Raw genomic sequence first — 53,269 nt, 5'->3', positions numbered from 1 at the left:
GCAGCCGCCTGGCGGGCCCGCAGACCCGAGATCGCCCGCTCGGTCGCCGCGACCAGCTCCAGCACCGCCCCGTCATCCAGGTCCGCCGGGTCCAGGTCGGCCAGCGCCGCATCCAGCTCCGGGCCGGGCCGCAGACCGGCGAGATACCGGCCCCAGCCGCCGTCCGGCACACCCGGCGCGGTCAGTCCGGCCTCCGCCGGCACGATCGGACCATCCGGCAGCGGGCGCGGTGCCTGGCCCGACTCCTCGGGGGCCACGGACTCACCCCCCGACGCGGCGGAGCCCAAGCCAGCCCCCGCACCGTCGTCCGGGTCGGCATCCGGGTCAACGTGCCGGTAGGCGTGCGGGTCGACGTGCATGTCAACGTGCAGCTCGGCAGCCGGGTCGACGTGCACGTCGACGTCGAGCAGGGACAGCGCCGCCGCGGCCAGGACCGCGGCGAACCGGTCCTCCACCACCGACGACCCGGCCACAACACCCTCCCTCCGCCACTCGAACTAGTGTTCGAAACAGTAGAGGACGGCACCGACAGCCCGCCACCCCAGCTCGCACTCCTGTGGACAACCAGAGAGTGGCGGAATTGCATGATCACCAAGAGGGGTGCGGGAGGTGCATGAACGGCTCATGGCCCCCATCCCGGGGGATGACAACGTGTCTTGGTTGCCGTGTCCCCCGACGTCGGGTCGCGCGTCTCTGCCACAGAATGCTGCGCTCGGCACAGCTTGGCCGGCGTGTCGTGCCACCAACCCAGCACTCTGCGAGCCGGACGGTGGCCGGGGGTGGCGGGATTGCATGATCACCGAGGGGAGGGTGGCGGGATTGCATGATCACCGAGGGGTTAGAAGGGGGGCCAGGGGATGAGCGGTCGGCCGGCGCCGGGCCGTGGCAGGGTCCCCGTGTCGAGCAGGTCCGCGGTGCGGCGAGTCAGGGCCACGAGCTCGTCCCGGTCGAGCAGCGCCGCGAGGCGGCCGGCGAGGGTGCCGTCCGCGAGCGCCGTCCGAAGGCCTTCCAGCCGCGCCCGGGCGTCGTCCGGCAGCGGGCGTCCCGCCCAGCCCCACAGCACGGTGCGCAGCTTGTCCTCGACGTGGAAGGTGAGGCCGTGGTCGACGCCGCGCACCCGGCCGGCGTCGTCGACGAGGACGTGCCCCGCCTTTCGGTCGGCGTTGTTGACGACGGCGTCGAAGACGGCGACCACGGCGAGCCGGGGGTCGTCCGCGTGCACGAGGACGACGGGGTCGCCGTCCGCGTCGTAGGCCTGCAGCACCGGGAGCCAGCCGGCCCGGACGTCGCCGGGGGCCACGACGTCGACGAGTCCGGCGCCGGGGCCGCGGTCGGCGGGGTGGTCCACCCACAGCTGGACGCTGCCCGGCCCGAGAGGTCCGTCGCGCAGGACCGTCGGGGGGACCACGTCGAACCCGGCCGCAGCGGAGACCTCGTAGGCAGCGACCTCCCGGGCGGCGAGCGTCCCGTCGGGGAAGTCCCACAGCGGCCGCTCCCCGGCCACGGGCTTGTAGACGCAGGCCGCCGACCGCTCGCCACGGCGGACGGTCGCCAGGAGCGTGGCGTTGGAGGCCTCGACGATGCGGCCGGCCACCTCGAGCGTGCCGTCGGCCAGCAGCTCGAGGTCCGCCGCGTCGTCCGCTCGGGTCAGCGCCGGTACCCGTTGGCCCGGGGGCAGACGTGCCCGTCGGGGTCGAGGGGGTTGCCGCAGAACGGGCAGGGCGGGCGCCCGGCAGCGACGAGAGCCAGGGCCCGGCGGGCGAAGGCCCGGGCCGCAGCGCCGGTGAGGGTGACGCGCAGCAGGCTCGGGCCGTCGTCCCCCGCCGTGGAGGCCTGCGGGTCCTCCAGGCCGGTGAGCTCCTCGAGCTCGACCACCTCGGGGTCGTCGCCGACCTCGAAGCACTCGATGACGACGAGGTCACGGTCGGCGTCCCAGGCCAGGCTCATCGTGCCGACCCGGAAGGCCTCCTCCACCGGCATCTCGAGCGGCTCGAGGTCCTCGGCCTGGGTGGGGGCCAGGGCCGGGACGGGGGCGCTGCCGCCGCTGCGCCGGAGCACCTCGTCGAGGAGCTCGTCCACCCGCTCGGCCAGGGCGGCTACCTGCTGCTTCTCCAGGGCGACGGTCGTGGTGGCCGTCCCGTCGCTGGCCTGGAGGTAGAACGCGCGCTGACCAGGCTGGCCGACGGTGCCGGCGACGAACCGCTGAGGCCGGTCGTACTCGAAGAGCTGGCGCGCCATACGTCGACCCTACCGACGGTCGGTCGCCCCCGCGCCGCCGCCGACAGCGGCCTCCGACTCCCGGCGGCTGCGGCGCCGGCGGCGGCGGGGCGGTACGAGGCTGCCCAGGTCACCGGTGTCGTTGAGCCGCAGGACGAACGGCCGCAGCGGGGTGTAGCGCACGGCGGAGACCGAGCACGGGTCGACGGCGACCCGCTGGAAGGCGTCGAGGTGGGCCCCGAGGGCGTCGGCGAGGACCGCCTTGATCACGTCGCCGTGCGAGACCGCCACCCAGACCGCGTCCGGGCCGTACTCGGCCTCGACCCTTGCGTCCGCCTCCCGGACGGCGTCGACGGCCCGGTGCTGCATCGCCCGCATCGACTCCCCACCGGGGAACACCGCGGCGCTGGGGTGGGCCTGGACGACGGGCCACATGGGGTCCTTCGCCAGCTCCCGCAGTGAGCGCCCGGTCCACTCGCCGTAGTCGCACTCGGCGAGCCGCTCGTCGACCCGCAGCCCGGGGCGTGGCACCGTCCGGGTGCCGCCGGTGGCCACGATGCTCTCCGCCGTGCGCACGCACCGCTCCAGCGGGCTGCTCAGCACCTCTCGCAGCGGCAGGGCAGCCATCCGGTCGGCCAACGCCCGGGCCTGGTCCCGGCCGGTGTCGTCGAGGCCGATCCCGGGTGTGCGGCCCGCGAGGGTCCCGTCGGCGTTCGCGGTGGTCCGGCCGTGACGGACGAGCAGGACGGTAGGCACCGGCCCAGGCTACGGGCTGGTCACAGCGGGGAGAGCACCCCGGCGGCGAGCAGGCCGTACACCCCGAGGCCGAGCAGCACCCGGTAGACGACGAACGGCTGGAAGCTCCGGGTGGAGATGAACCGCATGAACCACGCGATGACCGCGTACCCGACGACGAAGGCCACCACGGTGGCGATGACCGTGGGGACGACCGGCTGGCTCTGCTCCCCCGCCGTGGCGAGCTGGTAGAAGCCCGAACCCATGACCGCCGGGATGGCCAGCAGGAAGGAGTAGCGCGCCGCGGCCTCACGGGTGTACCCCATGAGCAGGCCGGCGGTGATGGTGCCGCCGGAGCGGGACACCCCCGGGATGAGCGCCATCGCCTGGGCGAACCCGAAGATGATCCCGTGCCGCCAGGTCAGCTGGTCCAGGGTGCGTCGGGATCGGGCGGTGCGGTCCGCCCAGCCGAGCACGAGGGCGAAGGCCCACAGCGTCGTCGCGACGATCCACAGGTTCCGGAACGTCCCCTCGATCATGTCCTCGAGGACGAGCCCGAGGACGACGATCGGCACCGAGCCGATGATGACGAGCCAGCCCATCCGGGCGTCCGGGTCGTCCCGGGGGACCCGGCCGGCCAGTGCCAGGGACCACTGCCGGACGATCCGGACGATGTCCCGCCAGAAGTAGATGACCACCGCCGTCTCGGTGCCCAGCTGGCTGATGGCGGTGAAGGCAGCACCGGGGTCCCCGGTCCCCATGAGGTCGCCGACGATCCGCAGGTGGGCGCTGGAGGAGATCGGCAGGAACTCGGTGAGGCCCTGGACGACGCCCAGGACGAGCGCCTCGAACCAGCCGAGGGGGTCGGGCGCACCGGTCACCGGGTACCTGCCGGGCCTGCCGGGGTCCTCGGTCCGTCGCGCATGGCGGCGCAGCCTAGCCACGCTAGCCTGCCCGCCATGGAGCAGCGTCACCTCGGTCGCTCCGGGCTGCGCGTCTCCCGGGTCGGTCTGGGCACCCTCACCTGGGGCCGGGACACCGACGAGCACGAGGCAGCCGACCAGCTCCAGGCGTTCGTGGACGCCGGCGGGACCCTCGTCGACACGGCCGCCGGCTACGGTGACGGCGCCGCCGAGGAGCTGCTCGGCAGCCTCCTCGGTCACGTCGTCGACCGGGCGGACGTCGTCCTCGCCACCAAGGCCGGACTGTGGCCGGGCAGCAGCCGCGTCGACGCCTCCGCCCGGTCCCTGCTGCGCTCCCTCGAGGAGTCCCTGACCCGGCTGCGGACCGACCACGTCGACCTGTGGCTCGTGCACGCGTGGGACCCGGACGTGCCGCTGGAGGAGACTCTCACGGCGCTGCGGACGGCGGTGACGTCCGGGCGGGCCCGTTACGTCGGGGTGTCGAACTACACCGGCTGGCAGCTGGCCCGGGCCGCGACCCTGTGCGCGGCCCAGGGCGTGCCGGTCGTCGCCGAGCAGGTGGAGTACTCGCTGCTCGAGCGCTCGGCCGAGGTGGAGGTGCTGCCTGCCGCGGACCACGTCGGGGCCGGTGTGCTGGCCTGGGCGCCGCTCGGGCGCGGTGTGCTCACCGGCAAGTACCGGGGCGGGACGCCGGCCGACTCCCGCGCGGCCTCACCGCACCTTGCCGGCTACGTCGAGCCCTACCTGGACGCCGCGTCCCGGCGGGTCGTCGAGGCGGTCGCCACAGCGGCCGAGGGCCTCGGGTGCGCGCCGCTGGAGGTAGCGCTGGCGTGGGCCCGGGACGCGCCCGGCATCGCCTCGGCGGTGGTCGGCGCCCGCACCGCTGCGCAGCTGCGGGGCTCCCTGGCAGCCGATGACCTCACCCTGCCGGCGGAGATCCGTCAGGCCCTGGACGACGTCTCCGGCGCCTGATCCTGCCGACCGCCGGGGACGTCGGCACGGGAACCGTCCTCGTCGTCCAGCTCGTCATCGTCGGCCAGCTCGTCATCGTCGTCGGGCTCGTCGTCCAGCTCGTCATCGTCGAGGACGTCGTCCTCCTCGACGTCGTCCTCGACGTCGTCCTCGTCCTCGTCCAGGTCGTCGTCGTCCTCGTCGTCGTCGTCCTCGTCCAGGTCGTCGAGGTCGTCGTCCTCGTGCTGGTCCTCCACGTCGTCGTAGAGCACGAGCGGGGTGACCTCGGAGTAGGCGTCGAAGAGCGCCTCGTCGTACTCGGTGAACGCCTCCGCGACGACGTGGTAGGCGCGCTCGACGTGCGGATCCATCTCGCCACGACGCTGCTGCGCGGCGGCGAGGTGGGCCTCCAGCGCACCTACCAGACGGTCAAGTGCGGCACGTGGGTCGACGGTCATGCGGACGACGGTAGCGGCAGCAGGCCACAATGGCAGCGATGAGCCACGAGGGACGCACGTCGGCGGTGCCGGGCAGGGTGCCGGAGTACGAGTACCAGGTGCTGCGCCTGCCGCGCGGGACGTCGCGCCAGGAGGCGCGGCAGCTGCTCACCGAGCATGCCGAGTACGGCCGCTGGGAGCTGGCCCGGGTGCGGCTGCACTTCGGCGGCGCCCGGACGGTGTGGCTGAGGCGCCGCATCCTGCGGGTGACACGCCCCGCCGGAGGGACCGCGACGTCGACCGGTCCGCGGCCCTGGTAGGACCGCGCCCGCCCGGCGACCGGCCGGCTAGGCCGTCCGCAGCACCCGGTCCAGCACGCGGGTACCGAAGCGCAGCGCGTCCACCGGGACCCGCTCGTCCACGCCGTGGAACATGCCGCTGAAGTCCAGGTCGGCCGGCAGCCGGAGCGGCGCGAACCCGTAGCCGCGGATGCCGAGACGGGCGAAGGACTTGTTGTCGGTGCCACCGGACAGGCAGTACGGCAGCACCCGGGCGCCGGGGTCCTCGGCGAGCACCGCGTCCACCATGACGTCGACGAGGGGCCCCTCGAACGGCGTCTCGAGGGCGACGTCGGTGTGCAGGACCTCGACGTCGACGCCGTCGCCGGCGAGCCGGCGCACCGTGTCGAGCAGCTCGCCGTCCCGGCCGGGGAGGTAGCGGCAGTCCAGCAGGGCCGAGGCGGTCCCGGGGATGACGTTGTGCTTGTACCCGGCGTCCAGGACCGTCGGGTTGGCGGTGTTGCGCAGGGTGGCGCCGACCCAGCGGGCCGTCGTCCCGAGGGTGTCGACGAGCTGACGGGTGTCGGTGGGGTCGAGCTCGGTGCCGGTGACCTCGCTGACGCCGTCGAGAAACTGCCGGACGGTCGGGGTGATCTCCAACGGCCAGTCGTGCCGGCCGACCCGGGCCACTGCCTCGCACAACCGGGTGACGGCGTTGTCGTCGTTGACCTGGGAGCCGTGGCCCGCGCGGCCGTGGGCCAGCAGGCGAAGCCAGGTGATCCCCTTCTCGGCGGTCTGCAGGAGGTAGCAGCGCTGGCCGGCGAGGTCCACGGAGAACCCGCCCACCTCGCTGATCGCCTCGGTGACGCCCTCGAACAGCTCGGGCCGGTGGTCGACGAGGTACCGGGCGCCCTTGAGGCCGCCTGCCTCCTCGTCGGCGAGGAAGGCGAACACGACGTCCCGGGCAGGGCGTCGGCCGGTGCGTGCCAGATCCCTCAGGACGGCGAGGATCATCGCGTCCATGCCCTTCATGTCGACGGCGCCGCGACCCCACAGCGCACCGTCGCGCTCCTCCCCGGAGAAGGGGTGGACCTGCCAGTCCGGAGCGTGGGCCGGGACGACGTCCAGGTGGCCGTGCACGAGCAGGGCCTCCCGGCCGGGGTCGGTCCCCTCGACCCGGACGACGACGCTCGCCCGCCCCGGTTCGCTCTCGATGAGCTCAGGCTCGAGTCCGACCTCGGTGAGCAGCCCCATGACGTGCTCGGCGGCGGCCCGCTCCCCCGGCCCCGACCCGTCGCCGTAGTTCGACGTGTCGATCCGCAGCAGGTCGCGGCAGATGTCGACGACCTCGTCCTCGGCGGCGGGAGCGGCGGCGGCAACGGCGGCGTCACGGCGGGTCATGGTGCGACCGTAGCGGCCCGCTCGCCTCGTGCATCCGGTGCGCGGGAGCGTGTTACGGTTGTCCCCGCTCACGGCCGGACCGGTCGGCGAGCCACCACGTCCGGGTGGCGGAATAGGCAGACGCGCTAGCTTGAGGTGCTAGTCCCCGTATAGGGGGTGGGGGTTCAAGTCCCCCCTCGGACACGTCGACGTGGGACCTTCCCGCCTCCAGGCCCGGCCCAGCGTGCGCGGACCGTCAGCCGGCGTGGACCCGATCGGAGATCGCACGCTCGAGAGCGTTGAAGTTGACGGCGTTCACGTCCCGGTCATCGCCCAGCAGGACCGGGAACACCTCGGTGATGTGCCCGGGCACTCCTTTGGCGGCGCCGCCGGCCATCACCACGACCCGGTCAGCCAGGTACACCGCCTCCTCGATGGAGTGGGTCACGAAGACGACCGTCGTCCCCGCCTCGCGGTAGAGGCGGCGCAGCTCGTGCTGCATCTGCGCCCTGGTGAGAGCGTCGAGGGCACCGAACGGCTCGTCCATCAGCAACACAGCGGGATCGTTCGCGAGCACGCGCGCGATAGCCACGCGCTGCTGCATCCCGCCCGAGAGCTCTCCGGGGAAACGGTCGGCGAAGCGGGTCAGACCGACGACCTCGATGAAGGCGTCGGCGACGTCCCGCGCACGGCGGCGTGGCGTTCCCCGCTGCCGCAGCCCGAACCGGACGTTCTCCGCCACGGTGAGCCACGGGAAGAGCCCGTAGTCCTGAAACACCACTCCCCGGTCCGGACCGGGGCGCGTGACTGGGCGGCCGCCGACCTCGACCCTCCCCCGGGTGGGCGCCTCGAAGCCGGCGAGGACCCGCAGCAGGGTGCTCTTCCCGCAACCGCTGGCGCCGACGACGGCGACGAACTCCCCCGGCGCGATGTCGAGGGAGATCCCTGCGACAGCGTCGATCGCCGGCTCCTTGCCGTAGCGCTTGCCGAGGTCGTCGACGAGCACCCGCCCCGCCTGGGTGTGCCGGGTCAGACGGGACAGGCCTGACATGCTCATGTGGACCTCACCAGGGGACGTCGGCGGAAGATCCCGCGCAGGCCGTGCAGCAGGATGCGGTCGGACAGGAAACCGGCGAAGCCGATGACGATCATCCCGACGATGACGCGGTCGGTACGGACCTGTTCGCGGGCCAGGGTGATCATGCTGCCTAGGCCCCACTCGATGCCGTTGCTCTCGCCGAGCACGAGGATGACCCAGGCGAGGCCCAACCCGATTCGCAACCCGCTGACGATGCCGGGGGTCGACGCTGGAACGATCACTTTGAGCAGCACGTTGGCGCCCGAGGTCCCCAGCATCTGCGCCGCCTCGACCAGTCTGGGCGGCACCTCCCGCACGGCGGACAGGGTGTTGAGCAGGATCGGGAAGAAGGCCGAGAGCGTGATAAGGAAGATCGTCGCCTGGGTGCCGAACCCGATGATCAGCAGGACGAGCGGCACCCATGCAGTCGCCGGGATGGGGCGAAACAGGTTCACCGCAGGGTCGAACGCCGCGTGCACAAGACGGAAGCGCCCCATCAGCACGCCGAGCGGGATCGCCAGCGCCGCGGCCAGGCCGAAGCCGGCGAGGACCCGGCCGGTGCTGGCCCACAGGTGCTGCCACAGGGTGCCGCTGAAGGCATCGTCGAAGACCCCTCCGAACGCGAAGTCCCACAGCAGGCGGGCGACCTGGGCCGGCTCCGGCAGGAATGCCATCTTGATGTCGAAGACGAGGACCCACTGCCCGCGGACGCCGAGGTGCCACAGGACGACGATGGCGACGAGAACACCGAGCCCGAGTGCCGCCCGGCCCGCCGCGGCCAACCGCCCGGTCGTCGAAGAGGTCACGACCCTGCAGGCTCGTCGCGTGACGCGAAGGACGAGTCGACGATGTCCTCGAGCGCCGGAGTCTCCTGGATCATTCCGAGGCGGGCCATCTGGACGGCGAGGTTTCCGATCTGCTCCTCGTAGGTCGGCGAGAGGTCCGCGCGGAGCCAGAAGTTGTCCAGCGCGCTCTCGAGAACCTCCTGGTCGCCGCCGTACTCCTCGATCATCTCCGGGAGCCACTCGTCCTGGTTCTCTGCCATGTAGGCGGTGGTCGCGGCATGGGTGTCCACCACGGCCTGTACGAGCTCCGGGTTCTCCTCGATCAGCGCCTTTGTGGTGAGCAGCGCAATGTTGAGCCGGCCGATCTCGGTCGAGTAGGGGTCGGCGATGGCCTGGCCGCCGGCACTGAGCGCGAGGGACACGCCGATCTCGGGTGCGGCGAAGGCATCGATCTGGCCGGTGTTGAAGGCGTTGAAGAACTCGGGGGCGCTGAGGGATACCAGTTCCAGGTCCTCGACGTTCACGCCCTCGCGCTCGAGGATGAGCCGCAGCGCGACCAGCTGGGAGCTGGACTCGAGGTAGCCCACCCGCTTGCCGACCAGGTCGCGCACGGACCGGATCTCCGGGGTACCGACGATGCCGCTCCCGCCGTCCGCAGCCGCGGCGACGATACGCACGTCGCGGCCGGCCGCGGCACCGGCGATCGTCGCCGTGATGCTGCCGACAGCGAAGTCCACGGACCCGCTGGCGAGCGCGTCGTTGAGTGCGGGCGCGGTCTCGAGCGCGACGACCTCGAACTCGACATCGCCCTCGGCGTGCTCAGCGTAGAGGTACGGCGCATAGAAGTGCGGTTGACCTCGCAGGGTCCCGACCTGGACGACCTCAGCTTCCCCGCTGTCAGTGGTGCTGGCCCCCGTCGAGGTGCAGCCGGCCATCGCCGTCACCAGGGCGAGTGACGCAAGGGCGCCGACGGGTCGACGTAGGAAGGAGCGCAGGAGGGACACGCGCAGAATGGGCAGGGGCGGCGGCGCAGTGGGCATGAGCCGATGCTCGTGGGCAGGTGTTGCGGCCTCGTAGCGCCGACATTTCCCCCCGGGGTCACCCGCCCGGCCAGGTAATCCCCCTGTCGTTATGCCGACGGGGGGACGGGCCCCACCGGGAGCGACGTATGCCGACGCGCCGGTCCTCCCGGTGCGGAACACGATTGAAACGTGCGTTCCGTATCTTCCCGCCGGTGCTCACACCAGTGCTCCAGCCGGGGAGCGGCCCGATCCACGCCGGTACGTACCTTCCTGCCACCCCGGACGCCGTGCTGTGGGGCCGGTTGCCGTGCGCGGCGGACCCCCCGGTCGTCACTGTCGCCGCCGGCACCGAGATCACCGTCGACACCGTCAGCCACGAGGGGATCCTGGAGGACCAGGGTCGCGACCCGTTGGCCTACTTCGGCCGGCACGGGGTCGCCGAGGTACTCCAGGACGCCGTCGCCCTGGCGAAGAGCGACGACCCGCACCGGTTCGGGGTCGACGGGCCGCACGTCGTCAGCCGGCCGATCGCCGTCGAAGGGGCCCGGGTCGGCGACCTGCTGGCCATCACCCTGCTGGACGCCACGCCGCGGGTGCCCTACGGCATCATCTCCAACCGGCACGGCCGCGGCGCCCTGCCCGGCGAGTACCCCGGCGACGACATGCCCGTCTTCAGCGCCTTCGCCGGCGTGGACGGCGACGGAACGCACGCCTCGGTACCGTTGACCCCGGACAGTGAGCGCACGGCGCGGTTCCCGCTGCGCCCTTTCCTCGGGATCATGGGCATCGCGGTGCCCGGAGCTGAGCGGCCGCACTCGGTACCGCCTGGCCGGCACGGCGGCAACCTCGACATCGCCCTGCTGACAGCCGGTAGCACGCTGTACCTGCCGGTCCAGGTCGACGGTGCCCTGGCCTACGTCGGGGACCCGCACTTCGCCCAAGGCGACGGGGAGGTGTGCCTGACAGCCCTGGAGGGCAGTCTGCGCGCGACGCTGCGGCTTGACGTCCTCGCTCGGGAGGATGCGGTGCGGCGCTTCGGGGACCTGGCCGGCCCGCTCGCCGAGACCAGCGACTTCCTGGTGCCCACTGGGCTCGACGAGGACCTCGACACCGCGGTCCAGAGCTGCGTGCGCGCCGCCATCGCGCTCCTGCAGGCACGGTTCGGGATGGACCCGCGGCTCGCCTACGCGTACCTCTCCGCGGCGACCGACTTTCGGATCAGCCAGGTGGTCGACGTCGTCAAGGGGGTCCACGCCACGATCCGGAAGGCCGACTTCGCGTGACCGGCGAGGTGCCGGAGCACGGAGGCTGGCAGGTCACCGCCGCGCACGTCTCGGCGGAGCCGTCCCCCCTGGACACCAGGGTCTGGCGCGTCGTCGGCGACCCACTCGTCCGCCCGACGGGCACGGGGCCGCTGACCCGTCAGACCGTCGCGGTCAAGGACCTGTACGCGGTGGCCGGCCACCCCATCGGTGCAGGCAACCCGAGGTGGCTGGCGGAGGCCCGCCCGGAACCCCGCCACGCGGCCACGGTCGCCGCGCTGCTGGCAGCCGGTGCGGCCGTCCGCGGGATCGCCCGCACCGACGAGCTGGCCTACTCCCTGGCCGGCACGAACTCCCACTACGGTGCCCCGCCGAACCCCCAGGCCCCGCACCGCATCCCCGGGGGCTCCTCAAGCGGTAGCGCCAGCGCGGTCGCCCTCGGTCACGCCACCATCGGGTTGGGTACCGACACCGGCGGATCGATCCGCGTGCCGGCCGCCTACCAGGGACTGTTCGGCATCCGGACGACTCACGGCGCCGTGGACCGGACCGGCCTGCTCCCGCTGGCGCCGGCGTTCGACGCCGTGGGCTGGCTGACCCGGTCCCCGGACCTGCTGCGTACGGTCGGCGACGTGCTGCTGCCACCAGGATCCCCCGGCGGCGGTACCGAGCTGGTTGTCGTCGACCGGCTGGTCGCGAGCGCACACCCCGACGTCGCCGCGGTCGTTCGCGCCTGGACGGCCGCGGCCGGCGCCAGAACCCTCGACGTACCCCTCGACTCGCTCGACGAGTGGCGCACCGCGTTCCAGACCTGTCAGGCGTTCCAGGCCTGGCGCACCCACGGCCGGTGGCTGTCCGAGAACCTCGACGCACTCGGCGAGGACGTGCGGTCGCGTTTCGCGGCCGCCTCTCGCGTCGACGACGCCGCCGCCGAGCGGGCGCGCGCGGTGGTGGAAGCTGCCCGAACGCAGCTGCGGGAGCTCGTCGCCGACCGTGTGCTGGCCCTGCCGAGCGCGCCGTCGGTGGCGCCGTCGGTCTCCACCGGAGCCACCCTCCAGGACCGCAACGCCACCATGCGGCTGACCTGCCTGGCGGCGGTCGCCGGACTGCCCGCCGTCAGCATCCCCGTCCGCACCGCTGACGGGCTCCCCGCCGGCGTCTGCCTGGTGGCCGGGGCCGGGCGCGACCGCGAACTCCTCGACCTCGTGGTCGAGTACGTTGAGTACGTCGAGTACGTTGAGTACGTCGAGTACACAGAACGCTGAAACAACTGCAACGCGCCTGAAACGATCGTTTCCTACGGTGGCCAGGTGCGCATCGCCGAGTTCGACGCCCTCGCGCCCGGAGAGGCTGCCTCTCTGCTGTTGCGCTGCGCCGACATCCCGTCCTTCGCGGCCGCTGTCGCGCAGGGGCGTCCCTACGGCACGGTGGACAACCTCCTTGCCGCCGTTCGGGAGCGGACCACCTCCTGGACGGACGCCGAGGTCGACGCGGCCCTCACCGACCACCCCCGCATCGGCGAGCGACCAGCCGGCAGCGGGCCGACCGCAGCGATCGCCAGTCGCGAGCAGGCTGGCGTGGACCCGGCAGACGAGCCGCTGCGGCAGCGGCTGGCCGAGGGCAACCGGCGGTACGAGGAGCGATTCGGCCGGATCTACCTCGTCCGCGCCGCAGGGCGCACCGGACCGGAGCTGCTGGACCTGCTTGAGCAGCGCCTGGCCAACGACCCCGCGACAGAGCTGTCGGTGACCCGGTCGCAGCTGGCGGAGATCGCTCTGCTCCGCTTGGAGGGGCTGGTGGGCCCGTGAGCTCCTTCAGCACGCACGTCCTCGACGCCGCGCTCGGCCGCCCGGCCGCCGGGATGGAGGTGCTCCTCAGCCTGGCCGACGGCAGTACCCGGCCGGGCCGCACGGACGACGACGGGCGCGCCCGGGTGGACGCCGACCTGCCGGCGGGCGTGCACACCGTGCGGTTCGAGACCGGCACCTGGTTCGCCGGCCAGCGACGCACCACCTTCTATCCCGCCGTGACGGTGACCTTCACGATGACCGACGGCGAGCACCACCACGTCGCGCTGGTCCTCAGCCCGTTCTCCTACACCACCTACCGGGGGACCTGATGAGCAGCTCGTACGTGCTCGGCCCGCACCAGTACGGCAAAGCCGAGGTCCGCCTGGTCCGCCTCGAGCGGGGAGCGCCGGAGCACGACATCGCCGACCTCACCGTCACCACTCAGCTGCGCGGCGACTTCGACGCCGCCTACACCGACGGCGACAACGCGCACGTGCACGCCACCGACACGCAGAAGAACACCGTCTACGCGCTCGCCAAGGAGCACGGCGTGACCTCCCCCGAGGAGTTCCTGCTCGTGCTGGCCGCTCACTGGCGCGCCCAGCCGTGGGTGGCTGGTACGCAGATGACCGCCGGGCAGCACAGATGGGACCGCATCGGTGCCGGCACACCGGGGGCAGGGCACTCCTTCGCCCGCAACGGCGGCGAGGTACGTACCGCCGTGGTGCAGACCGACGGCGACGAGACGTTCGTGCTCGGTGGGCTCACCGGCCTGACCCTCCTCAAGAGCACCGGCAGCGAGTTCTCCGGGTTCCCGCGCGACCGGTTCACCACGCTGCCCGAGACGAGCGACCGGATCCTCGCCACCAGCGTCACCGCCTGGTGGCGGTACGCGGAGAACCCACCGGACTGGGACGCTGCTCACACCGCCGCCCGCGGCGCACTGGTAGGGGCCTTCGCCGCCACCCACAGCCTGGCGCTCCAGCAGACCGTCCACGCCATGGGAGCCGCCGCGATGGACGCCGTCCCGGAGGTCGCGGAGATCCGGATCAGCTGCCCGAACAAGCACCATGTCGAAGTCGACCTCGACCCCTTCGGACTGACCAACGGCGGTGAGGTGTTCGTCGCAGCCGACCGGCCCTACGGACTGATCCAGGCCACCCTCCAGCGCGCCGGCGTCCCCGCGGAGCCGCGCGCCTGGACCGCCGTGCCGGCGTTCGCGTGAGCGCCGCCCTAGCGGCCACCTCGACGCTGCGCGCGCGGCGCGTGCTGGTCGGCGACACCGTCCGGCCGGCCACTGTGCGCATCGCCGGCGGCCGGATCGCCGCGATCGACCCCTTCGACGCCGATCGCGTCCCGGACGTCCCGGACACCGCCTACCTCCTGCCCGGCGCAGTGGACACCCACGTCCACGTCAACGAGCCGGGCCGGACCCACTGGGAGGGGTTCGCCACCGCCACGCTGGCCGCCGCTCTCGGCGGCGTCACGACCCTGGTCGACATGCCACTGAACTCCGTGCCGCCGACGACCACGGTGGAGCACCTCCGGCTGAAGCAGGAGGCGGCACGCAGCCGGCTCGCGATCGACGTGGCGTTCTGGGGTGGCGCGGTGCCGGGCAACGAGCACGACCTCGAACCGCTCTGGGACGCCGGCGTGGTCGGCCTCAAGTGCTTCCTCTCGCCCAGCGGTGTCGACGAGTTCCCACCGTTGGACCCCGCCGGCTTTCGCCGCGCGCTGCGCACCGTCGCGGGGTTCGGTGGGCTGGTCGTGGTGCACGCCGAGGACCCCGCCGTCCTGGACGCCGCGCCCGCCCGTGCGAGCCGGGCGTATGCCGACTTCCTGCTCAGCCGGCCGGACGAGGCCGAGACCGCGGCGATCCGCCAGGTGCTCGACGGCGTCCGGGAGACCGGCGCCCGGGTGCACGTACTGCACCTTTCCAGCGCCCGGGCGCTCCCCTTGCTCCGGGACGCCCGCGACGAGGGCCTGGCGGTCACCGTCGAGACCTGCCCGCACTACCTCGTGCTCAGCGCCGAGCAGATCCCGGACGCCGCGGCGGAGTTCAAGTGCTGCCCGCCGATCCGCGACGCCGGCAACCGCGACGAGTTGTGGGCAGCGCTGGTCGAGGGCGTCATCGACTGCGTCGTCAGCGACCACTCCCCCACGACGGTGGAGGAGAAGAGCCGGGGCGACGGCGACCTCCAGCAGGCCTGGGGCGGCGTCTCGGGACTCCAGGTGGGCTTCACCGCCGTCGCCGCCGAGGCTGCCCGACGCGGCATCGACGTGGCCACGGTCAGCCGCTGGATGTCCCGGAACACCGCCGACCTCGTCGGCCTGGACTCCAAGGGCCGGATCGAGGTGGGCTCCGATGCCGACCTCGTGGTCTACGACACCGCGCAGGAGACCGCCGTCGCCGCCGACCGGCTGGCGCACCGCAACCCCATCTCGGCCTACGACGGGCTCACCTTTGCCGGCCGGGTCACGCGCACCCTCGTGCGCGGTTCCGTGCTCGACCCGGATCTACCCGACCACGGGTGGGGCCAGCAGCTGAGGAGGAGCGCCTGATGGTCGCCACCGCCGGTCTGGACGTCCCCCCGCGGCTGCTCATGGGTCCCGGACCGGTCACCGTCGACCCCCGGGTCCTGCGCGCGATGTCGGCCCAGCTGGTCGGGCAGTTCGACCCGTTCATGACCGCGACCATGGACGAGGCGATGGCGCTCTACCGCCAGGTGTTCCGCACCACCAACGAGCAGACCTTCCTCGTCGACGGCACGTCCCGCGCCGGCGTCGAGGCAGCGCTCGTCTCGCTGCTGGAACCGGGGGACCGAGTGCTCGTGCCGGTCTTCGGGCGGTTCGGCGCACTGCTGCGGGAGATCGCCGAGCGCTGCGGTGCGGCGGTACACACCGTCGAGGTGCCCTGGGGCGAGGTGGTGCCGCCAGAGTCGGTGGAGGAGGCGGTGCTGCGGGTCCGTCCGAAGCTCGTCGCCGTCGTCCACGGCGACACCTCCACCACGATGTGCCAGCCGCTCGCCGACATCGGGGAGATCTGCCGCCGGCACGGCGTCCTGCTCTACTGCGACGCCACCGCCTCGCTCGGCGGCAACGCCTTCGAGACCGACGCCTGGGGCGTAGACGTCGCCAGCGCCGGTCTGCAGAAGTGCCTCGGCGGCCCGCCGGGCAGTGCGCCGATCACCCTGTCCACCGCCGCAGCGGGGCTGATCGAGGCCCGCACGCACGTGGAGGCCGGCATCCGCGAACACGGTGACACCGACCACGGCACCCGCATTGCCAGCAACTACCTCGACCTGGCCCAGGTCATGGCGTACTGGGGACCGCGCCGGCTCAACCACCACACCGAGGCCACCTCGATGCTCTACGCCGCGCGCGAGTGCGCCCGGCTGCTGGTCGAGGAGGGTCTCGACGCCACGATCGCCCGCCACGAGCTCCACGGGCGAGCGATGCTCACCGGCATCCTCGGCCTGGGCCTGGAGCCGTTCGGCGACCCGGCGCACAAGATGAGCAACGTCGTCGCCGTCCGCGTCCCCGACGGTGTCGCTGCGGACACTGTCCGCACAGCGCTGCTGGAGGACTTCGGTATCGAAATCGGCACCTCGTTCGGCCCCCTGCACGGGCGCGTCTGGCGGATCGGGACCATGGGCTACAACGCCCGGCGGGACGCCGTCCTCACCACGCTGGCCGCGCTCGAGCAGGTACTGCGCGGCTGCGGCGTGCCCGTGCCAGCCGGTGGTGGCGTCGGTGCCGCCCTCGAGGTGTACCAGGCATGACCACGGCCGCCACCGTCCTGGCTCGCTGCGCGGAGCTGGACCGGATCTCCGCCCGGCCCCACCGTCTCGAGCGCGTCCACCTCACCCCGCAGCACGCAGCCGCCAACCGGCTCACCGCGTCGTGGATGGCAGCGGCGGGGCTGACCCCGTGGCAGGACCCGGCGGGCAACCAGTGGGGCCGCCGCGAAGGACGGGCACCGGGGCTGCCGGCCCTGGTGCTCGGGTCCCACCTCGACACCGTGCCCGACGCCGGCAGCTACGACGGGATGCTGGGTGTGGTCATGGCTGTGGCCGTGGCCGAACGGCTCCGCGGCACCGACCTCCCGCTCGCCCTGGAGGTCGTGGGTTTCGGGGACGAGGAGGGCACCCGTTTCGGCACCGCGCTGCTCGGCAGCCGCGCCGTGGCCGGTACCTGGGACCCGGCGTGGTGGGAGCTGCGCGACGCCGAGGGCGTGTCGTTGCACCGGGCCTTCGTCGACTTCGGGCTCGACCCGTCGCGGGTCGGCGAGGCCACCCGGACGCCCGACGAGCTCGTCGGGTACCTGGAGGCGCACATCGAGCAGGGCACCTGCCTCGAGGCGGCCGACCGGTCGCTGGGCTACGTCACCACGATCGCGGGCGCGCGACGGTTCCGGCTCGTGGTGCTGGGTGAGGCGCGGCACGCCGGCAGCACGCCGTACGAGCGCCGCCGCGACGCGCTGGCCGGTGCGGGCGAGGTGGTGCTCGCCGTCGAGCGGCTGGCGCAGGCCCACGGCTGCATCGCCACCGTCGGCCGGCTGGAGGTGCACCCAGGCGCGGTCAACGTCGTCCCGGGCCGGGCCGACCTCAGCGTCGACCTGCGCGCCGCGACGGATGCCGAGCGCGACGGCATGTGGGACGTGCTGGGTGCTGAGATCGAGAGCATCTGCGTGCGCCGGGGTCTGCGGTTAGAGGTCGCGGAGAACCATCGCGCCCCCGCGGTGGCCTGCGCCCCCTGGCTGCAGCAGGCCGTGGTGGAGGGAATCGGCGCAACCGACGACCACGGTAGGGACCAGCCGATGGGCCTGTGGAGTCGGGCCGGACACGACGCGATGGCGATGGCGGCGATCACGGACGTCGGCATGCTCTTCCTCCGCTGCACGGACGGGATCAGCCACGGACCCGACGAGGGCGTCCGTGAGATCGACGTCGCACGCGGGTTGGACGCGCTCGAGGCGGCGGTGCTGCGGGTGGCTGCCGCGGTCGAGGAGCGGACGTGAACGGCCTCCGGATCGACGAGCGGATCGCCCGCTACCACCCGACGCTGACCTCCCAGGAGCGGCGGGCCGCCGAGACCCTTCTCGAGCACCTGGACGACCTGGGCACCTACCGGGCCGCCGAGCTGGCCGCCCTGGCCGGGGTCTCCAAGGCGACGATGAGCCGGCTGTTCCGCTCGCTCGGCTTCGCGGACTTCGACGAGGTCCGCGACCACCTCCGGTCACTGCGCACCGCCGGCGAGCCGCGGCGGGTGAGTGGGCCCCCAGACCTGGCCACACACGTCTCCGACGAGGCCACCGCCGTCGCCACCGCGGTGCTGGAGCCGGCGGTGGCCGAGGCCGTGGCGGTGCTCGCCGACGCTCGCCAGGTACTGGTCGTCGGCTGGCGCAACAGTCACCCGGTGGCCCTGCACCTGCGCGAGCAGCTGGTGCAGGCCCGGCCCCGGGTTCACCTGGCGCCCGTACCAGGTCAAGTGCTCGGCGAGGAGCTCGCCGACCTCGGCCGCGGTGACGCCGTGCTGGCCGTTGGCTTCCGCCGCCGGCCGGCCGGGTTCGCCGGTTTCCTCGCCACCGCCGCGGCAACCGGCGCCGACGTGGTCCTCCTGGCCGACCCCACCGCCGCAGGCCACTCAGGCGTCGCGCGGGTGTGGCTGCCCTGTCCGGTGCAGGGCAGGCTCGCCTACGACTCGTACGCCGCCGCGATGAGCCTGGTGGCCGTGCTCGCCGACGGCGTTCTGGCCCGTGCGGGCCGCGCCGGTCGCGACCGGATCTCGGCGATCAGCGACATCTACTCCGACCTCGGCGAGGTGGAGTGATGGACCTGGCCCGCGTGGAGACCTACCGCGGCGCGCACGACCGGGAGGACCTGCGACTGCGTCCCGGAGAGCGGCTGCTCGCCGGCGGGACATGGCTGTTCTCCGAGCCGCAACCGGAGGTCACCGGCCTGGTCGACCTCACGACGATGCGCTGGGAGCCCTGGGAGGCGTTACCGGGCGGCGGGCTGCGGCTGGCCGCCACGTGCACGGTGGAGCAGGTTCGCTCGGCACCGTGGCCTTCCTCGGCGCTGGCGGAGCAGTGCGCCGACGCACTGCTGATGCCGTTCACGGTGCAGTCGGCCGCGACCGTAGGTGGCAACCTGTGCCTTGGTCTACCGGCCGGCGCCATGATCGCTTTGACCGCCGCGCTGGCCGGCGAGGTCGTCCTGCTGACGCCCGACGGCGGGCAGCGGCACGCAGCGGTGACGGACTTCGTGCAGGGTGCCGGGGCCGTGGATCTGCGACCGGGCGAGGTCCTCCGCTGCGTGGAGCTGCCCGGGCCCGCGCTGCGACAGGCCAACGCCGTGCGCCGGGCCGCGCTCACCACCTACGGCCGTTCCGCCGCCCTGGTGATCGGACGACGCAGCGCCGAGTCTGTCGTGCTCACCGTGACCGCCTCGGTGCCGCGGCCGGTCGTGCTCGCGGTCGCGGCCACAGCGACCGGGACGGCGGTACGTCGTGCGGTGGCCGACGCCTGCGGCTCGGTGGGGTGGTTCGCCGATCTGCACGGCGCCACGGACTGGCGGGCCGCACAGACCGTGCGTCTGGCGGCCGAGGTGCACGCCGAGCTGACGGAGGGAGCCGCGTGATCCTTGATGGGGAGGAGGTGCCCGGCGCGCCGGCACCTGGGCAGTGCCTGCGCACCTGGATCCGCGCCTGTGGCGGGACAGCGGTGAAGAAGGGCTGCGACTCCGGCGACTGCGGCGCGTGCACCGTCCTGCTGGACGGCGTGCCGGTGCACTCCTGCGTCACGCCGGCTGCCCGCGCCGCCGGCCGGGAGGTGACGACGGCGGCGGGGCTGGGGACGCCCGAGCAGCTCTCGCCGGTACAACGACGATTCGTCGAGGCCGGCGCGTTCCAGTGCGGGTTCTGCACGCCGGGCTGGGTGGTGACCGCGACCGCGCTCGCCGACGACGACGGCACCGTGCAGGTGGCCGAGCCGGAACGGGTCTTCAAGGGCAACCTGTGCCGCTGCACCGGCTACCGCTCGATCCGCGACGCGCTCGCGGGCACGGTGAATGTGACGACCAGAGGTGGCGTCGGCTGCTCGGTCGCCGCGCCGGCCGCTCCGCGGGTGGTCAGCGGTCGCGAGGCCTTCACCCTCGACCTGCCGGATGCCGGGGTGCTCCACGTGGCCCTGGTCCGCTCGCCGTACGCGCACGCCCGCGTGGTCTCGGTCGACTGTGCCGCCGCGCGATCGGTGCCCGGCGTCGTGCTGGTGCTGACGCCGGGTGACTCCCCGGACGTCCTGTACTCGACCGCCCGGCACGAGAACCGGCTGGACGACCCGGACGACACCCGGCTGCTGGATGACGTCGTGCGGTTCCGGGGCCAACGTGTCGCGGCTGTCGTGGCCGAGTCGGTCGCTGTCGCCCAGCACGCCGCAGCGCTGGTCGAGGTGGTCTACGCGTCGCTCCCGGCAGTGTTCGATCCCGAGGCTGCGCGCTCCCCGGGCGCGCCGCTGCTGCACGCCGACAAGGATCCGGCCGCTTCCCGGATCGCCGACCCGCTGCGCAACCTCGTGGCCGCCACACACGGCGAGGTCGGCGACGTCGACGCCGGGCTCAGCGCCGCCGCGCACACCGTGCGAGGCACCTGGACCACCGCCCGGGTGGCCCACGCCGCCCTGGAGGCGCACGGTGCCCGGGCCTGGGTCGACGACGACGGCACGCTCGTCGTCCGCACCAGCACCCAGGTGCCCTTCCTGGTCCGCGACGAGCTGGCCCGGGTCCTCGGCCGTGCACCGCACCAGGTGCGGGTAGTCGCGGCCCGGGTGGGGGGCGGCTTCGGCGGCAAGCAGGAGCTCCTGGTCGAGGACGTCGCGGCGCTGGCGGCGCTGCGGCTCGCCGAGCGGGGCGACCGGCGTCCGGTGCAGCTGGAGATGACCCGTGAGGAGCAGTTCACCGCGATCCCGCTGCGCCACCCGATGCGGGTGACCGTGGAGCTGGGGGCCGACACGGCGGGCCGACTCACCGCGATGCGGGTCGAGGTGCTCAGCGACACCGGGGCGTACGGCAACCACGGCCCTGGGGTCGTGTTCCACGGCGTGCACGAGTCCGTGGCCGTGTACCGCTGCCCCGCCAAGCGGGTCGACGCCGAGGCCGTGTACACGAACAACCCGCCGAGCGGTGCCTTCCGCGGCTACGGGCTCGGTCAGGTGGTCTTCGGTGTCGAGTCAGCGCTGGATGAACTGGCTCGCGAGGTCGGCATCACCCCGTTCGAACTGCGCCGCCGCAACGTCGTGGTGCCCGGCGACCCGCTCGTCGTCAACGGCGCACCCTCACCCGACCTGGAGTTCGGCAGCTACGGCCTCGACCAGTGCCTGGACCTCGCCGAGTCGGCGCTGGCCGGTACCCGTCCAGCCTACCCTCCGGCCGAGGGGTGGGCAGTCGGCGAGGGCATGGCGCTGGCCATGATCGCCACCATCCCGCCGCGTGGGCACCGCTCGCACGCGCAGATCGCCCTCTTCCCCGACGGCACCGCCACCGTCACGGTGGGCACGGCGGAGTTCGGCAACGGAACGGCGACCGTGCACACCCAGCTGGTCGCCGAGGCACTCGGGCTCGACCCCGACCGGGTCCGGCTGATCGCCTCTGACACCGCCACCTCCGGCTACGACTCCGGCGCCTTCGGTTCCACCGGGTCGGTTGTCGCAGGGCTGGCCGTGCAACGTGCCGCCGCCGAGGTGCGCCGGCGGCTGGAGGCCCTCGGAGGTTTGGCCGCCCTGCCCGCGACGGACGGCCCGATCGTGGCCAGCGGTACCTGCGACGGCGACCGGCGGTCGGTGGCCTTCAACGTGCACGCGGTCCGGGTGGCGGTGCACCCAGCCAGCGGCGAGGTACGAGTCCTGGACTCGGTGCAGGCCGTGGACGCGGGGGTGGTGCTCAACCCCGAGCAGCTGCGCGGCCAGGTGGATGGCGGAGTGGCGCAAGCGGTCGGATCCGCATTGCAGGAGGAGGTCGTCGTCGTGGACGGCGAGGTCCGCACACGCGGCTTCCGCACGTACCGCGCCCCGAGGCTGGGCGACGTGCCCACGACGCGGGTCCTGGTCGCGGACACCGTCGACGCCTTGGGCCCGCACGGCGCCAAGTCGATGAGCGAGGCTCCGTACAACCCCGTCGCACCGGCGATCGCCAACGCCGTGCGCGACGCCGTCGGCGTCCGCCCCCACGAGCTGCCGATGAGCAGGGACCGGATCTGGCGCCTGACCCGAGGAGGGACCCCGTGATGACCGCTGCCGACGAGACGTGGTTGCAGCAGGCGGTCGACCTCGCCACGGCGAACGTGGCAACCGGCGGCGGGCCGTTCGGGGCGGTCGTCGTCCGTGGCGACGAGGTCCTCGCGACCGGCGTCAACCGGGTGACCCGCGACCTGGACCCGACCGCCCACGCCGAGGTCAGCGCCATTCGCGCGGCCTGCCGCGAGCTCGGCGTCTTCTCGCTGGCCGGCTGCACGATGTACGCCTCGTGCGAGCCGTGCCCGATGTGCGCCACCTCGGCGCTGTGGGCGCGGCTGGACCGGGTGGTCTTCGCCGCCAACCGCCATGACGCGGCCGCCGGCGGTTTCGACGACCGGGCCTTCTACGACCTGCTCACCGCCGCACCGCTCTCCTGGCCCACCGCGTTGCAGGAGCTGCGGCTGGGCACTGCGGTGGCGCCGTTCGCCGCCTGGCGGGACAACCCGCTGCGCGTGGACTACTGACCCGGTGGAACGGCCGTTCCAGGCCGGGATGGGAGTTTCTTTAACACCGCGGAAACGCTCCTCCACCTGCGGCGAAACCCGCCGCTCCTAGCGTCCGGGACGGACGACGATGGGGCCGGGCAACCGCTCCGCCGTCGAGGAGAGCCCGCCCCTTCCCGACCAGGAGAAGCCCCATGAGCAAGCGCGTCCAGCGCACCGCCGCCGTGATCACTGGCGCCGCCCTCGCCCTCACGGCGTGCGGCGGCTCCGCCGAGACCGACGCCGCCGCCGGCGAGGGCGGGGACCTCGGCCCACTGACGCTGCAGCTGTCCTGGATCAAGAACGCCGAGTTCGCCGGCGAGTACTTCGCCGACAGCAACGGCCACTACACCGCGGTCGGCTTCTCGGACGTGACCATGAACCCTGGCCCGGGGCCGATCGAGACGCTCGTGGCCAGTGGGGAAGCGGACTTCGGCCTCAGCAACGCTGTGGCAGCCGCCCAGGTGATCGCCGAGGAGGACGCGCCACTCAAGATCGTCGGCACGAAGTTCCAGAAGAACCCGTTCACCATCCTGTCCCTGGCCGACGGCGGGAACATCGCCACCCCCCAGGACCTGGTAGGCAAGCGGATCGGGGTCCAGGCCGGCGGCAACGAGACGCTGTTCGACGCGCTGCTCGAGGTCAACGGCATCGACCCAGGCACCGTGGAGAAGGTGCCGGTCGAGTACGACCCGGCACCGCTGATCGACGGCGAGGTCGACGGCTTCCTGGCCTATCTGACCAACGAGTCGATCACCGTGCAGGCCGCCGGCTACGAGGTGACCAACCTGCCCTTCGCTGACAACGGCCTGCCCTTCGTCGCCGAGAGCATCATCACGACCGACGAGATGATCGCCGAGAACCCTGCGACGGTGAAGGCGTTCCTGGAGGCTGAGATCCTGGGCTGGCAGGACTACCTGCGGGACCCGCAGGAGGGTGCCCGCCTCGCGGTCGAGGAGTACGGGGCCGATCTGGACCTCGACATGGCGAAGGAAGTCGAGCAGGCGGAGGTGCAGAGCACGCTGATCGTCACGCCCGACGTCAGGTCGAACGGGCTGCTGACCATCTCCGAGGAGCTGATCGACCAGAACATGACCACCCTGGCCGCCGCCGGCATCGACGTCTCCGACCCCGACGACCTCTTCGACCTGTCTCTCCTCGAGGAGCTGCTCGAGGAGAAGCCGGAGCTCGCCGAGGTCCCCAGCGCGGCCTGACCGCCCCCACGTGGACAGGAGCCCATCATGACCTCGATCTCCGAGGCTGAGGCCGCCCGGTCTGCCCCGGCGCAGCAGACGGGTGGCACCGGCATCCACCTCCAGGGCCTGACCAAGACCTTCGGATCCGGGCGCAAGCAGGTACCGGCGCTCGCGGACGCCACCCTGCACACCGCGCAGGGCAGCTTCGCCTCGCTGCTGGGCCCCTCAGGCTGCGGCAAGTCCACGATCCTGCGGATCCTCGCCGGGCTCGAGCAGCCGACCGGCGGCACCGCGCTCGTCGACGGCACCACCCCGCTCGACCTGCGCCGAGCGCACGCCTTGGGCATCGCCTTCCAGGACTCCGCCCTGCTGCCGTGGCGTTCGGTCGAGGCGAACATCCGACTGCCGTTCGAGGTCGCCGGCACCCGCCCCGACGCGGCCCTGGTGGCCGAGCTGATCCAGCTCGTGGGACTGTCCGGGTTCGAGAAGGCCAAGCCCGCGCAGCTGTCCGGAGGCATGCGCCAACGGGTCTCCATCGCGCGCGCCCTGGTGGTGAAGCCGTCGGTGCTGCTGCTCGACGAGCCATTCGGTGCCCTGGACGACATGACCCGGCAGCGGCTGAATGTGGAGCTCCTGCGGATCTGGACCGAGAAGCCGGCCACCACGCTGATGGTCACCCACGGGATCTCAGAGGCGGTCTTCCTGTCCGACCAGGTCGCGGTGATGAGCGCACGGCCGGGCCGGGTCGTGGAGGTCATCGACGTGGACCTGCCCCGCCCCCGGCACCCGGAGATCATGCGCACGCCGGAGTTCCACGCCCTGCACGACCACGCCTCCGAGCTGCTGTTCGGCAGCGGGACGGCTGAGGGGTGAACGGCGTGCAGTCCCGCGAGCCGGTGCGCGCGGCCGCCCTGGGGGCGCTGGGCCTGCTGGGCGTGGTGGCCGTGTGGTGGCTGCTGGTGCTCACCGTGCTCGCAGACGCCCGCATCCCCTCTCCGGCCGGGGTCGTGGGTGCGGCCATCGGCCGGGGGTGGGACTTCTACACCACCCACTTCGGGATCACCCTGCAGGAGGCCGCGGTCGGCTTCGGCTACGGCACCGTGGCCGCGGTCGCGCTGGCCGCTGTGACCCTGCTGGTGCCGGCGCTGGAGCCGCTGGTCATGCAGCTGGCGGTGATCACCTACTGCGTGCCGCTGGTGGCCATCGCCCCGGTGCTGTTCATCGTCATCGGCAACCCCGAGGAGGGGCAGCGAGCGGGCACCGCGACCGCCCTGGCGGCGCTGTCGGTCTTCTTCACCACCGTTGTCGGCACCGTGCTCGGCCTGCGGTCGGCGGACGCAGCCAGCCTGGAGGTCGTCCGGGTCTTCGGCGGCGGGCCGGTGCGGCAGCTGACCACGGTGCGGCTGGTGGCCGCGCTCCCCTCCGTGCTGGCCTCGCTTCGTGTGGCCGCGCCACTCGCCTTCCTCGGGGCGATCCTCGGCGAGTACGTCGGCGGCGTAGAGCGCGGCGTGGCCGTGACGCTCAAGATCGCGCAGCAGAACGTCGACGTCGACGGCGCCTGGGCTATCGGCCTGGGCTGCGCGCTGGTCGCCGGCGCCTTCTACGGGCTGTTCGCCATGCTCGGACGGGTCGTCACCCCGTGGTCCCAGGGGGCCGCATGAGTGCCGACCTGCTGATCTCCCGTCCGACCGAGGGACCGCGTCGGGCCCGGCACCCGCTGCTGATGGCCACGCTGCGGGCCGTCGGCTCGATGACGCTGGTCCTGGCCGTCGTCGTGGCCCTGTGGGTGGGGGCCCTGTGGGCCTTCGACGTCTCGAGCTACGTCGGCAAGGGCCCGCTGGACGTCGTCGACATCCTCTTTGTTGACGAGGATGCCCCCGCGCTGCGGACCGAGATCGCCGGGTTGCTCGCCCGCACTCTGCTCGACGCGGGCATCGGCTTCATCGCCGGCATGCTGGTCGCGGTGACGCTGGCGATCGCGGTCGTGCGGTTCCGTGCCGCGGAGAGCGCCGTCATGCCGGTCGCGCTCATCCTGCAGACCGTTCCGCTGATCGCGCTGGCGCCGATGCTCATCCTACTCGTGGGCCGCGGTTACGTGATCGTCGCCGTCATGAGCGCGGTGGTGGTGCTCTTCCCGGCGCTGGTCAACATCGTCGCCGGGCTGCGTTCGGTCGGCCCGCAGATGCGCGATCTCGTCCTCGTCTACGGCGGGAACCCGATGACCGTGCTGAGGAAGGTGGCCTTCCCGTCCGCGCTACCGGCGTTCTTCGCGTCGGTCCGCATCGCCGTGCCCGGGTCGATGACCGGCGCACTGCTGGCCGAGTGGCTGGCCACCGGCAAGGGCATCGGGTACGCGGTGGTCTCGGCCGCGGCTCGGTCGCAGATCAGCAAGGTGTGGGCGCTCGTCGTCGTCGTCACGCTGGTGTCACTGCTGCTCTACTTCCTCGCCCAGCTCGTCGAGGCAGCGGTGCTCAGCCGCTTCGGACAGTCGGACCGGGCATGACGGAGTCCACGCACCGCCCGCCTGGACGCCCACGGCACTCCCGTCGGGTGCCGGCCGACCCGGTCGTGGACGCCATGGTGGCGGCCCTGCCCAAAGTGAGCCTGCACTGCCACCTCATCGGCACGGCCGCGCCCCGGACCGTCGTCGAGCTCGCCGCCAAGCACGGAGTTCCGCTCGGGCGTGACGCCGAGGACCTCTACGACCACGCTAGCTACGAGGACCTCGGCGAGTTCCTCCGGGTGCTCGACGTCGTCGGCTCGGTCATCCGCGACGTCGACGACTTCCACCGGGTGACCTACGAGTCCCTCACCGCGGGCGGTGCAGCGCACAACGTCCTCTACCGCGAGATCCACCTCAGTCCGCCAGGCCATCCCGGGGTTCCCTACTCACGGATCCTCGAGGGCGTCGTCGCCGGCGTGCGCGACGCCCGCACCGACACCCGCATCGACGCTCGCCTCGTGGTGGCCATCAACCGGGAGCGCAGCGGCGCCGAGGCGGTCGAGCTGGTTCAGCAGGTGATCGAGCAGCGCGTCGACGAGGTGGTCGGCATCGGGCTGGACTACGCCGAGGTCAAGGGCCCGCCCGGGCGCTTCGTCGAGGCCTACCGGCTCGCCGGCCGCGCGGGTCTGGGCCGGACGGCCCATTCCGAGTCCGGTCCTCCTGGGCACGTGCTGACCCTGCTGGACGAGCTCGGCTGCAGCCGGATCGACCACGGTTACCACGTCGTCGATGACCCGGAGATCACGTCCCGGTGCGCGGCCGAGCGGGTCCCGTTCACCTGCACGCCGGTCAGTTCGGACATCGGCCGATACTCCGGCAGCGGCGACGGCACGCACACCCGGATCCGCCAGATGGTCGACGCCGGGCTGTGCGTAACGATCGACTCCGACGACCCGCCGATGTTCGGCACCGATCCCACGCACGACTTTCGGGTGCTCGCGCACGCTCTCGGCTACCGCCGCGAGCAGCTGGCCGCCTTCACCGCCAACGCCATCGACGCCTGCTGGCTCGACGAGACCGGCAAGGCGGACCTGCGCCGCCGGGCTACCGCAATGGTGGCCGCCACCCCTGACGCCCCTGACCCGGACCACTCGCCCACTCTCCAGGAGACCCCGTGAACGAGTTCACCGTGCCGGTCGTCGACATCTCCGCGTACGTCGACCCTGCCGGCTCTGCGCAGGCCCGGGCCACCGCCAGCCGCGCCTTCGACGACGCCGCCCGCACCGTCGGCTTCGTCCAGGTGCTCGGCCACGGCATCCCGACCTCGGTCACCGACGCCCTCGGCGCCGCGATCGACTCCTTCTTCGGTCTGCCCCTGGAGGTGAAGAAGAGCTATCGGACCCCGCCGGAGATCAACCGCGGGTACACCCCGCCGAGGACCGAGTCGCTGAGCCTCAGCCTGGGGCTGGCGCCCTCCAGCCGGATGCAGGACTTCTTCGAGGCCTTCAACATCGGCGCCGCCCGCAGCGACTACCCAGGCCTCGACCTGCCCGTCGTCGAGTACGCCGAGAACATCTGGCCCGACGAGGCCGATGGCTTCCGTGAGGCGGTGGCCGCCTACTTCGGCGAGGCGGCCCGGGTGGCGCGCACCCTGACGACGATGTTCGCCGACGCGCTGGGCCTCCCGGGCGGCTTCTTCGAGCGGTACACCGACCACAGCCTCGACGTGCTGCGGATGAACAACTACGCCCTGCCGCCCGGTGAGGTGCCGTTCGACGGTGACCTCACCGGGATGAGCGAGCACACCGACTACGGCATCGTCACCGTGCTCTGGGCCGACCAGGTCAAGGGCCTGCAGGTCCTTGACCACGAGGGCGCCTGGCACGACGTCATGCCCGCTGACGGCGCGTTGCTGATCAACCTTGGCGACCTCATGGCGCGGTGGACCAACGAACGGTGGATGTCGACCCTGCACCGGGTGAAGCCACCGGTCGTCGACGGGCGCATCGAGCGCCGGCGCTCCGCCGCGTTCTTCCACGACGGCAACATCGACGCCGTCATCGAGACGCTGCGGACCTGCCTGGACGCCGACGGGACGTCGGCGTACCCGCCCGTCACCGTCGGTGAGCACATCCGGGCGAAGCTGGCCGGCTCCCGGGCCGGTGTCGCCAACACCGAGGCGGAGCGGGAGGCAGCACGCGTCCTGGCCGCACGGCCGACCTGAGCTCGCCCTGGCCGGGCGGCTCTGAGTCGGCCTGCTGAGCCGGGCCGTGTTCCCCTGCTGGCCAAGCAGGTCGAGTCGGTCAGGCCTCCAGCGCCTGCCCCCGCCGCTCCGGCAGAGCGAGGGCGGCGGCGCCGGCGAGGATGAACGCGCCGGCGAAGACGAGGAACACCAGCTCGGTGCCACCCGTCTCCCGCAACACTGGGACGGCCAGCGGTGCCAGGATGGACGCGATCCGCCCGAAGCCGGCGGCCCACCCCGCGCCGGTGCCGCGCACCGCGGTCGGGTACATCTCCGGGGTCACCGCGTACAGGGCGCCCCAGGCCCCGAGCACGAAGAACGACAGCAGCATGCCCGCGACGAGCACGGACGTCTCGGTCCCCGCCGCGGAGAACAGCGCCGCAGCGCCGGCGGCACCGACGAGGAAGGTCGCCAGCGTGGGCCGCCGGCCCCACTTCTCGATGAGGACGGCGGCGACCGCGTAGCCGGGCAGCTGGGCGGCGGTGATCACGAGGGTGTACCCGAAGGACCGCACCATCGACATGCCCGAGGCCACGAGCAGCGTCGGCAGCCAGATGAAGGCGCCGTAGTAGGCGAAGTTGACGAGGAACCACACCGCCCACAGGGCCGCGGTCCGGACCCGGTACGCGGGGCCCCACAGTGCCCCGATGCCCCGCTGCTCCTCGACCGCGACCTCGGTGGTGGGTGCGGCCGGAGCGTCAGCCACCGCCTTCGGCGCCTCGACGCCGGCTGAGCGCTCGAACGAGCGGACCGCGGCCTCCGCCTCCTGCGTCCGTCCAGCGCGCTCGAGGAAGCGCACCGACTCGGGCAGTCCGAGCCGGACGATCACGGCGTAGACCGCGGGCACGGCGCCCAGCGCCAGCGCCCAGCGCCACCCGTCGTCCCCGGACGGCACCACGAGGTAGCCGACGAGCGCGGCGGCGAACCAGCCGACCGCCCAGAACGCCTCCAGGACGACGATGACCCGGCCGCGGATGCGTGCGGGGGCGTACTCGCTGACCAGCGTCGAGGCGACCGGCAGCTCGGCGCCGAGGCCCAGGCCGACGACGAAGCGGAGCACGAGCAGCACGGCGAGCGTGCCGGCGAGCGCCGAGGCACCGGTGGCCACCCCGTAGACGAGCAGAGTCAGCGCGAACACCGACCGGCGCCCGATCCGGTCGGCGAGCAGGCCACCCAGCGCCGCGCCCACGGCCATGCCCACGAAGCCCAGGGAGGCGACCCAGGACAGCTCGGTGTCGGTGAGGCCCCACTGGACGGCGAGGGCGGCCATGACGAACGAGACGAGGCCGACGTCCATGGCGTCCAGCGCCCAGCCGATCCCGGAGCCGAGCAGGAGGCGCCGATGACGGGAGGTGAACGGGAGCCGGTCGAGCCGCTCGGAGCGGCTCGGGAGCACCGAGGTCTGCACGAGACGAAGATCACCGTGTTGGGAACCAGAAGTCAAACGGCCCCGGACGCCGTAGCGTCCGGGGCCGTGGACCGACCGGGAGGCAGAGGCTCCCGAAGGGGTCACTCGCCGTCGACGAGCACCTCGTCCACGGTGGTCTCCTCGCCGAGCACGGAGACCGTGCAGGTGTAGGGGTGACCGGTGCCGTCGGCCTGGGCGGTGCCGGTGACGGTGTAGATCTTCCCGCCCTCCTGGCTGGCGGCCCGCAGGTTGCCGCGCGTGGTGAACTCGGCGCCGGGGAGGCGCTCGGTCACGGCCGCCTGGCAGGCGTCACGGACCTGCTGGTTGAGCTCGACGACGGTGAGACCACCGGTCGCGTCGGTGGTGTCGGTCGAGGACGCCGTGGTCTCGGTGGCGGCCGGAGTGGTCTCCGTCGCCGCCGCAGTGGTCTCCTCGGCGGTGGTCGTGTCGTCGTCGGCGGCGCACCCGGTCAGGGCGAGGACGGCGGCGGCGGACGCGGCGAGCAGTGCGCGCTTCACAGGTTCTCCTTGGTGCTCGGGGGGTGTCCTTGTGGGATGGGAACCGCGAAACATCCTATGACCGTCCGCGTGCGCCGGCCGACCGGTTGTGACGCCCGCCACCGGGTACGGTCCCAGGGGTGACCAGCGACCAGATCGGCATCAACCCGGTGTCCGGTCGGCGGGAGACGGAGAACGAGCGGCTGGACCGCAACCTCAACGAGCTGCTCCAGGAGCTGCGGGTGGCCCAGACGGGTGTGCAGATCCTCTTCGCGTTCCTGCTGACCGCGGCGTTCACCCCCCTCATGCAGGACGCCGACCCGTTCACCCGGCGCGTCCTGGTCGCCACGATCGTCTGCGCGGCGCTGGCCACGGCCCTCCTCATCGCCCCGGTCGCGCTGCACCGCACGGTGTTCCGGCGGGGGCTCAAGGAGGAGCTGGTCCGGATCAGCTCGCGGCTGGCGGCAGGCGGTCTCGTCCTGCTCGGACTGACGATGCTGGGCGGCTGTCTGCTCGCCGTCGACGCGCTGGTCGACCGGCCCGTCGCCTTTGTGCTGACCGCCGGGGTCGGGGTGTGGTTCCTGGTCTTCTGGGCCGTCCTGCCGGTGAGGGTTCGGACCCGCGGCCGGGGAGCCGGGTCCGCGCCGCCGGAGTAAGTTCGGGGTATGAACCTCGACCGACCTGTCGCCCCCGACCCGTACGAGCTGCTCCCCCAGGTCCCGTCGTTCTCGGTGACCAGCGACGACGTCCGCGACGGCGAGCCGATGGACGTCGTGCACTCCGCCGCCGGCGGGAACAGGTCACCGCACCTGCGCTGGACCGGTTACCCGGAGGGGACACGCAGCTTCGTCGTCACCTGCTTCGACCCGGACGCCCCGACCCCGTCGGGGTTCTGGCACTGGACTGTGGTGGACCTGCCGGCCTCGGTCACCGAGCTGCCGTCCGGTGCCGGCGCCGGCGACGACGCCCTGCCCGGGTCGGCGTTCCACGTCCGGAACGACTACGGCACCCGCGCGTTCGGGGGCGCCGCCCCACCCCCCGGGGACCGGCCGCACCGGTACGTGTTCGCCGTCCACGCCCTGGACTGCGAGTCCCTGGGCGTGGACGCCGACGCCAGCCCCACGGTCGTGTCCTTCACGATGCTCGGGCACACCCTGGCCCGGGGCGTGATCACACCGACGTACCAGCAGGACTGACCGGCCCGGCATCTGCGGTCAGGCGGGCCGGGTCGCCCAGAACGCGACCGCCGCCGCGGCGGCCACATTGAGGGAGTCCACCCCGCCGGCCATCGGGATCCGCACGGCGACGTCGGCGGCCGCGACGGCGTGTCGGCTGAGCCCGTCGCCCTCGGTCCCCAGAACGAGGGCGAGCCGGCGACCCGGATGAGCGGTCAGGTCCGCAGCCAGCTCATCAAGGGTGATGGTGGCGTCCCCGAGGGTCAGGGCGGCCACCGTGAACCCGGCTCCTCGCAGGTCGGTCAAGCCCTCCGGCCACGGGTCCAGCCGCGTCCACGGCACCTGGAAGACGGTGCCCATGCTGACCCGCACGCTGCGCCGGTACAGCGGGTCCGCGCAGCGCGGGCTGACCAGGACGGCGTCGACGCCGAGCCCGGCTGCGGCCCGGAACACCGCCCCGACGTTGGTGTGGTCGACGACGTCCTCGAGCACCGCGAGCCGCTGGGCGCCGCGGACGACCGCGGCCCGGGCCGGCAGCGCCGGACGGTGCATCGCCGCCAGCGCCCCCCGGTGCAGGTGGAAGCCGGTGAGATCGCGCAGGACCGGCTCCGGGGCGACGTAGACCGGTGCCCCGGCGGCGGCCGCCGCGCCCAGCAGGTCGGCGGACTCCTCGAGCCAGCGGGGGGCCATCAGCATGGACCGCGGCCGATGACCCGCGGCCAGCGCCCGCCGGATCACGGTGTGCGACTCGGCGATGTAGAGGCCCTCGGCGGGCTCGCGTCGCCGTCGCAGCGCGACGTCGGTGAGCCGCGCGTACTCGTCCAGCCGCGGGTCGGCAGCGTCCTCGATCTGGACGACGCCGGCATGGGCACCCTCGAGCGGCGCGGTCACGAGACGAGGATGCGCCAGATCGCGACGGTGCCGACGACCACGATGACGGCGCGCAGCACCCGGGCGGGCAGTCGCCGGCCGACGCCCGCGCCGATCAGGCCACCGAGCAGCGACCCGGTGGCGATGAGACCGACGACGGCCCAGTCCACCCGGTCGAAGGCCACGACGACGAAGACGACCGCCGCCACGGAGTTGACGACGAGGGAGAGCAGGTTCTTCGCGGCGTTGACCCGTTGCAGGGGCTCCGGCAGCAGCGACCCCAGCAGACCGACGAGCAGGACACCCTGCGCGGCACCGAAGTACCCCCCGTAGATCCCGGCGAGGTAGGTGCCGCCGGCCGCCAGGGCGGTGTGGCCGCGGCTCTCCCGGGTGTGGCCACGGGCTGCTCGCCGCAGCTGCAGGCTCGCCTGGATCCGGGGCTGCAGGACGACGAGCACGAGCGAGACCGCCAGCAGGACAGGCACGATCCGGGCGAACGCCTCCGCCGGCAGGATGAGCAGCAGCACGGCTCCGGTGACCGAGCCGAGGAACGACATCGGCGCCAGGAGCCGCAGTCGCCGGCCCTGGCCGGCGAGCTCACGCCGGTATCCCCAGGTGCCGGACACCCCGCCGGGGACCAGACCGATGTTGTTGGAGATGTTCGCGACGACCGGTGGGTAGCCGAAAGCCAGGAGGGTCGGGAAGGTGACCAGGGTGCCCGACCCGACGATCGTGTTGATCGTCCCGGCGGCCGTCCCGGCAAGGAAGATCGCCACCGCCTCCGCCCAGCCCACGGGCGGCAACCCTAGGTCACGACCCGGCGGGCGGTTCCTCGGGTGGCTGCTCGGCGGTCGGCGGCGCTGCCGGCGCGGGGTCGGGGGCGGCGGCGGGCGCCGTCCGGCGGGTGCGCTGGGTGGACCGCTCCGCCTCGGCGGTGGCGCCGGCCGCCTCCTTGCGGGCCGCCTCGAGCGCCTCCCCGGGGTCCTGCAGGACGGGCTCGTCGAGCCGGACGCCGGCCCCCTGGTCGCCGGCGTCCGGACGCAGGCCGCCGGGTCCGCCGTCCAGGTCGGCCCCGCCGGGCTCGCCGCCGAGGGCGGCGCCGATCCCGCGCAGCGCCTGGGTCAGCTCGGTCGGCACCACCCACACCTTGTTCGACTCGCCCTGGGCGATCTGCGGCAGCATCTGCAGGTACTGGTAGGCCAGCAGCTTCGAGTCCGGGTTGCCCTTGTGGATGGCGTCGAACACCTGGAGGATCGCGCGGGCCTCACCCTGCGCCTCGAGGATCGCCGACTGGGCGGCGCCCTCCGCCCGCAGGATCGCGGCCTGCTTCTCACCCTCGGCGGTGAGGATCTGGGACTGCTTGACGCCCTCGGCGTTGAGGATCGTCGCCCGCCGGTCCCGCTCGGCGCGCATCTGCTTCTCCATCGAGTCCTGGACGCTCGCCGGCGGGTCGATGGCCTTGAGCTCGACCCGGTTCACCCGGATGCCCCACCGGCCGGTGGCGTCGTCCAGGACGCCGCGCAGCTGGGCGTTGATGTTGTCCCGGCTGGTCAGCGTCTGCTCCAGGTCGAGGGAGCCGATGACGTTCCGCAGGGTGGTGACGGTGAGCTGCTCGATGCCCTGGATGTAGTTGGCGATCTCGTACGTCGCGGCCTTGGGGTCCGTCGGCTGGAAGTAGATGACGGTGTCGATGCTGACGACCAGGTTGTCGGAGGTGATGACCGGCTGCGGCGGGAACGACACCACCTGCTCGCGCAGGTCGACGTGGGAACGGATCCGGTCGACGAAGGGGATGAGGAAGTGCAGCCCGGCGTCGAGGGTCCGGCTGTACCGGCCCAGCCGCTCGACGATGACGGCGGTGGCCTGGGGCACGATCCGGACCGCCCGCACGAGCGTCACCACGGTGAACGCCACGAGCAGCAGCAGGACGATGTAGAGCGGGAGGTTCTCCATCAGTGGGGCTCCTCGGTCTCGGGGCCTGCGGTGGGTGGGGCGTCGACGACGGCGGTGGCGCCGTCGATCCGGACGACGCGGACGATGCTGCCCGGCTCGAAGACCCGGCCGGGGACGTCGCTGCGCGCCGACCACTCCTCGCCGGTGAGCTTGACCAGGCCGCCGCGGTCGGTGACCTGGCGCAGCACCTCGGCGGGTCGGCCGATCTGGGCGGCGGTGTTCGTTCGCTGCGCCGGCCCGGCGGGCCGAAGCCGGCGCAGGGCGATCGGCCGGACCAGGACGAGCAGCAGCCCGGCGACCGCGGTGGCGACGATGACCTGCGCGGTGAGGGACCCGCCGGCGAACGCGACGACCGCGCCGGCCAGCGCGCCGACGGTGAGCATCGCGAACACCATGTCGAGCGAGGCGACCTCGATGAGGCCGAGCAGGAGCGCGGCCCCGACCCACCACAGCCACTGCGTGTCACGCAGCCAGTCCACGGGCCCCCCTCCCCTCGTCTCGCGGGCGCCCTGGCGCCGCGGTCATCCTCGCGCCGCGGTCATCCTGGCACAGCCCGAGCCGCTCAGCCCCGCTCAGCCGAAGGCGCGCGCCGTCCACCGGTCGCCGTGCCGTTCCACGGTGAGCGGCATCCCGAAGGTCTCGGCCAGGTGGTCCGCGGTGAGGGTGTCCGGCAGCGGCCCGGCGGCGACCACCCGACCGGCCCGCAGCAGCAGCAGGTGGGTGAAGCCCGGCGGGATCTCCTCCACGTGGTGGGTGACGAGCACCATGGCCGGGGCGCCGGCGTCAGCGGCGAGGTCGCCGAGGCGTCGCACGAGGTCCTCCCGTCCGCCGAGGTCGAGGCCTGCGGCCGGCTCGTCCAGGAGCAGCAGCTCGGGATCGGTCATCAGCGCGCGGGCGATCTGCACCCGTTTGCGCTCGCCCTCGCTGAGCGTGCCGTAGAGCCGGTCGGCGAGGTGTGCCACGCCCATGGCGGCGAGCAGCTCGGCGGCCCGGGCGTGGTCCAGGGCGTCGTACGCCTCGCGCCAGCGCCCGACGACCCCGTAGGAGGCGGTGACGACGACGTCCGCGACCCGCTCCCCACCCGGCAGCCGCTCGGCGAGCGCCGCGCTGGACAGACCGATCCGGGGACGCAGCTCGAACACGTCCACGGTGCCGAGCACCTCCTCGAGCACGGCCGCCACCCCGCTCGTGGGATGGATCCGCGCCGCGGCGACCTGAAGCAGCGTGGTCTTGCCCGCGCCGTTCGGGCCGAGGACCACCCAGCGCTCGCCCTCGGCGACGTCCCAGTTCACCTCGTCGAGCAGGACGGCGTCACCGCGGCGCACGGTCACGCCGGCCATCTGCAGGACGTCGCTCATGCTCCTGACCCTAACGGGGCGGGTAGCGGCGATCCGCCGCCGGTGACCCGACCCGACGAGCCGGCCCGAGGCGGCCTCTACCCTGCTGGCGTGCTCGACCTGCCCCGCTCCGCCCGGCTGGCGCTCTGGGGCGCCGCGCTGAGCGCCGGCACCGCCGGTGTCGACGTCGCTGCGGTGCTGCGCGCCGTGCAGCGCGACGACGAGCCGCACACGCTCGACGGCTCGGACGTCGGACCGGCAGCCCTGGCGGACTGGCTCCGGGGCCTGCCGCGGGAGGTGACGTGGCGGCTCGTCCTGCCCGCCGCCGGCGACCCGCACGACCTGACCGGCCCGGCCGCCACCTCGGTCGCCGCGACGGACGCCGGCGAGGCGGTGGCGGTGACCGGGCCCGGCGGCGTCCTGGTCCTCGTCCCTGAGGTGACCGAGTTCGGCTCCGAGCTCGAGCCGGGGGCGCTCGTGCAGTGGCGGGTGCTGCCCGGCTCCCCGCTGCGGCCGCTCGCGGCGTCCCTGGCCGACGCCGACCGGGTGCTGCGCCAGGCTCTGCGGACGGCGACCGAGACGCTGGCCTCCCTCGAGGTGTCCCGCTGGCGCGAGGACGCGGCCGAGCGGATCGCCGCGGTCCGCGACGGCGGCCTGCCCCGCGGCGCCCTGCCCCCCGGGGCACCGGCGCGGCTGGCGACGGTGCTGGCCACCGCGGTCCGGGTCCGCGCGGTCGTCTCGCTGGCCCTGGAGGACGACGGGGCCGCGGTCAGCGGGTGGGAGGCCGACCGACGGGCCCGGGCCCTGCGGGACGTCGACGCGGTGGCGCGGCGCAGCACCGCCGACGCGGTAAACGCCGCGCTGGCCGGTCACGCGGAGCGCTCGAGCACCTCCCGGTAGACGGCCAGGGTCCGCTCGCCGACCTGCTCCCAGGAGAACTCCGTCTCCACCCGGCGGCGACCGGCCGCGCCGTACCGGCGGGCCCGCTCGACGTCCTCGACCGCCTCGGTCAGGGCGGCGGCCAGGTCGGCCTCGAACCGGGCCGGGTCCACCGGCGTCCCGGTGCCGTCCCCGACCTGCTCGATCGGCACCAGCCAGCCGGTCTCCCCCGGCACGACGACCTCGGGGATGCCGCCGGTGGCGGTGGCGACCACGGCGGCCCCGCACGCCATCGCCTCGAGGTTGACGATGCCCAGCGGCTCGTACAGCGACGGGCACACGAACACCGTTGCGGCGGAGAGCACCTGCGCGAGCTGCTCGCGGGGCAGCATCTCCTCGATCCACAGCACGCCGTCCCGGGTGGCCTGCAGGTCGCGGACCAGAGCGCTCACCTCGGCGAGGATCTCGGGGGTGTCCGGTGCCCCGGCGCACAGGACGAGCTGGACGTCGGGGGGGAGGTCGCGCGCCGCCCGCAGCAGGTGCGGCAGGCCCTTCTGCCGGGTGATCCGGCCGACGAACACGACGCTGCGCCGTCCGGGGTCGATGCCCAGGCGCTCGAGGTGCTCGCTGCCCTCGTCCCGCGTCCACGCGCTGGTGTCGATGCCGTTGTGGACGACCCGGACCCGCTCGGGGTCGACGTCCGGGTAGGCGGCGAGGATGTCGTCGCGCATGCCGGCGCTCACCGCGATGACGCCCGCCGCGCCACGGTAGGCGGTCTGCTCCGCCCACGAGGACACCGCGTACCCGCCGCCGAGCTGCTCGGCCTTCCACGGGCGCAGCGGCTCGAGGCTGTGCGCGGTGAGCACGTGCGGGACGCCGTGCAGGAGTCCCCCGACGTGCCCGGCGAGGTTGGCGTACCAGGTGTGGGAGTGCACCAGGTCGGCGCCGCCGACGTCGGCCGCCATGGCCAGGTCGACACCGAGTGTGCGCAGCGCCGGGTTCGCCCGGGACAGCTCCTGCGGCTCCGGGTAGGCGGTGACGCCGTCCTCGTCGCGAGGGGACCCGAAGCAGCGGACCCGCACGTCGGCGTGCCGGCGCAGCACCGCAGACAGCTCGGCGACGTGCACGCCGGCGCCGCCGTAGACCTCCGGGGGGTACTCCCGGGTCAGCAGGTCCACGCGCATCCGCCACCTCCACCAGCCGCCGGGATCGACGTGCCGAACGCTAGCGCGGGTCGGGCCGGTCGACCCGTGCGCGGACCGGCGTCGCGCCCTACGCTGCGGGCATGCCGGGTCCCAGGGTGCTTGCGATCGTCCTCGCCGGCGGGGAGGGCAAACGGCTCATGCCCCTCACCGCGGACCGAGCCAAGCCCGCCGTCCCGTTCGGCGGCACCTACCGGCTCATCGACTTCGCGCTGAGCAACGTCATCAACTCCGGCTACCTCAAGGTCGTCGTCCTCACCCAGTACAAGTCCCACAGCCTCGACCGGCACGTGACGATGACGTGGCGGATGTCGACGATGCTCGGCAACTACGTGACCCCGGTGCCGGCCCAGCAGCGGCTCGGCAAGCAGTGGTACCTCGGCAGCGCCGACGCGATCTACCAGAGCCTCAACCTCATCCACGACGAACGGCCCGACATCGTCGTCGTCGTCGGGGCGGACCACGTCTACCGGATGGACTTCTCCCAGATGGTCGCCGCGCACCAGGACGTCGGCGCGCCGTGCACGGTGGCCGCGATCCGCCAGCCGGTGAGCCTCGCCGACCAGTTCGGCGTCATCGAGGTCGATCCGGCCGACCCGCGCAGGATCGACGCGTTCCGGGAGAAGCCGGCCGACCCGCAGGGTCTGCCCGACGCCCCCGACCACGTCCTGGCGTCGATGGGCAACTACGTCTTCGACGCCGACGCCCTCGTCGAGGCGGTCACCCGGGACGCCGAGGACGAGGCCTCCCAGCACGACATGGGCGGCGACATCGTGCCGTGGTTCGTCTCCCGCAACCAGGCCGCCGTCTACGACTTCCGGGACAACGACGTCCCCGGGTCCACCGACCGTGACCGCGACTACTGGCGGGACGTCGGCACGATCGACTCGTTCTTCGAGGCCCACATGGACCTCATCTCCGTGCACCCCGTCTTCAACCTCTACAACACCGAGTGGCGGATCTTCTCCCAGCAGCCGCCGCTGCCGCCGGCCAAGTTCGTCCACGGCTGGCACGGCCGGATCGGGCACGCGGTGAACTCGATCGTCGGCCCCGGGTCCGTGGTCTCCGGCGGCCTGGTCGAGAGCTCGGTGCTCGGCACCAACGTCATGGTCCGCTCGTGGTCCTCGGTCAGCGACTGCGTGCTGTTCGACAACGTCGAGGTGGGCCGGCACGCGGTGCTGCGCCGCTGCATCATCGACAAGAACGTACGGGTCCCCGAAGGCGCCCGGGTCGGGATGGACCCCGAGGAGGACCGTGCCCGCGGGTTCACCGTCACCGACAGCGGGATCACCGTGGTCGGCAAGGGTCAGACGGTCCCGGCGCCGGAGCGAACGCCGTCCCGGACGACGTGAGCACCCTGCTCGTCACGGCGACGGGACCCGACCGGCCCGGAGCCGTCGTCCGGCTGCTCGAGGCCGCGGCCCGCCCCGGGGCGGAGGTCCTGGACGTCGAGCAGGCCGTCGTCCGGGGCCGGCTCAGCCTCGCCGTGCGACTGAGAACCGGGACCGACGGGCAGCCGAGCGCCGAGGCGCTGACCGCTGTCGGCCGCGAGCTGGGACTGCACGTGACCTGCGAGGCCGCCACCGGCGAGGAGGTGCCGGAGCCGCTGACCCGGCTGCACGTCGCCGTCCTCGGCAGTCCGCTGGGTGCCGGCGCACTCGCGGACGTCGTCCGCCGTCTCGCCGACCACGGCGGCACGGTCCAGCGGGTCCGCCGGCTCGCGGGCGAGCCGGTGACGTGCGTCGAGCTCGACGTCTCCGGCGACGTCTCCGGCGGGATGGACCTGCTGACCGTCCGGCGCGACCTCGCCGTCCGGGCGGCCTCCCTCGGGGTCGACGTCGCGGTCACCCCTGCGGGGCTCGAGCGGCGGAGCCGTCGGCTCGTGGTCCTCGACGTCGACTCGACCCTGATCCGCCAGGAGGTCGTCGAGCTGCTGGCCGCGCACGCCGGGCGCGCCGCCGAGGTGGCCGCGGTCACCGAGCGGGCGATGCGCGGCGAGCTCGACTTCGCGGCCAGCCTGCACCAGCGGGTGACCTGGCTGGCCGGTCTCGACGCCGCCGTCCTGGACGACGTCCGGCGCGCCGTCCGTCTCACCGACGGGGCCCGCACGCTCGTCGACACGCTGCACCGTCTCGGGTTCCCGGTCGGACTGGTCTCCGGCGGTTTCGCCGAGGTCGTCGAGCCGCTGGCCGCCGACCTCGGCGTCCGGCACGTGCGGGCCAACCGGCTCGAGGTCCGCGGCGGCCGGCTGACCGGACGGGTCACCGGACCGGTCGTCGACCGGGCCGGCAAGGCCGCCGCGCTGCGGGAGATGGCCGCCGCCGAGGGTGTGCCGATGAGCAGCACCGTCGCTGTCGGCGACGGAGCGAACGACCTCGACATGCTCGCCGCCGCGGGCCTCGGGGTGGCGTTCTGCGCCAAGCCGCTCGTGCGCGAGCAGGCCGACGCGGTGCTGAGCCAGCCCTATCTCGACACGGTGCTCCACCTGCTGGGCATCCCCCGCGACGAGTTCGCCCCCCACCCCGACCCCCACCCCCGACCCCCTTCGTGATCATGCAATCCCGCCACCCTTCCGACCCCCTTCGTGATCATGCAATCCCGCCACCCTCCCGACCCCCTCCGTGATCATGCAATCCCGCCACCCCTGACCCACCGCCGGCCCCAGAGTGCTGGGTTGGTGGCGCAACACGCCGGAAAATCCGCGGCGACGCCAGCATTCTGTTCTGTGCCGCGAGCACTCCTCGGAACGATGCGGCGGCTTGCCACAGCACCCAGGGTGGCGGGATTGCATGATCACGACGTGGGGGGCGGCCGGGGCGGGGGCCTGCAGGGTGGCGGGATTGCATGATCACGAAGGGGGGTGTGGTCAGGGGTAGGGGGTGTGGTCAGGGGATGTGGAGGGCGGTGAGACGTAGGGAGGCGGCTTCGACGGCGGACCAGGGGCCCTCGGCCTCCAGCACCGCCGCACCCGCCGTCGGCAGACCTGCGCGCACCTGGCCCAGCAGGCGCTCGTCCGACCTCGGTCCGGCCAGGGCGACGGCCACCTGGGACAGGGTCGGCTGGTGGCCGACGACGAGGACCGTCCGGACGTCGTCCGCGGCCTCGGCGACGAGGTTCACCACGGCAGCCGGCGAGGCCTCGTAGAGGTCCGGCTCCACCCTGAGCTCGGGCTCCTGCGACCCGACGACACCGAGGCCCTCTCGCAGCGACGCCCACGTCTGCACGGTCCGCCGGGCGCTCGAGCACAGCACGAGATCCGGCCGCAGCCCCGCCCCGGCCAGCCACTCCCCCGTGGCCGCGGCGTCCCGGTGGCCACGGGCCGTCAGCCACCGGTCGTGGTCCCGGACGGCCGGCGGCCGCTCCGCCTTGGCGTGCCGCAGCAGCACCAGCCGGCGCGCCGCACTCACCCCGCCCCCATCGCGTGGAAGCCGCCGTCCACGTGGACGATCTCACCAGTCGTGGCCGGGAACCAGTCGGACAGCAGCGCCACGCAGGCGCGTGCCGCCGGTTCGGCGTTCGTGACGTCCCAGCCGAGCGGGGCCCGCTGCTGCCAGGTCTCCTCGAACACCTCGAACCCGGGGATCGACTTGGCCGCCGTCGTCCGGATCGGGCCGGCCGCCACGAGGTTGCACCGGACGCCGTCCGGGCCCAGGTCGCGGGCGAGGTACCGGTTCGTGGACTCGAACGCCGCCTTCGCCACGCCCATCCAGTCGTAGACCGGCCACGCGTAGCGGGCGTCGAAGGTAAGACCGACGACGGAGCCGCCACGGGCCAGCAGGGGGCGAGTCGCCACGGCGAGGGACTTCAACGAGTAGGCCGACACGTGCAGCGCGGTGGCGACGTCGTCCCACGACGCGCCGAGGAAGTCGAAGGCACCCGGCGGCGCGAACCCGATCGAGTGCAGCACCCCGTCGAGGCCGTCGACGTGCTCGCCGAGCCGGCCGGCGAGGGCGTCGAGGTGCCCGGCGTCGGTGACGTCGAGCTCCACGACAGGCGCCTCCCGCGGCAGCCGCCGGGCGATCACCTGCGTGATGCGCATCTGCCGGCCGAAGGAGGTCAGCACCACCTGGGCGCCCTCCTGCTGGGCCAGCCGCGCCACGTGGAACGCGATCGAGCTGTCCGTCAGCACGCCGGTGACCAGCAGCCGCTTGCCGTCGAGAAGTGCCATCCGGGTGTCGTCCTTCCGTCGGTGAGTGCTGTGCCTGCCCGGTCCGCACCGGGCCGGGTGTCCGTCGGTACCGGTCAGTGGCCCATACCCAGGCCGCCGTCGACCGGGACGACGGCGCCGCTGATGTACCCGGCGTCCGGGCCGGCGAGGAAGCGCACCACGCGCGCGACCTCCTCGACGGTCCCGAACCTGCCGGCCGGGATGGCCTGCCGGTAGGTCTCCTGCCGGTCGGCCGGGAGCGCCGCGGTCATCTCGGTCTCGATGTACCCGGGGGCGACGACGTTGGCGGTGACGCCGCGACCGCCGAGCTCACGGGTGATCGAGCGGGCCAGGCCGATCATCCCGGACTTGCTCGCCGCGTACCCGGTCTGCCCGGGCGAGCCGTACAACCCGACGACGCTGGAGATGAGGACGATCCGTCCCCGCCGCATCCGCACCATGCCCTTGGTCGCCCGGCGGACGACGCGGAAGGCGCCGGTGAGGTTCGTGTCGAGGACGGCGGCGAAGTCGTCGTCGGTCATCCGCAGCAGCAGCTGGTCGCGGGTGATCCCCGCGTTGGCGACGACCACCTCGACCGGCCCGTGCTCCTGCTCGGCGCGGGCGAACGCGGCGTCGACGCTGGCCGAGTCGGTGACCTCGCAGTGCAGGCCCAGCGCGCCGTCCGGCACGGTCCCGGAACGGTGCGTCACCGCGACCCGGTCGCCGTCGGCGACGAACGCCTCGACGATCGCCCGGCCGATCCCCCGGCTACCGCCCGTCACCAGCACGCTGCGCGGCTCGCTCACCCTTGCCCACTCCTCTCGTCGGTCCGCCGGGGACGCTACCGACTACCTACGGGTAATACGCTCCTGCGGGTGCGACGAGTCGACGAGGACTTCCGGTCCCTGCCCCTGGCCACCGTGGCGGACGCCGCCCTCACCCGGGCGCGTGAGCTCGGCGCCGAGCACGCCGACCTGCGGGTGGAGCGGGTGCGGGACAGCGGGGTCGACCTGCGCGACGGCCGGCTCACCTCCTCCGGGGACGACGTCGACTCCGGCCTCGCCGTCCGGGTCGTCGTCGACGGCACGTGGGGGTTCGCTGCGGCGACCGCTGTGACCACGGACCAGGCCGCCGCGCTGGCCGAGCAGGCCGTCGAGCTGGCCCGGGTCTCCCGGGCGCTGTCCACCGAGCGGGTCGAGCTCGCCGACGAGCCGGTGCACGCCGGCAGGGAGTGGGTGTCCGAGTACGTCACCGACCCGTTCGCCGTCCCGGACGCCGAGAAGGCGGCTCTCCTGGAGGCCTGGTCCCGGCAGCTGCTCGCCGCGGGGGTCAGTCACGTCGACGCGTCCTTCCGCGCGGTGAAGGAGCAGAAGTACTACGCCGACCTGGCCGGCACCTCGACCACGCAGCAGCGGGTCCGGGTGCATCCCGAGCTGACCGTCGTCCTCGTCGGGGACGACGGGATGGAGACGATGCGCACCCTCGCCCCGCCGGTGGGCCGGGGCTGGGAGTTCCTCGTCGGCACCACGGAGCAGGGGGCGTGGGACTGGGCCGCCGAGCTCGCCGAGCTGCCCGACCTCGTCCGGGAGAAGCTCGCCGCCCCCAGCGTGGAACCGGGGCGCTACGACCTCGTCATCGACCCGAGCAACCTGTGGCTGACGATCCACGAGTCCGTGGGGCACGCCACCGAGCTGGACCGGGCCCTCGGGTACGAGGCCGCCTACGCGGGCACCAGCTTCGCCACCCTCGACCAGCTCGGCTCCCTGCGGTACGGCTCGGAGCTCATGCACGTCACCGGTGACCGCACGGTCGAGCACGGCCTGGCCACGGTCGGCTACGACGACGAGGGCGTGCAGGCCCAGGCGTGGGACATCGTCCGCGACGGAGTCCTCGTCGGCTACCAGCTCGACCGCCGGATGGCCGCGATGCACCGGCTCGGTGACCCGCCCGGTCGGTCCAACGGGTGCGCGTTCGCCGACTCGCCCCAGCACGTACCGCTGCAGCGGATGGCGAATGTGTCCCTGCAGCCGGCGACCGACGGGCCAGACCTCGCCGGTCTGATCGCCGGCGTCGACCGCGGCATCTACGTCGTCGGCGACCGGTCCTGGTCCATCGACATGCAGCGCTACAACTTCCAGTTCACCGGGCAGCGCTTCTACCGGATCGTCGGCGGCAGGCTGGCCGGGCAGGTCAAGGACGTCGCCTACCAGGCGACGACGACGGACTTCTGGCGCTCGATGTCGGCGGTCGGGGACGCGTCGACGTACGTCCTCGGCGGTGCCTTCAACTGCGGCAAGGGCCAACCAGGCCAGGTCGCCGCCGTCTCCCACGGGTGCCCCGCTGCCCGCTTCGACGACGTCCGCATCCTCAACACCGTCCAGGAGGCCGGTCAGTGAGCCGTCCGAGCACCGCACCCGACGTCGTCGAGAAGGCCCTGGCGACCGCCCAGGCCTCACCCGCCCACGCCGGCACCTGTGTCGTCGTCCGGGAGGAGTCCGGGGTCAACCTGCGCTGGGCCGCGAACACGCTGACGACGAACGGCGTGACCTCCGGGCAGTCGGTCACCGTCGCCGCGGCGGTCCGGACGGCGGCGGGGGTCTCGGTCGGGGTGCTCACCCGCCGCGGGGTCGGTGCGGACGACGTCGCCGCCCTCGTCGAGGACGCCCAGGCGGCCGCCGCCACCGCCCCGCCCGCCGAGGACGCCGCCGACCTGGTCACCGGGCAGACGGGCCCCGACTGGATGGAGCCGGCTCCGGCGACCGGACCGGACGTGCTGGCCGGGTTCGCCGAGGGGCTCGGCGAGGCTCTCGCCCGGGCCAGGGGGCAGGGTCGCGAGCTGTTCGGGTTCGCCGAGCACGGCGTGCGCACGACCTGGCTCGGCACCACGGCGGGCACCCGCCGCCGGCACGTCCAGCCCCAGGGCACCGTCGAGCTGACCGGCAAGTCCCACGACCGCGCCCGCTCGACCTACGTCGGGCGCGCCACTCGGGACTTCACCGACGTCGACGCCGCGGCCCTGGACGCCGAGATCGAGCAGCGCCTCGCCTGGCAGGCCCGGCGCGTCGACGTCCCGGCGGGCCGGTACGACACGGTGCTGCCGCCCACCGCGGTCGCCGACCTCATGGTCTACGCCTACTGGTCCTCCGACGCCCGCAGCGCCCACGAGGGCCGCTCGGTGTTCTCCCGCCGCGGTGGGGGCACGCGCGTCGGTGACCGGCTGACCGACGTCCCGCTGACGCTGTACAGCGACCCGGCCGAGCCCGGCCTGGAGACCGAGCCGTTCGTGCTCACCGAGGCCAGCAGCCCGTTCGCGTCGGGGTTCGACAACGGCATGCCGGTGGGACGCTCGACGTGGATCGAGGACGGCGTCCTCGCCGCGCTGCCCACCACCCGGCACACCGCGGCCCTGACCGGGCTGCCGGTGCAGCCCGCGGTCGACAACCTCGTGCTGACCGGGCGGGACGCGTCCGGCGACCTGGCCGACGTCGTCCGGGGGGTCGACCGGGGCCTGCTCGTCACCTGCCTGTGGTACATCCGCGAGGTCGACCCGACGACGCTGCTGCTGACCGGGCTGACCCGCGACGGGGTCTACCTCGTCGAGGGCGGGGAGGTGACCGGGGCGGTGACGAACTTCCGGTTCAACGAGAGCCCGGTGGGCATGCTGGGCCGGGTCGGCGCGGTGGGCCGCACCGAACCAGCTCTGTCCCGCGAGTGGGGGGACTACTTCCCCCGGACGGCGATGCCGCCGCTGCTCGTGCACGACCTCAACATGTCGAGCACGAGCCAGGCCAGCTGACGCCCGCCCTGCCGTGCGGCCGGCGGGGACGTACCGTGGGGCGGTGAGGCTGCACCGACCGGCGCGCGCCCCCCGCGACACCCCGGTCCACCGGATCACCGACGCCCGCCGTTCGCACGCCGAGGACCAGCGGGACCGGATGATCAAGTACACCGTCTCGATGACGGTGCGGATGGTGTGCATCGTGCTCGCCCTCGTCACCCGCGGCCCGCTGCAGTGGGTGTTCATCGTCGGCGCGGTGGTGCTGCCGTACGTGGCGGTGCTGATCGCCAACGCCAGCCGTGAGCCGGCTCCGGAGCCGCCGGACACCTGGGGTGTCCACCCGCCCGCGCTCGGGTCCGGCGACACGCCACCGGAAGATGACCGAGGGGTACCTCGCTGACATCCCGGTGTGTCATGATGGGACCACGCGTTCTGCATCCCCCGTCGGAACGCGTCCAGGACGCCGGGCGGCTCCCCCCCGTGGCCGCCCGGCGTCCGCCTTCCCGGTCCGGCATGAGCACCGCTGCGCACCGCCGACCGCCCCCGCTGCAGCCTCTTCCCGCGCCGCACGGGACCGGTCACACTGGGGGCATGGACCTCTCCGTCAGCCCGGGCACGGGACTGCTCTGCAGCGCCCGAGGCTGCCGCTCCGCGGCGGTCTGGGGGCTGCGGTGGAACAACCCCCGGCTGCACCCGCCGGAGCGTCGCAAGGTCTGGCTGGCCTGCGAGGAGCACCGCGCGACGCTGGCCGACCACCTCGCCGTCCGCGGGTTCCTCCGCGAGACCGTCCCGGTGGCCGAGCTCGACCGCTCCGCCTGACCGGCGCCGAACCGCCTGACCGGCCCGCGCCGGCGTCCGGGGCGGCGGTTACCGTCGTGCCGTGTACCGGTTCCTGCTGACCCCGCGCTGGCTCGCCGGCCTCGCCGTCACCGTCGTGGTGGCCGTGGTCTGCGTCCTGCTCGGCATGTGGCAGTGGGACCGGCGCGAGCAGGCCCGGGAGCGCAACGAACCCGTGCTGACGAACTACGACCGTGAGCCGCGGCCGCTCACCGAGGTCCTGCCCGACGTGCTCCCGCCTGTCGGGGCCGAGCTGCCGCGCCCAGCCCGCTGGACGCCGGTGACGGCGGACGGCGAGTACCTCGCCGAGGACACGGTGCTGGTTCGCAACCGGTCGCTCAACGGGCGGCCCGGCTACGTCGTCCTCGTGCCCTTCGCCGTGGACGACGGACCGGTCGTCGTCGTGGACCGGGGGTGGGTGCCGATCGGTGCGACCGGCAGCGCCCCGGACGACGTCCCGGCCCCTCCGCAGGGACCGGTCACCCTGACCGCCCGGCTGCAGACCCCGGAGCCGCACCTGGAGCGGGACGCCCCCGCCGGACAGCTGCACAGCATCCACCCACCGGACGTCGCCGGGCTGACCGGTCTCGACGTGCTGCCGGGGGTCTACCTGGTGGCCGCGGGCGAGGACCCGGCGCCGGCGCAGGCACCGGCGCGGGCCGGGCGTCCGGCCGTCGACGAGGGCCCGCACCTGTCGTACGCGTTGCAGTGGTTCGTGTTCGCCACCGGTGCGTTCGTGGGTTACGGGGTGCTGGCCCGGCGCGAGGCCGCCGACCGGCGGGCGGCGGGTGCCGGCGGCGAGCGGCCCGCGGCGGTGCCGGCGGCACCTCCGTCGCGCTCCCGGCGGCGCAGCGACGAGGACGTGGAGGACGAGATCCTCGACGCCCGCTCGCGCGGCTGAGGCTGAGGGTGCGGCTGCGGGCGGGTCAGGTCGTTCGGCCCTCCAGCGCACCCGTGCCGACCGGCTTCTGCGCCTGCTCGGCGAACTGGGTCCGGTAGAGCTCCGAGTACAGCCCGCCACGGGCGAGCAGCTCGGCGTGCCGGCCCCGCTCGACGACCCGCCCGGACTCGAGCACGACGATCTCGTCGGCCTGCCGGACGGTCGACAGCCGGTGGGCGATGACCAGGGAGGTGCGGCCTTCCAGCGCGGTGTCGAGGGCCCGCTGCACCGCTGCCTCGGACTCGGAGTCCAGGTGCGCCGTCGCCTCGTCGAGGATGACGACGTCCGGGGCCTTGAGCAGCAGCCGGGCCAGGGCGATCCGCTGCTTCTCCCCGCCGGAGAGCCGGTGACCGCGGTCCCCCACCACCGTGTCGAGCCCCTCCGGGAGCTGCTGCACGAGCGGCCACACCTGCGCCGCCCGCAGCGCGGCCTCGACCTCGGCGTCCGAGGCGTCCGGCCGGGCGTACCGCAGGTTGGCGCGGATGGTGTCGTGGAACAGGTGCGCGTCCTGGGTGACGACCCCGACCCTCGAGTGCAGCTCCTCCTGCGCCACTTCCCGGACGTCGACCCCGCCAACCCGCACCGACCCGGACGTCACGTCGTACAGCCGGGCGACCAGCGCGGTGACCGTCGTCTTGCCCGCTCCGCTCGGGCCGACGAGGGCGACCATCCGGCCCGGCTCGACGCGGATGTCGACTCCGCGCAGCACCTCGTCGCCGCTGCGGCGGTCCAGGGACTCGGTCTCCTCCAGGGACGCCAGCGAGACGTCCGTGGCCGCCGGGTAGCCGAACCGGACGTCGTCCAGCTCGACCGACAGGGGGCCGGCCGGCAGCGGGCGGGGCGACGGCGGGTCGGTGACGAGCGGGGGCAGGTCGAGGACCTCGAAGACCCGCTCGAAGGACACCAGCGCGGTCATCACGTCGACCTGGACGTTGCTCAGGGCGGTGATCGGGCCGTAGAGCCGGGCGAGCAGGGCGGTCAGGGCGATGAGGGTGCCCACGGTGACGGTTCCCTCGATGGCGAGCACACCGCCGACCCCGTAGACGACAGCGGTGGCCAGGGAGGCGACCGCGGTGAGCGAGGCGAAGAACAACCGGTTGCTCATCGCGATCCGCACGCCGATGTCGCGGACCCGCGCGGCCCGCTCCCGGAACTCGGTGTCCTCCCGGTCGGCGCTGCCGAAGAGCTTCACGAGCAGGGCCCCGGCGACGTTGAAGCGCTCGGTCATCCGGTTCCCCAGCTCGGCGTTGAGCTGCATGCCCTCCCGGCTCAGCCCGGCCAGCCGGCGCCCGACCCGCCGGGCGGGCAGCAGGAACAGCGGGACGAACAGCAGCGCCAGCAGGGTGATCTGCCACGACAGCAGGGCCATGGTGGTGAGGACGACGGCGAGGGTGATGACGTTGGACACCACCCCGGACAGGGTGGAGGTGAACGCCTGCTGCGCGCCGATGACGTCGCTGTTGAGCCGGGTGACGAGGGACCCCGTCTGGGTGCGGGTGAAGAACGCGATCGGCTGGCGCTGGACGTGCTCGAACACCCGGGTGCGCAGGTCGAGGATCAGCCCCTCCCCGATCCGGGCGGAGAACCACCGCTGGCCGAGCATGACCACGGCCTCCCCGACGGCCACCACGGCCACCAGGGACGCGAGACCGACGACGAGTCCCCGGTCCCCCTGCATGACGCCGTCGTCGATGACCCGCCGCAGCAGCAGCGGGGTGACGACGACGAGCAGGGCGTCGACGACGACCAGGGCGAGAAAGCCCGCCAGCAGCCCCCGGTAGGGCTCGGCGAACCCGGCCACCCGTCGCACCGTGCCCGGAGCGAGCCGGCGCTGCGCGACGCTCTCGTCGCGCCGGTAGGAGCGCATCATGTGGAAGCCGGACATCGGCATGGACACCGGACTCAGCTCCCGTCCGGGTGTCGGCCCAGGTGCCCGCCCAGCTGTCGCCGCAGCAGCGGCACCTGGGCGGCCCGCTCGGCGGCGCGCTGGTCGACCGGTGAGCGGTCGAGGGCGCCGGCGAGCAGGTGCTTGGTCGCCGCCAGGGCTCCCTGCGGCGCCGCGAGCAGGGCGCCGGCCAGGTCGTCGACCGCAGCGTCGAGCTCGGCACGCGCGACGACGACCTCGGCCAGGCCGAGCGCCGCGGCCTCCTGGGCCCCCACCCAGCGTCCGGTCGCGCAGATCTCCAGGGCCCTGGAGTAGCCGACGGTCCGCACCAGCGGGGAGGTCCCGCCGAGGTCCGGGACGATGCCCAGCGAGGGCTCCCGCATGGCCAGGGCGGCGTCGTCCGCGAGCACCCGCAGGTCGCAGGCCAGCGCGAGCTGGAACCCGCCGCCCACGGCGTGCCCGCCGACGGCCGCGATGCTCACCGCGTCGACCTCCCGCCACCACGAGAAGCCGCGCTGGAACCCGGCGATCGCCGCGTCGATCTCGGCGGGGGGCAGCGCGGCGAGCCGGGCCAGCCCGGGCTCGCCGTCGGTGCCCTCCCCGAACATGCCGCGGTCCAGACCCGCGGAGAACGACGGTCCCTCGGCCCGCAGCACGACCACCGCGACGTCCGAGCCGGGCACCGCGTCGCCGACGGCGGCCAGGGCCCGCCACGTCGCCGGGGTCATGGCGTTGCGCCGGTCGGGGCGGGCCAGGGTGACGGTCAGCCGTCTCCCGTCGCGCTCGACCCGGATGCCGGCGGCGGCCGCCTGCTCGGCGACAGGCCCACCGGGGGCGAGTAGGTCCACACGTGCTCCTTGGGTCAGGCGAGCGAGACGAGCTCGAGGTAGCCGGGGTTCCACAGGTCCTCGTCCCCGTCGGGCAGCAGCACGACCCGCTCCGGCTGGAGAGCCTCGACGGCGCCCTCGTCGTGGGTGACGAGGACGACGGCGCCCTCGTAGCGCCGCAGGGCACCAAGGACCTCCTCCCGGCTCGCCGGGTCGAGGTTGTTCGTCGGCTCGTCGAGCAGCAGGACGTTTGCCGCGGACACGACGAGCGTGGCCAGGGCGAGCCGGGTCTTCTCCCCACCGGAGAGCACCCGCACCGGCTTGCTGACGTCGTCCCCGCTGAACAGGAACGACCCCAGCACGGACCGTACCTGCGTGTCGGCCAGGTCCGGTGCGGCGCTGCGCATGTTCTCCAGGACGGTCCGCTGCACGTCCAGCGTCTCGTGCTCCTGGGCGTAGTACCCGAGCCGCAGCCCGTGCCCGGCCTGGACGACGCCCGTGTCCGGCTGCTCCAGACCGGCCAGCATCCGCAGCAGGGTCGTCTTGCCGGCGCCGTTGAGGCCGAGGACGACGACTCTGCTGCCACGGTCCACGGCCAGGTCGACGTCGGTGAACACCTCCAGCGAGCCGTACGACTTCGACAGCGCGCTGGCGGTCAGCGGCGTCCGGCCGCACGGAGCCGGCGTGGGGAAGCGGAGCCTGGCCACCTTGTCCTGCTGGCGCTGCGCCTCCAGGCCGGACAGCAGCCGCTCCGCGCGGCGGGCCATGTTCTGCGCCGCCGTCGCCTTGGTGGCCTTGGCGCGCATCTTGTCGGCCTGGGCCATCAGCGCAGCGGCCTTCTTCTCGGCGTTGGCGCGCTCGCGGTGCCGGCGTCGCTCGTCGGTCTCCCGCTGCTGCAGGTACGCCGACCAGCCGACGTTGTAGACGTCGAGCACGGCGCGGTTCGCGTCGAGGTGGAAGACCTTGGTCACCGTCGCCTCGAGCAGTCCGACGTCGTGGCTGATGACGACCAGTCCGCCGTCGTGCCCGCGCAGGAAGTCCCGCAGCCAGGAGACCGAGTCGGCGTCGAGGTGGTTCGTCGGCTCGTCGAGCAGCAGTGTGGGAGCGCCGGAGAACAGGATCCGGGCCAGCTCGACCCTGCGTCGCTGACCGCCGGACAGGGTGCGCAGCGGCTGGTCGAGCACCCGCTCGTCGAGCCCGAGGTTGCTGGCGATACGACCGGCCTCGCTCTCGGCGGCGTACCCGCCGGCGCTGGCGAACTCGGCGTCCAGCCGCGCGTAGCGGGTCATCGCGCGGTCGCGGGTGTCCTCGTCGGCGCTGGCCATCGCAGCCTCCGTCTCCCGCATCCGGCGCAGGACGGCGTCCAGGTCCCGGGCGGACAGGATCCGGTCACGGGCCAGCACGTCGAGGTCGCCGGTCCGCGGGTCCTGCGGCAGGTAGCCGACCTCCCCGGAGCGGGTGACCGTGCCGGCCGCGGGCTGCCCCTCCCCGGCCAGCACCCGGGTGAGCGTCGTCTTGCCGGCGCCGTTACGACCGACGAGGCCCACCCGGTCGCCCGGGCCGATCCGGAAGCTCGCTCGCTCCAGGAGCAGCCGGGCTCCAGCGCGCAGCTCGACGTCAGTGGCAGTGATCATGAGAGGTACCAGTCTAGGTCGCCGCTGGACGGGGCCGGTCGCGCGTCCACGCCACGTGCGACGGAGGGCCGGTGAGAACGGCAGCAGTACCATCGCCCGGGTGAGCCGTCGCACCCCCCGTCGCCTGGCAGCCCGGGACCTCGCCCTCGTCGCCACCTTCGCGGCGCTCATCGCCGTCCTAGGGATCCCGGGGCAGCTGTACGTCCTCGGCAACGCCGTCCCCATCACCTTGCAGACGCTCGGGGTGATGCTCGCCGGGTCGGTGCTCGGCTGGCGCCGGGGCGCGCTGGCCACCCTCGTCGTCATCGTGCTGGCCGCGGCCGGGCTGCCCGTCCTGGCCGGGGGCCGCGGCGGGCTCTCCGTCTTCGCCGGCCCGACCGTCGGCTACCTGCTCGCCTGGCCGCTCGGTGCCGCCGTGACCGGGTGGATCGTGGAGCGCCGGCTGCCGCGGTACTCCCCCGTCACCGGCTTCGTGGCCAACCTCGTCGGCGGGGTGGCCGTCGTCTACGCGGTCGGGGTGCCGGTGCAGGCCGCGGTGACAGGCACGTCGAACCTGCTCGCGATCGCGGTCGCGTCCCTGGTGTTCCTGCCCGGCGACCTGCTCAAGGCGCTCGTCGCGACGACGGTGGCGGCGGGCATCCACCGCGGCTACCCGGCGGTTGCGCCCCGCCGCGAGCTCGCCGCCCGACGCTGAGGTCCGCCCCGTCGTGATCCGGCTGCGCGGGGTGCGCCACCGGTTCGGGGAGCGCACCGTCCTGGACGGCATCGACCTCGACATCGCCGAGCGGCGGGTCGGTGTCGTCGGGGCCAACGGCTCGGGCAAGTCCACCCTGGTCCGCACGCTCAACGGACTCGTCGTCCCGGACGCCGGGACGGTGACCGTGGACGGGCTCGACACCCGCCGGGACGGGCCGGCGGTGCGACGGCGGGTCGGGTTCGTCTTCACCGACCCCGACGCGCAGATCGTCATGCCGACAGTCGCCGAGGACGTCGGCTTCTCGCTGCGCCGCAGCGGCCTGAGCCCGGCGCAGCGGGCGCAGCGAGTCGCCGCGGTGCTGGACAGGTTCGGTCTCGCCGGGCACGCCGACCACCCGTGCCACCTGCTGTCCGGTGGGCAGAAGCAGCTGCTGGCCCTCGCCGCTGTGCTCGTCACCGAGCCCGAGGTGCTCGTCCTGGACGAGCCGACGACCCTGCTCGACCTGCGCAACGCCCGCCGGATCCGGGACCTCGTCGCGGGACTGCCGCAGCAGATCGTCCTGGTCACCCACCACCTCGACCTGCTGGAGGGCTTCGACCGGGTGCTCGTGCTCGACGAGGGCCGGGTGGTGGCCGACGGGCCTCCGGAGCGTGCCGTGCCCGCCTACGAGCAGACCCTCCTCGGATGACGGGC

At 73.5% G+C, this 53,269-nt stretch carries 56 protein-coding genes, 1 tRNA gene and 1 pseudogene (1 of these 58 running past the window's edge); 34 read left to right on the top strand and 24 right to left on the bottom strand.

The window, feature by feature from the left end; all coding sequences use genetic code 11:
- The 5 genes and pseudogenes from ACFP6A_RS12395 to ACFP6A_RS12375 all read right to left on the bottom strand — a co-directional run.
- Nucleotides 1-473, bottom strand: a pseudogene (locus ACFP6A_RS12395) (hypothetical protein); the annotation flags it as partial.
- Nucleotides 474-838: 365 nt separating this feature from the next.
- Nucleotides 839-1,651, bottom strand: coding sequence for an SCO1664 family protein (locus ACFP6A_RS12390; protein ID WP_379603975.1), 813 nt, complete (start codon nt 1,649-1,651; stop codon nt 839-841).
- Complete coding sequence (locus ACFP6A_RS12385; RefSeq protein WP_379603967.1) at nt 1,648-2,238, bottom strand: DUF3090 domain-containing protein; 591 nt, start codon at nt 2,236-2,238, stop codon at nt 1,648-1,650. The genes ACFP6A_RS12390 and ACFP6A_RS12385 overlap by 4 nt, the downstream gene beginning before the upstream one ends.
- A 9-nt stretch (nt 2,239-2,247) precedes the next feature.
- Nucleotides 2,248-2,973 carry a histidine phosphatase family protein gene (locus tag ACFP6A_RS12380; protein WP_379603965.1) on the bottom strand — a complete coding sequence of 242 codons (726 nt, stop codon included), beginning with the start codon at nt 2,971-2,973 and terminating at the stop codon, nt 2,248-2,250.
- A 20-nt stretch (nt 2,974-2,993) separates the two neighbouring features.
- Complete coding sequence (locus tag ACFP6A_RS12375; protein WP_379603963.1) at nt 2,994-3,833, bottom strand: undecaprenyl-diphosphate phosphatase; 840 nt, start codon at nt 3,831-3,833, stop codon at nt 2,994-2,996.
- 78 nt (nt 3,834-3,911) lie between these two features.
- Between ACFP6A_RS12375 and ACFP6A_RS12370 the strand changes: the two genes are divergently transcribed.
- Complete coding sequence (locus ACFP6A_RS12370; RefSeq protein WP_379603961.1) at nt 3,912-4,847, top strand: aldo/keto reductase; 936 nt, start codon at nt 3,912-3,914, stop codon at nt 4,845-4,847.
- Here the strand turns inward: ACFP6A_RS12370 and ACFP6A_RS12365 are convergent.
- Nucleotides 4,817-5,284 carry a DNA primase gene (locus ACFP6A_RS12365; protein WP_379603959.1) on the bottom strand — a complete coding sequence of 156 codons (468 nt, stop codon included), beginning with the start codon at nt 5,282-5,284 and terminating at the stop codon, nt 4,817-4,819. The genes ACFP6A_RS12370 and ACFP6A_RS12365 overlap by 31 nt on opposite strands.
- Nucleotides 5,285-5,322: 38 nt before the next feature.
- Here ACFP6A_RS12365 and ACFP6A_RS12360 point away from each other — a divergent pair, with 38 nt between their 5' ends.
- On the top strand, nt 5,323-5,583 hold the full coding sequence (locus ACFP6A_RS12360) for a DUF5703 family protein (protein WP_379603957.1): 261 nt from the start codon (nt 5,323-5,325) through the stop codon (nt 5,581-5,583).
- Between the two features lie 27 nt (nt 5,584-5,610).
- Here ACFP6A_RS12360 and ACFP6A_RS12355 read toward each other — a convergent pair whose 3' ends face one another.
- Nucleotides 5,611-6,942 (bottom strand): M20/M25/M40 family metallo-hydrolase, encoded by a 1,332-nt coding sequence (locus ACFP6A_RS12355; RefSeq protein ID WP_379603955.1) that lies wholly within the window; start codon nt 6,940-6,942, stop codon nt 5,611-5,613.
- A 98-nt stretch (nt 6,943-7,040) separates the two neighbouring features.
- Here ACFP6A_RS12355 and ACFP6A_RS12350 point away from each other — a divergent pair.
- Nucleotides 7,041-7,125, top strand: a tRNA-Leu gene (locus ACFP6A_RS12350).
- 52 nt (nt 7,126-7,177) lie between these two features.
- On the opposite strand, the gene ACFP6A_RS12345 is transcribed toward ACFP6A_RS12350, so the two are convergent.
- From ACFP6A_RS12345 to ACFP6A_RS12335, 3 genes are read right to left on the bottom strand one after another with little or no spacing between them, the layout of a single operon-like run.
- Nucleotides 7,178-7,978 carry an ABC transporter ATP-binding protein gene (locus ACFP6A_RS12345; protein WP_379603953.1) on the bottom strand — a complete coding sequence of 267 codons (801 nt, stop codon included), beginning with the start codon at nt 7,976-7,978 and terminating at the stop codon, nt 7,178-7,180.
- A complete protein-coding gene (locus ACFP6A_RS12340; RefSeq protein ID WP_379603951.1) occupies nt 7,975-8,805 on the bottom strand; it encodes an ABC transporter permease in 831 nt (276 codons plus the stop codon). The genes ACFP6A_RS12345 and ACFP6A_RS12340 overlap by 4 nt, the downstream gene beginning before the upstream one ends.
- Nucleotides 8,802-9,824 carry an ABC transporter substrate-binding protein gene (locus tag ACFP6A_RS12335; protein ID WP_379603949.1) on the bottom strand — a complete coding sequence of 341 codons (1,023 nt, stop codon included), beginning with the start codon at nt 9,822-9,824 and terminating at the stop codon, nt 8,802-8,804. Before ACFP6A_RS12335 ends, ACFP6A_RS12340 begins: the two co-directional genes overlap by 4 nt.
- A gap of 194 nt (nt 9,825-10,018) precedes the next feature.
- Between ACFP6A_RS12335 and ACFP6A_RS12330 the strand changes: the two genes are divergently transcribed.
- The 18 genes from ACFP6A_RS12330 to ACFP6A_RS12245 all read left to right on the top strand — a co-directional run bounded on the left by ACFP6A_RS12330 (nt 10,019) and on the right by ACFP6A_RS12245 (nt 28,492).
- On the top strand, nt 10,019-11,089 hold the full coding sequence (locus ACFP6A_RS12330; RefSeq protein ID WP_379603947.1) for an acetamidase/formamidase family protein: 1,071 nt from the start codon (nt 10,019-10,021) through the stop codon (nt 11,087-11,089).
- Nucleotides 11,086-12,333 carry an amidase family protein gene (locus ACFP6A_RS12325; RefSeq protein ID WP_379603945.1) on the top strand — a complete coding sequence of 416 codons (1,248 nt, stop codon included), beginning with the start codon at nt 11,086-11,088 and terminating at the stop codon, nt 12,331-12,333. Before ACFP6A_RS12330 ends, ACFP6A_RS12325 begins: the two co-directional genes overlap by 4 nt.
- 45 nt (nt 12,334-12,378) lie before the next feature.
- A complete protein-coding gene (uraD, locus tag ACFP6A_RS12320; protein WP_379603943.1) occupies nt 12,379-12,876 on the top strand; it encodes a 2-oxo-4-hydroxy-4-carboxy-5-ureidoimidazoline decarboxylase in 498 nt (165 codons plus the stop codon).
- Nucleotides 12,873-13,187, top strand: a complete 315-nt coding sequence (gene uraH / locus ACFP6A_RS12315) for a hydroxyisourate hydrolase (RefSeq protein WP_379603941.1) — start codon at nt 12,873-12,875, stop codon at nt 13,185-13,187. Before uraD ends, uraH begins: the two co-directional genes overlap by 4 nt.
- Entirely contained in the window at nt 13,187-14,083 is an 897-nt protein-coding gene (gene pucL / locus ACFP6A_RS12310) for a factor-independent urate hydroxylase (RefSeq protein ID WP_379603939.1), read from the top strand. The genes uraH and pucL overlap by 1 nt, the downstream gene beginning before the upstream one ends.
- Entirely contained in the window at nt 14,080-15,420 is a 1,341-nt protein-coding gene (allB, locus tag ACFP6A_RS12305) for an allantoinase AllB (RefSeq protein ID WP_379603937.1), read from the top strand. Before pucL ends, allB begins: the two co-directional genes overlap by 4 nt.
- Entirely contained in the window at nt 15,420-16,640 is a 1,221-nt protein-coding gene (locus tag ACFP6A_RS12300) for a pyridoxal-phosphate-dependent aminotransferase family protein (RefSeq protein WP_379603936.1), read from the top strand. Before allB ends, ACFP6A_RS12300 begins: the two co-directional genes overlap by 1 nt.
- On the top strand, nt 16,637-17,878 hold the full coding sequence (locus tag ACFP6A_RS12295) for an allantoate amidohydrolase (protein WP_379603934.1): 1,242 nt from the start codon (nt 16,637-16,639) through the stop codon (nt 17,876-17,878). Before ACFP6A_RS12300 ends, ACFP6A_RS12295 begins: the two co-directional genes overlap by 4 nt.
- The gene (locus tag ACFP6A_RS12290) at nt 17,875-18,690 is read left to right on the top strand and encodes a MurR/RpiR family transcriptional regulator (protein ID WP_379603932.1); all 816 of its coding nucleotides are present in this window, start codon (nt 17,875-17,877) and stop codon (nt 18,688-18,690) included. Before ACFP6A_RS12295 ends, ACFP6A_RS12290 begins: the two co-directional genes overlap by 4 nt.
- The gene (locus ACFP6A_RS12285) at nt 18,690-19,499 is read left to right on the top strand and encodes an FAD binding domain-containing protein (protein ID WP_379603930.1); all 810 of its coding nucleotides are present in this window, start codon (nt 18,690-18,692) and stop codon (nt 19,497-19,499) included. The genes ACFP6A_RS12290 and ACFP6A_RS12285 overlap by 1 nt, the downstream gene beginning before the upstream one ends.
- Nucleotides 19,496-22,138: a molybdopterin-dependent oxidoreductase gene (locus ACFP6A_RS12280; protein ID WP_379603928.1), complete on the top strand. Its 2,643-nt coding sequence runs from the start codon at nt 19,496-19,498 to the stop codon at nt 22,136-22,138. The genes ACFP6A_RS12285 and ACFP6A_RS12280 overlap by 4 nt, the downstream gene beginning before the upstream one ends.
- On the top strand, nt 22,138-22,611 hold the full coding sequence (locus ACFP6A_RS12275) for a nucleoside deaminase (RefSeq protein WP_379603926.1): 474 nt from the start codon (nt 22,138-22,140) through the stop codon (nt 22,609-22,611). Before ACFP6A_RS12280 ends, ACFP6A_RS12275 begins: the two co-directional genes overlap by 1 nt.
- 173 nt (nt 22,612-22,784) lie before the next feature.
- The gene (locus ACFP6A_RS12270) at nt 22,785-23,843 is read left to right on the top strand and encodes an ABC transporter substrate-binding protein (RefSeq protein WP_379603924.1); all 1,059 of its coding nucleotides are present in this window, start codon (nt 22,785-22,787) and stop codon (nt 23,841-23,843) included.
- A 27-nt stretch (nt 23,844-23,870) separates the two neighbouring features.
- A complete protein-coding gene (locus ACFP6A_RS12265; protein WP_379603922.1) occupies nt 23,871-24,698 on the top strand; it encodes an ABC transporter ATP-binding protein in 828 nt (275 codons plus the stop codon).
- Between the two features lie 5 nt (nt 24,699-24,703).
- Complete coding sequence (locus ACFP6A_RS12260; RefSeq protein ID WP_379603920.1) at nt 24,704-25,486, top strand: ABC transporter permease; 783 nt, start codon at nt 24,704-24,706, stop codon at nt 25,484-25,486.
- On the top strand, nt 25,483-26,328 hold the full coding sequence (locus ACFP6A_RS12255) for an ABC transporter permease (protein ID WP_379603919.1): 846 nt from the start codon (nt 25,483-25,485) through the stop codon (nt 26,326-26,328). Before ACFP6A_RS12260 ends, ACFP6A_RS12255 begins: the two co-directional genes overlap by 4 nt.
- 47 nt (nt 26,329-26,375) lie before the next feature.
- On the top strand, nt 26,376-27,446 hold the full coding sequence (add, locus tag ACFP6A_RS12250) for an adenosine deaminase (protein ID WP_379603918.1): 1,071 nt from the start codon (nt 26,376-26,378) through the stop codon (nt 27,444-27,446).
- Nucleotides 27,443-28,492: an isopenicillin N synthase family dioxygenase gene (locus ACFP6A_RS12245; protein ID WP_379603917.1), complete on the top strand. Its 1,050-nt coding sequence runs from the start codon at nt 27,443-27,445 to the stop codon at nt 28,490-28,492. Before add ends, ACFP6A_RS12245 begins: the two co-directional genes overlap by 4 nt.
- Before the next feature lie 79 nt (nt 28,493-28,571).
- Here the strand turns inward: ACFP6A_RS12245 and ACFP6A_RS12240 are convergent, their stop codons facing one another.
- Together ACFP6A_RS12240 and ACFP6A_RS12235 are read right to left on the bottom strand one after the other, a co-directional pair.
- Nucleotides 28,572-29,918, bottom strand: a complete 1,347-nt coding sequence (locus tag ACFP6A_RS12240; protein ID WP_379603916.1) for an MFS transporter — start codon at nt 29,916-29,918, stop codon at nt 28,572-28,574.
- Between the two features lie 101 nt (nt 29,919-30,019).
- On the bottom strand, nt 30,020-30,436 hold the full coding sequence (locus ACFP6A_RS12235) for a hypothetical protein (RefSeq protein ID WP_379603914.1): 417 nt from the start codon (nt 30,434-30,436) through the stop codon (nt 30,020-30,022).
- A 119-nt stretch (nt 30,437-30,555) separates the two neighbouring features.
- Here ACFP6A_RS12235 and ACFP6A_RS12230 point away from each other — a divergent pair, with 119 nt between their 5' ends.
- Nucleotides 30,556-31,071 (top strand): DUF6328 family protein, encoded by a 516-nt coding sequence (locus ACFP6A_RS12230; protein WP_379603913.1) that lies wholly within the window; start codon nt 30,556-30,558, stop codon nt 31,069-31,071.
- Nucleotides 31,072-31,080: 9 nt separating this feature from the next.
- Nucleotides 31,081-31,611: a YbhB/YbcL family Raf kinase inhibitor-like protein gene (locus tag ACFP6A_RS12225; RefSeq protein WP_379603911.1), complete on the top strand. Its 531-nt coding sequence runs from the start codon at nt 31,081-31,083 to the stop codon at nt 31,609-31,611.
- An 18-nt stretch (nt 31,612-31,629) separates the two neighbouring features.
- Here the strand turns inward: ACFP6A_RS12225 and ACFP6A_RS12220 are convergent, their stop codons facing one another.
- The 5 genes from ACFP6A_RS12220 to ACFP6A_RS12200 form a co-directional block, all read right to left on the bottom strand.
- A complete protein-coding gene (locus ACFP6A_RS12220) occupies nt 31,630-32,481 on the bottom strand; it encodes a TrmH family RNA methyltransferase (protein ID WP_379603910.1) in 852 nt (283 codons plus the stop codon).
- Entirely contained in the window at nt 32,478-33,254 is a 777-nt protein-coding gene (locus ACFP6A_RS12215; protein ID WP_379603908.1) for a sulfite exporter TauE/SafE family protein, read from the bottom strand. The genes ACFP6A_RS12220 and ACFP6A_RS12215 overlap by 4 nt, the downstream gene beginning before the upstream one ends.
- Nucleotides 33,255-33,270: 16 nt before the next feature.
- On the bottom strand, nt 33,271-34,413 hold the full coding sequence (locus tag ACFP6A_RS12210) for an SPFH domain-containing protein (protein WP_379603906.1): 1,143 nt from the start codon (nt 34,411-34,413) through the stop codon (nt 33,271-33,273).
- Nucleotides 34,413-34,892 (bottom strand): NfeD family protein, encoded by a 480-nt coding sequence (locus ACFP6A_RS12205; RefSeq protein WP_379603905.1) that lies wholly within the window; start codon nt 34,890-34,892, stop codon nt 34,413-34,415. The genes ACFP6A_RS12210 and ACFP6A_RS12205 overlap by 1 nt, the downstream gene beginning before the upstream one ends.
- Before the next feature lie 93 nt (nt 34,893-34,985).
- The gene (locus ACFP6A_RS12200; protein WP_379603903.1) at nt 34,986-35,771 is read right to left on the bottom strand and encodes an ABC transporter ATP-binding protein; all 786 of its coding nucleotides are present in this window, start codon (nt 35,769-35,771) and stop codon (nt 34,986-34,988) included.
- Nucleotides 35,772-35,861: 90 nt separating this feature from the next.
- On the opposite strand from ACFP6A_RS12200, the gene ACFP6A_RS12195 reads away from it, so the two are divergent.
- Nucleotides 35,862-36,650, top strand: coding sequence for a hypothetical protein (locus ACFP6A_RS12195; RefSeq protein WP_379603901.1), 789 nt, complete (start codon nt 35,862-35,864; stop codon nt 36,648-36,650).
- Here ACFP6A_RS12195 and glgA read toward each other — a convergent pair.
- Nucleotides 36,620-37,813, bottom strand: a complete 1,194-nt coding sequence (gene glgA / locus ACFP6A_RS12190; protein ID WP_379603899.1) for a glycogen synthase — start codon at nt 37,811-37,813, stop codon at nt 36,620-36,622. The two genes, ACFP6A_RS12195 and glgA, sit on opposite strands and share 31 nt — an antisense overlap.
- 101 nt (nt 37,814-37,914) lie before the next feature.
- Between glgA and glgC the strand changes: the two genes are divergently transcribed.
- Together glgC and serB are read left to right on the top strand one after the other, a co-directional pair.
- Nucleotides 37,915-39,183 (top strand): glucose-1-phosphate adenylyltransferase, encoded by a 1,269-nt coding sequence (gene glgC / locus ACFP6A_RS12185; RefSeq protein WP_379603897.1) that lies wholly within the window; start codon nt 37,915-37,917, stop codon nt 39,181-39,183.
- Nucleotides 39,180-40,382, top strand: a complete 1,203-nt coding sequence (gene serB, locus ACFP6A_RS12180) for a phosphoserine phosphatase SerB (protein ID WP_379603896.1) — start codon at nt 39,180-39,182, stop codon at nt 40,380-40,382. The genes glgC and serB overlap by 4 nt, the downstream gene beginning before the upstream one ends.
- 334 nt (nt 40,383-40,716) lie before the next feature.
- On the opposite strand, the gene ACFP6A_RS12175 is transcribed toward serB, so the two are convergent.
- The 3 genes from ACFP6A_RS12175 to fabG all read right to left on the bottom strand — a co-directional run bounded on the left by ACFP6A_RS12175 (nt 40,717) and on the right by fabG (nt 42,784).
- Entirely contained in the window at nt 40,717-41,238 is a 522-nt protein-coding gene (locus tag ACFP6A_RS12175; RefSeq protein WP_379603894.1) for a SixA phosphatase family protein, read from the bottom strand.
- Entirely contained in the window at nt 41,235-41,999 is a 765-nt protein-coding gene (fabI, locus tag ACFP6A_RS12170; protein WP_379603892.1) for an enoyl-ACP reductase FabI, read from the bottom strand. Before fabI ends, ACFP6A_RS12175 begins: the two co-directional genes overlap by 4 nt.
- A 74-nt stretch (nt 42,000-42,073) precedes the next feature.
- Complete coding sequence (gene fabG, locus ACFP6A_RS12165; protein WP_379603890.1) at nt 42,074-42,784, bottom strand: 3-oxoacyl-ACP reductase FabG; 711 nt, start codon at nt 42,782-42,784, stop codon at nt 42,074-42,076.
- 69 nt (nt 42,785-42,853) lie between these two features.
- Here fabG and ACFP6A_RS12160 point away from each other — a divergent pair, with 69 nt between their 5' ends.
- From ACFP6A_RS12160 to ACFP6A_RS12140, 5 genes are all read left to right on the top strand, one after another.
- A complete protein-coding gene (locus ACFP6A_RS12160) occupies nt 42,854-44,374 on the top strand; it encodes a TldD/PmbA family protein (RefSeq protein ID WP_379603888.1) in 1,521 nt (506 codons plus the stop codon).
- Nucleotides 44,371-45,774 carry a metallopeptidase TldD-related protein gene (locus tag ACFP6A_RS12155; protein WP_379603886.1) on the top strand — a complete coding sequence of 468 codons (1,404 nt, stop codon included), beginning with the start codon at nt 44,371-44,373 and terminating at the stop codon, nt 45,772-45,774. The genes ACFP6A_RS12160 and ACFP6A_RS12155 overlap by 4 nt, the downstream gene beginning before the upstream one ends.
- A gap of 43 nt (nt 45,775-45,817) precedes the next feature.
- On the top strand, nt 45,818-46,156 hold the full coding sequence (locus ACFP6A_RS12150; RefSeq protein ID WP_379603884.1) for a DUF3099 domain-containing protein: 339 nt from the start codon (nt 45,818-45,820) through the stop codon (nt 46,154-46,156).
- A 191-nt stretch (nt 46,157-46,347) separates the two neighbouring features.
- Nucleotides 46,348-46,575, top strand: a complete 228-nt coding sequence (locus ACFP6A_RS12145; RefSeq protein WP_379603882.1) for a hypothetical protein — start codon at nt 46,348-46,350, stop codon at nt 46,573-46,575.
- 61 nt (nt 46,576-46,636) lie between these two features.
- The gene (locus ACFP6A_RS12140) at nt 46,637-47,494 is read left to right on the top strand and encodes an SURF1 family protein (protein ID WP_379603880.1); all 858 of its coding nucleotides are present in this window, start codon (nt 46,637-46,639) and stop codon (nt 47,492-47,494) included.
- A gap of 25 nt (nt 47,495-47,519) precedes the next feature.
- Here the strand turns inward: ACFP6A_RS12140 and ACFP6A_RS12135 are convergent, their stop codons facing one another.
- The 3 genes from ACFP6A_RS12135 to ACFP6A_RS12125 are packed head-to-tail and all read right to left on the bottom strand — an operon-like array spanning nt 47,520 to nt 51,879.
- Nucleotides 47,520-49,424: an ABC transporter ATP-binding protein gene (locus ACFP6A_RS12135; RefSeq protein ID WP_379603973.1), complete on the bottom strand. Its 1,905-nt coding sequence runs from the start codon at nt 49,422-49,424 to the stop codon at nt 47,520-47,522.
- An 11-nt stretch (nt 49,425-49,435) separates the two neighbouring features.
- Nucleotides 49,436-50,266, bottom strand: a complete 831-nt coding sequence (locus ACFP6A_RS12130; protein WP_379603879.1) for an enoyl-CoA hydratase/isomerase family protein — start codon at nt 50,264-50,266, stop codon at nt 49,436-49,438.
- Between the two features lie 14 nt (nt 50,267-50,280).
- Complete coding sequence (locus ACFP6A_RS12125) at nt 50,281-51,879, bottom strand: ABC-F family ATP-binding cassette domain-containing protein (protein ID WP_379603877.1); 1,599 nt, start codon at nt 51,877-51,879, stop codon at nt 50,281-50,283.
- A 100-nt stretch (nt 51,880-51,979) separates the two neighbouring features.
- On the opposite strand from ACFP6A_RS12125, the gene ACFP6A_RS12120 reads away from it, so the two are divergent.
- The 3 genes in view from ACFP6A_RS12120 to ACFP6A_RS12110 are tightly spaced (at most 13 nt apart) and all read left to right on the top strand, a layout consistent with a single transcriptional unit that may run on beyond the window.
- Nucleotides 51,980-52,573, top strand: a complete 594-nt coding sequence (locus ACFP6A_RS12120; RefSeq protein WP_379603876.1) for a biotin transporter BioY — start codon at nt 51,980-51,982, stop codon at nt 52,571-52,573.
- 13 nt (nt 52,574-52,586) lie between these two features.
- Complete coding sequence (locus ACFP6A_RS12115; RefSeq protein WP_379603874.1) at nt 52,587-53,264, top strand: energy-coupling factor ABC transporter ATP-binding protein; 678 nt, start codon at nt 52,587-52,589, stop codon at nt 53,262-53,264.
- Nucleotides 53,261-53,269, top strand: partial view of an energy-coupling factor transporter transmembrane component T family protein gene (locus ACFP6A_RS12110; RefSeq protein WP_379603873.1) — the 5' portion only. Its footprint extends 588 nt past the window's final position; only the first 9 of its 597 coding nucleotides appear in the window; the start codon lies at nt 53,261-53,263; its stop codon lies off the right edge, out of view. Before ACFP6A_RS12115 ends, ACFP6A_RS12110 begins: the two co-directional genes overlap by 4 nt.

Origin of the sequence: Quadrisphaera sp. GCM10027208 (assembly GCF_042658805.1) — a bacterium.
Classification (GTDB): domain Bacteria; phylum Actinomycetota; class Actinomycetes; order Actinomycetales; family SCSIO-59966; genus SCSIO-59966.
This window is presented reverse-complemented; position numbering and strand designations above follow the sequence as displayed.

Excerpts from the sequence above, each read along its gene's own strand:
- ACFP6A_RS12385 (WP_379603967.1), bottom strand. The coding sequence starts at position 2,238 with ATGGCGCGCCAGCTCTTCGAGTACGACCGGCCTCAGCGGTTCGTCGCC.
- ACFP6A_RS12370 (WP_379603961.1), top strand. The coding sequence starts at position 3,912 with ATGGAGCAGCGTCACCTCGGTCGCTCCGGGCTGCGCGTCTCCCGGGTC.
- ACFP6A_RS12365 (WP_379603959.1), bottom strand. The coding sequence starts at position 5,284 with ATGACCGTCGACCCACGTGCCGCACTTGACCGTCTGGTAGGTGCGCTG.
- ACFP6A_RS12360 (WP_379603957.1), top strand. The coding sequence starts at position 5,323 with ATGAGCCACGAGGGACGCACGTCGGCGGTGCCGGGCAGGGTGCCGGAG.
- ACFP6A_RS12355 (WP_379603955.1), bottom strand. The coding sequence starts at position 6,942 with ATGACCCGCCGTGACGCCGCCGTTGCCGCCGCCGCTCCCGCCGCCGAG.
- ACFP6A_RS12345 (WP_379603953.1), bottom strand. The coding sequence starts at position 7,978 with ATGAGCATGTCAGGCCTGTCCCGTCTGACCCGGCACACCCAGGCGGGG.
- ACFP6A_RS12335 (WP_379603949.1), bottom strand. The coding sequence starts at position 9,824 with ATGCCCACTGCGCCGCCGCCCCTGCCCATTCTGCGCGTGTCCCTCCTG.
- pucL (WP_379603939.1), top strand. The coding sequence starts at position 13,187 with ATGAGCAGCTCGTACGTGCTCGGCCCGCACCAGTACGGCAAAGCCGAG.
- ACFP6A_RS12300 (WP_379603936.1), top strand. The coding sequence starts at position 15,420 with ATGGTCGCCACCGCCGGTCTGGACGTCCCCCCGCGGCTGCTCATGGGT.
- ACFP6A_RS12295 (WP_379603934.1), top strand. The coding sequence starts at position 16,637 with ATGACCACGGCCGCCACCGTCCTGGCTCGCTGCGCGGAGCTGGACCGG.
- ACFP6A_RS12285 (WP_379603930.1), top strand. The coding sequence starts at position 18,690 with ATGGACCTGGCCCGCGTGGAGACCTACCGCGGCGCGCACGACCGGGAG.
- ACFP6A_RS12275 (WP_379603926.1), top strand. The coding sequence starts at position 22,138 with ATGACCGCTGCCGACGAGACGTGGTTGCAGCAGGCGGTCGACCTCGCC.
- ACFP6A_RS12270 (WP_379603924.1), top strand. The coding sequence starts at position 22,785 with ATGAGCAAGCGCGTCCAGCGCACCGCCGCCGTGATCACTGGCGCCGCC.
- ACFP6A_RS12265 (WP_379603922.1), top strand. The coding sequence starts at position 23,871 with ATGACCTCGATCTCCGAGGCTGAGGCCGCCCGGTCTGCCCCGGCGCAG.
- ACFP6A_RS12255 (WP_379603919.1), top strand. The coding sequence starts at position 25,483 with ATGAGTGCCGACCTGCTGATCTCCCGTCCGACCGAGGGACCGCGTCGG.
- ACFP6A_RS12225 (WP_379603911.1), top strand. The coding sequence starts at position 31,081 with ATGAACCTCGACCGACCTGTCGCCCCCGACCCGTACGAGCTGCTCCCC.
- ACFP6A_RS12210 (WP_379603906.1), bottom strand. The coding sequence starts at position 34,413 with ATGGAGAACCTCCCGCTCTACATCGTCCTGCTGCTGCTCGTGGCGTTC.
- ACFP6A_RS12200 (WP_379603903.1), bottom strand. The coding sequence starts at position 35,771 with ATGAGCGACGTCCTGCAGATGGCCGGCGTGACCGTGCGCCGCGGTGAC.
- glgA (WP_379603899.1), bottom strand. The coding sequence starts at position 37,813 with ATGCGCGTGGACCTGCTGACCCGGGAGTACCCCCCGGAGGTCTACGGC.
- glgC (WP_379603897.1), top strand. The coding sequence starts at position 37,915 with ATGCCGGGTCCCAGGGTGCTTGCGATCGTCCTCGCCGGCGGGGAGGGC.
- fabI (WP_379603892.1), bottom strand. The coding sequence starts at position 41,999 with ATGGCACTTCTCGACGGCAAGCGGCTGCTGGTCACCGGCGTGCTGACG.
- ACFP6A_RS12145 (WP_379603882.1), top strand. The coding sequence starts at position 46,348 with ATGGACCTCTCCGTCAGCCCGGGCACGGGACTGCTCTGCAGCGCCCGA.
- ACFP6A_RS12135 (WP_379603973.1), bottom strand. The coding sequence starts at position 49,424 with ATGCCGATGTCCGGCTTCCACATGATGCGCTCCTACCGGCGCGACGAG.
- ACFP6A_RS12125 (WP_379603877.1), bottom strand. The coding sequence starts at position 51,879 with ATGATCACTGCCACTGACGTCGAGCTGCGCGCTGGAGCCCGGCTGCTC.